Raw genomic sequence first — 57543 nt, 5'->3', positions numbered from 1 at the left:
TTTCACCCGTCCTTATCTACTCGGTTCTGAATGTTCGCTTGGTTCTGAAGGTTTACTTGAGAACGAAAGCGAAGACCAGGCCCAGGATGGCGAGGGCTTCAGTCAGCGCAAGGCCGAGGAATGCGATCGGCTGCAGAACGCGCTGTGCTTCCGGCTGACGTGCCACACCGTTGATGTAAGCGGCGAACACGAGACCCACACCGATACCACCGCCGATGGCGGAGAGGCCGTAGCCGATGAGGTTGAGGGAGCCGTTGATGGAGCCTTCCATTTTTCTTCCTTTCAAGATGCCATCTCTGTGGCAGGTTGTTTGGGTTGCTTCATCCCCGTGAGGGGAAGTTTGTGGGGTGCCTAGTGGCTGTCGGCGTGGAGTGCGCCTTCAATGTAGATTGCCGTCAGCAGGGTGAAGACATAGGCCTGCAGCGCCATGATGAGCGCTTCGAGCATGTACATGGCGATCGCGCCGGCAAGGACCAGAACAGAGGTGCCCTTGAGCAGAACGTTTTCCTGCATGACGAGGTATTCGATTCCCGAACCGGCGATCATGACGATCAGGTGGCCGGCCAGCATGGTGGCAAACAGACGGAGGCTGTGCGTAACCGGGCGGACCAGGAAGTTGGAGATGATCTCGATCGGGATGACGATCGGAAGGATGTATATCGGCACTCCGGACGGCACGGTGGCGAGCTTGAAGTACCGCAGTCCGTTCTTCTTGACGCCGATGGCGATCCAGGTGATGTACACGATGACGGCCAGCACGTACGCGCCGCCGACGTGGGAGAAGCTCGGGAGCTGGACCACGGGGATCGCGCCATAGATGTTGTTCACCAGAATGAAGAAGAACAGGCTGAACAGAAGCGGGACATACTTCATGAAGTCTCTGCCGCCGATGATGTCCTTGGCGATGCTGTTGCGGACGAAGCCATAGGCCATCTCACCCGCGAACTGCAGCTTGCCAGGAACCAGCTGCTGCTTCCGCGCAGCTAGCAGAAAGAATGTAGCGATAATGACGACGGACAGGATTACCAGCAGCATCTGCTTGGAGAATCCGTCTGCCGCACCCCACGGCAGGATTGCCGGCAGGTGCATTTCTTCAATTCCAGGAGGAGTGAACTCTCCTGAATTTTGGGCCGGGAGCGCAAGCGCGATCAACGCGTTTCCTCTCTGCAGTGTCCATCGTTGGGCGTTGGTCGGGTTCCGGCGTGCTTCATGCTTGCCCTCCCCCTCGTAAAATTATTTGGCATTACTGTTCCCATCCTCAGACGGGCCGCTGGCTGCACCGTTCCCACCAGCTGGATTTCTCGAACTGGTGAGGCCGTGCATATGGGACAGATAGAACCCTCCCGCAGCTCCAAGCAGAGCGCCTAGGAGCACAATCCAGCGGGTTCCCCACAGATAATCCAGACCCCACCCTATCAAACTCCAGACGATGATTCCGCCAATAATGTAGCTAAAGACGGCAATTCCAGCGTTGTAACCGCCGTCACCATTTTCCGCTGAGACGCCCGGAGCGCCGGTCCGTTTGGCGGGTTCGCCGGAGGGGTTTTTGCCGGGGTGGTTTTGCTTAGACATCGGTGTTGCCCTTGGTTGGTTCGGGGTCGTTGTAGATCTGCAACCGCGCTTTGCTGAAACCATAGATTTCAGCCGCCTGCCAGGTCACCACAGCGACGACCGCTCCGATCAGGAACCAGCGCCCATGCAGCCACTCGGGCGCACCAATCGCAAAAAGGACCACGGCGAAGCCGATGACCTTGACGAAATAGGTAGCCACGAACAGGCCAATGGCGCCGGACGGGTTGTTCCGGCCGACGAAGTGGCCGATCAGGAGGCTGATGGCAAAGAAAGCCATGACCAGCAGCCCGCCGAAGCTGCTGGAAAGCAGTCCGGTCCAGCCATTCAGTGCTGCTGCCACAATGCCCGTAAGGACAAGGGCGGCCGCGGAAACGGTGGAGCTGATTCCCAGCAGGCCCAGCCACAGCGACCGGGTGGGGCCGGAGACGCCAACGGATCCTTTGCCGGACGCAGGTCCGGGCTCGGCGCTGGAGGTCATGCGAACCCAATCTTCGGGGCCAGGGGGTGGAGTGGCGCAGGAAAGACCTGCCCCTGAATTCTACACGAGATAGAAATATTCGGGAAAGCCGAGGTTATTCCGGTGTTTCCGCGCCCCGCCGGCTGAGATAAGGCCACGCCGTGATGAGCCCCATCACCAGGGCGGCGGCGATGTCCACCGCGAGAACCAGCTGCCAAGGGTAGACCGCGAAGGCCAGTCCGCCGAACGACAGCACTGCGGTCCACAGGTACATCAGCATCACGGCAGTGCGGTGGGAGTACCCGATGTCCATCAACTTGTGGTGCAGGTGGCCCCGGTCGGCTGACCAGGGCGAGCGGCCGACGGCAGTGCGCCGGACCACCGCCAGTCCGAGGTCCAGCAGCGGCAGGAAAAGCACGGCGAAGGGAAGCAGGATCGGGATGATCGTGGGGATACCGCTGACGCGGTCATAGAGCCCCGAGCTGATTTGGCCCGTCGACACGACGCCTGCCGACGCCATCAGCAGGCCGATCAGCATCGCCCCGGAATCCCCCATGAAGATCTTCGAGGGAAACCAGTTGTGCGGCAGGAACCCCAGGCAGCTGCCCACGAGCACCGCGGTCAGGAGCGTGGCAAGGTCCGAGCGGTCCAGCAGCGGCGCGTTCCGGTGCACCCAGTACGCGGTCAGGAAGAAGGCCGAGCCGCCGATGATGGCCACGCCGGCGGCCAGCCCGTCCAGTCCGTCGATGAAGTTGAAGGCATTCATCGTGGTCACGATGAGGCCGGCGGTGACGAGGATGCTGACAGGTTCCGACTCGAAGCGGATGGGCTCGGGAACGAAGGGAATGATGGTCATCCGGACGCCCCACACAGCTACTACGAGGCCGGCGACGCTCTGCCCGATGAGTTTGACCCACCAGCGCAGATCCAGGAGATCGTCCGCGACGCCAACGAGCACAATGACGGCTGCCCCCGCCAGCACGCCCCACGGGGCCGCATTGGCGTGGAAGATGTCCTTGACGAAAAAAGACTGGTTCGCGACCACGAGTGCCACCAGCACTCCGGCGAAGATCCCCAGGCCGCCGAGCCGCGACACCGGGCTCGAATGCATGTCACGGCTGCGGATGGGGGCAAAGAGCTCGAGCCTGTTGCCGACCAGGCGTGCGCCCCAGGTCGCCGCATACGAGACAACCGCCGCCGTCAGCATCATGAGCAGGTACATGATCACGGCGCGTCACCCGTTCCGCGGACCCGCTGCGCACCGGCGTTCGATTTCCCGGCCCTCTGCGCCCGGGCAAAGTGCGACCCGCAGACGCGCGAAGCGGTCACCTGTGGAGCGGCATAGCACCGGGTTACGGGCCGGCGCAGATGCGCGATGAGGTTTGGGGGGCTGTGGGGGCTAAATAGCTGTGGATCTGACGTGCAATAAATGAAACTTCTCCGTCGCCATGCGCACAGACAGGCAGTGCATAGTGCCTGACGGGGCTGTATTACAGTGGACTCTAGTCAAGATACTAACGCCAACGGCTACATGGCTTCGCGTCACACGGCCCAACGCCGGCGGGAAACTTGCCGGCGGCTGTGCTGAAAGGAACCCGCAATGCCAGTGTCGGTCGCAGTTGCCGCCGTGACGTTTGACCGTCCCCGTGAGCTTGCCGTCCTCCTGAACGCGATCAACGGCCAGACGGCGCCCGTGGCGTCCATTTGCCTTGTTGACAGCGGCACCGTGCCGGCCGCGGACGTTGCCGGACAGCACGAAAATGTGGACTACATCCGCTCGGAAGCCAACCTCGGCGGCGCCGGCGGATTTTCCCTGGCCGTCCTGAAAGCGGTGGCAAGCGGCGCTGACTGGATCTGGATGATGGACGACGACGCCGAGCCGGCGGATCCCGCGTGCCTCGCCACCCTGATCCGTGAGGCGGAGGCTCGGGACCTGGAGGCGGTGGTTCCGCTCGTGGTGGCACCCGGGCACCCCGACAGGCTCTCCTTTTTCTTCCGCCTCGACGGCAAGGTGACCCACGACCGGGGCGCGCTGGAGAAGGTGGGATTCCTTCCGAACGACGGCCACTTCTTCAACGGCGCACTGATCCGCTCCGATGTCTTCTTCAAGGTTGGCCTGCCGGACATGCGCCTCTTCATCCGCGGTGACGAGGTGGACTTCACCATCAGGCTGCGCAAGGCGGGCGTCCGCTTCGGCACGGTCACCACGGCAGCCATCACGCATCCGCACGCCTTCTCCGAAACCAAGCACGTCTTCGGCGCCCGCTGGCACGTCATCGTCCCCGAGACTGCGTTCAAGCGCTATTACTACTACCGCAACCGCGGCTATCTGATCCGCCGCCACTTCCGCGTCAAATCATTGGTTGCCGACGTCGGCGGCTACCTCGGCTACTTCCTGCGCCGCGGCGATTTCCGCGGCTTGGGCGACTGGTTCAGGGCATTCTCGGCAGGACTCCGGGGCAAGGGGTTCGGTCCCCTGAAGGACCAGACGTTCTAGGGTTGGCGCCCGCGCCCGGCTGACGCGGCAGCTAGCCCTGCCCGCGGAGCCGGCGCCGAACCAGGAGCCCGAGTAGGACCCAGGGTTCACCGAACACCCGGTAGGCAACCCGCCGCGGATGCAGCAGGAGCCGCCACGCCCACTCCAGGCCGAGGCGGCCAAGCCAGCGCGGCGCCAGCTTCTGGATTCCCGCAATCTGCTCGATGGCACCGCCAACAGCGCAGTAGACCGCGGGAGGAAGGGAGCCGAGGCGGCGCCGCAGCACCTTTTCCTGCAGGGGCATCCCCAGTCCGATCAGCACCAGCTGCGGCCGCTGTACGGCCAGCCAGGCGGTGACCTCCTCTTCGAGCTCCTCGTCCCAGCCCTCGCCCGGCATGCCGGAGACGGACGCCCCGGGCGCAATAGCCTGCAGCTTGGCCACGGCCTTGGCGTTGGCCACCGGGCCGGCCCCGACGACGGCGATGCTTCTCAGGCCGCTGACCTGGCCCAGCGCGGGAATCCAGTCAGTCGACCCCAGCCGGTAGTCCATGACGGGTCCGGACAGCTTCCGTCCCCTCCCCCAGAGCCACAGAACGGGCGCGCCGTCGATCAGCACGACGTCGCTGTCCTCGTACAACGTGCGGAATTCCGGTTCGGAATGGAAGAGCGTCACGCTGTGGAGGTTGTGTCCGACGACGGTGCGGGTGGTTCCGTCGGCCACGAACTTGTCGAGGACTTCCGTGAGTCCGGCGACGTCCAGCGGCGTGGCGTCCACACCGAGGACCGGGATGGGTTGCCGCTGGAGCATCATTCCGTGCCGGACGCTTGGTCGCCGTCCCCGGGACGGTCCGCCGGATCCTCAGCCTCGTCGGTATCGCCGGCGCCGGACGGTTCCGGGCCGTTGCCCTGGAGATCGAGCACGCCGGGAACCACTTCCCGCAGCCGTTCCAGGCTCACGGCTCCCTCGCGGACAACACGCAGTGGCAGTGATGTCGCGTCCACTATGGTGGACGGCAGTGCGTCCGTTCCTTCCACCGGGCGGAAACCGCCCTCAAGGTAGACTTCCACGGATTCTGCCAGCTGGGAACGGGCCTCGAATGCAGTCTGGGCCGGGGCCTGCCCGGTCCTGTTTGCCGACGACACGGCCAGCGGCCCGGTCAGGGTCAGGAGGTCCTGAGCCACTTCATCCGCCGGAATCCGGAGGGCCACGGTGCCCTTAGTCTCGCCAAGGTCCCAGTCGAGGGAAGGCTGGGCGTGGAATATGAGCGTCAGGCCGCCGGGCCAGAAGGCCTCGGCCAGCTGGCGGGCTTCGGTAGTGACATCGGTCGCCAGGCCATCGAGGGCGTTGAGGCGCGGAATCAGCACCGGCGGGGGCATGTTACGGCCGCGGCCCTTGGAAACCAGCAGCATGGTGACAGCCTGCGGCGAAAATGCGTCGGCTGCGATCCCGTAGACGGTATCCGTGGGGAAGACGACGCACTTCTTCTCGAGGATGGCACGCCGTGCGTGGGCCAATCCTGCGGTGCGCTCGTCATCGGCTGTGCAGTTATACGTAGTGGTCACTGCCTCATTCTTTCATTACTGCGCGGGCGGTTAAGCAAGGACGGCGCTGGTGGCCCGTTCCTTGCCGTTGAGGTCCAGGTGCGTGGTCACCTCGGACCACCGTCCCGTTCCGGCCAGCATGGCGGAAATCCATGCGGCCTGGACTTCGGCGTGTTCCATGACGAAGTAGCCGCCCGGAACCAGCAGCCTGGCCGCGGAGGCCGCGGCCGCCGTCGGAAGTTCCATGCCATCCGCTCCCCCGCCGTACAGTGCCTCGGGAGGATCGTGGAGCGCCACTTCGGGCTCGTTCGGAATTGCCTCGGCGGGAATGTACGGCGGGTTGGACACGACGACGTCGAAGGTTCCGTTGAGCTCCGGCAGCGCGTCCCGCAGGTCTCCCCGGACGAGCGTTACGCCGAGTGGCTGGAGGTTTTTCGCGGCCCAGGCATGCGCAAATTCGCTGTACTCGACCGCATGGACGGCCGCTTCGGGCACTTCGTGCGCCACTGACCCTGCGATGGCCCCGGACCCCGTGCCCAGATCCACGACCTTGGGCCGGGCCACGCCGGCGCGGAGAAGGTCCCGGAGCCGGTCGATCACCAGCTGGACCACGGACTCTGTTTCCGGGCGGGGGATGAAGACGCCGGGACCCACCGCGAGTTGAAGGTAGCGGAAATGCGCGACGCCGGTGATGTGCTGCAGCGGAATCCGGCGGGCCCGTTCGGCCACCAGTTCCGCATAGCCGGCCGGCGCCGGGGCATCGCCCCGCAGCATGGCGCGCAGCCGTCCGAGCCCGACGCCCAACAAGTGGTCGGCCAGCAGTTCGGCGTCGACCCTCGGGCTGGGAACGCCGGCATCGGCAAGAATCGCAGTGGCCTGGCTGACGGCATCGGCCAGCGACTGGCCGGTGCCGGCCGTCATGTTCTCGGGCGTCATGGGGTGTTCAGCGCTTCCCGGCTAGTCGCCGATGGCGTCCAGGCGTGACTGCTCGTCCATCTCGATGGCCGACTGGATGACCGGCTCAAGGTCGCCGTTCATGACCTGGTCCAGGTTGTAGGCCTTGTATCCGGTCCGGTGGTCCGCGATCCGGTTCTCCGGGTAGTTGTACGTGCGGATCCGCTCGGAACGGTCCATCGTGCGGATCTGCGACTTGCGCTGGGCGGAGTTCTCGGCGTCGATCTGCTCCTGCTGGTGGGCAAGGATGCGGGCGCGGAGAACGCGCATGCCCGCTTCGCGGTTCTGCAGCTGGGACTTCTCGTTCTGCATGGCCACCACGATGCCGGTGGGAAGGTGCGTGATACGGACCGCGGAGTCCGTGGTGTTAACGGACTGGCCGCCGGGTCCCGAGGACCGGTAGACGTCGATCTTGAGATCGTTCTGGTTGATTTCGAGCTCTTCGGGCTCGTCCACTTCAGGCAGCACCAGAACGCCGGCAGCCGAGGTGTGGATGCGCCCCTGCGACTCGGTGACGGGAACGCGCTGCACGCGGTGCACGCCGCCCTCGAACTTCAGCCGCGCGTAGACGCCCTCGGCGGGATCGTTCGAATTGCCCTTGATGGCCACCTGAACGTCCTTGTAGCCGCCAAGGTCAGATTCGTTCGCGGAAATCATTTCCGTCTTCCAGCCGCGGGTTTCCGCGTAACGGGTGTACATCCGCAGCAGGTCGGCAGCAAACAGGGCAGCCTCGTCGCCGCCTTCACCGCCCTTGACCTCAAGGATCACGTTGCGGGCATCGTCAGGATCGCGCGGGATCAGCAGCCGGCGCAGCTTTGCCGCGGCCGTCTCCAGCGCGGCCTCAAGCTCGGGCACCTCCGCGGCAAACTCGGGATCCTCGTCAGCCATTTCCTTCGCGGCCGCAAGGTCATCCTCGATTCCGTGCCAGGCATGATACGCCTCGACAATGCCGTTCAGCTGGGCTGAGCGCCGCCCCAGTTTCCGGGCGAGCCGCTGGTCAGCATAAACAGCAGGATCCCCGAGCTGCGCCTGGATAGCATCATGCTCATCAAGCAGGCCCTGTACGGACTCAAACATTTTCAAAACCTCTTTCGACTCTTACAAGTCTAGTAACTGCAACGCGGGGTCACTTACCGCCCATTTCAAGGGTCCTATTGGGCTCGATGTGACCCCGCGTTGCTTTTGAAGCGGAGGAACCGGTTAACGCAACAACCGCCCGGGAAATTGGCGGCCCGGGAAGGGCCGCCAATTTTCGGGCGGTTACGCGGCGCTATTTGTCGTTATCGGACTTCGCACCAAGCGTCGTCTTCTGGACCTGCATGAGGAACTCGACGTTGCTCTGGGTCTCCCGGATCTTGTTGGTCAGCAGCTCAAGGCTCTGCTGCGTTTCGAGTCCGGAGAGGACGCGGCGCAGCTTCCACATGATCTTGACTTCCTCGGGGGAAAGCAGGTTCTCTTCGCGGCGGGTACCGGACGCGTTGACGTCCACGGCCGGGAAGATGCGCTTGTCAGCCAGCTGGCGGGACAGGCGGAGCTCCATGTTGCCGGTGCCTTTGAACTCTTCGAAGATGACCTCGTCCATCTTGGAACCGGTCTCCACGAGGGCCGTTGCCAGAATGGTGAGCGAGCCGCCGTTTTCGATGTTGCGGGCTGCACCGAAGAAGCGCTTCGGCGGGTACAGCGCGGCGGAATCGACACCACCGGACAGGATGCGGCCGGAGGCCGGTGCTGCCAGGTTGTAGGCGCGGCCCAGTCGGGTCATGGAGTCGAGGAGCACCACAACGTCCATGCCCATTTCCACGAGGCGCTTGGCGCGTTCGATGGACAGTTCGGCAACGGTCGTGTGGTCATCCGCGGGACGGTCGAAGGTGGAGGCAATGACCTCGCCCTTGACGGTGCGCTGCATGTCCGTGACTTCTTCAGGACGTTCGTCAACGAGCACCATCATGAGGTGGACCTCAGGATTGTTGGTGGTGATGGCGTTGGCGATGGACTGCAGGATGAGCGTCTTGCCGGCCTTTGGCGGCGAGACGATCAGGCCGCGCTGGCCCTTGCCGATCGGGGCAACCAGGTCGATGACGCGGGGGCCGATCTTCTTGGGGTCGGTCTCGAGGCGCAGGCGCTCGGACTGTCTCTTATACACATCTAGATGTGTATAAGAGACACTCGACGCGGTCCTTGAGCTCTTCGGAGGTCTTGCCGTTGACTGACGTCACGCGGACCAGGGCGTTGAACTTCTGGCGCGCCGTCTGCTGGCTGCGGTCCTCGCCGTCGCGGGGCGCGGATGGCGCCGACGACGGCGTCGCCCTTGCGCAGGTTGTACTTCTTGACCTGGGCGAGGGACACGTAGACGTCGTTGGGACCGGGCAGGTAGCCGGAGGTCCGGATGAAGGCGTAGTTCTCCAGGACATCCAGGATGCCCGCTACGGGCAGGAGGACGTCGTCCTCGGTGACCTCGACGTCGTCGACGTCCGGTCCCTGGGCCCGTCCGCGGCGGCGGTCGTTGCGGTCGCGGAAACGGTCGTTGCGGTCGTTGCGGGCGTTGCCGTCACGGCTGTCCCTGCTGTCGGACCGCTCGTTGCGATCGTTCCGGTCGCGGCGGTTGCGGCGGTTGCGGCGACTGCCGCCCTCGGCGTCATCGCTGTCCCGGCTGTCGTCACGGCGGTTGTCGCGGCCGGTGGAGGTTTCTGCAGCCGCCTCGCGGCCACCGCGGGTGCGGCTGTCACGGCGGTCAGTGCGCTGCCCGCCGTCGCCGGCTTCGCCGCCCTGTTCGCGGGTCTCAGCAGCGCGGGGCTCGGCGGCGCGGGTCTCAGTGGCGCGAGTCTCAGGTGCAGCGGCTTCCGCCGGAGCTTCGACGGGCTCGCCGGCCTGCGGGGCCGTTGCGGCGGCCTCACCGCGGCGGCGGTTGCGGGTACGCGGCTGGCGTCGCTCGGGAGCGCCTTCCGCGGCGGCCGGCTCTGCTGCCTCGGAAGGCGCCGGAGCAGCTGCGGCCTCGGCGGCAGCCTCGGCTGCGGGCTCCGCAGCGGGGGCGGACACCACGCCGTCGCTGACCGCACGGCGGCTGCGGCCGCTGTCTCTTATACACATCTAGATGTGTATAAGAGACAGGCCCGGGTCCCTTCCTGGGCCGGGGCTTCGGTGGCGTCGGCGGCCGGAGCCGCCGGGCTTGCCGCAGCAACGTTGTTGTCAGTTGCCTTCTCGGCAGCCCGGGCCGGAGCCTTGCTGGCCGAAGAGCCCGCGCGGTGCGCGGAAATAGCCGAGACCAGGTCTCCCTTGCGCATGCGGGAGCCGCCGGAAATTCCGAGCTGGCTGGCAAGAGCCTGCAGCTGGGCGAGCTTGAGGCCTGCGAGGCCACTGCTCTTGGCGGGTGCTTCCGTCAACGATCCGGAAACAGAAGATGATGTGTCCACAGCTGGCGACAGCTCAGTGGTTTCGGTCACGAAGGATCCTTCCCCCTCGACGGCGTCCAGACTAGGAGCTGGACGCGATGATTTGATCTGGGCTGCAGTTCAGATCTGCAGCCGTGATTTCGGCCTTGCCGGATGGAATTCGCGGCAGAGCCGGATACTGATCACCTTCAACGCTCCGAATAATGGAGGAGCGGCGGACTGACAGGTCAGGAACAGAAAAGTTTCTGCAATTTCCTGCGTCAGGCCAAGCAGGTGGCACCGAAAATATTGCGCAATAAGAGATCGAAGCAACAGCAGATCGAAACAGTCGGGGACCAGATAGGCAACACGGCCAATTTCAGGGTCTTTGACTGCACGGTCTCTTGACTGCAGGGCCTCTCGACTACAGAGTCGCCGTCTAACTGCATAAACTGCGTTGACTGACTGCGGGGTTACCGCCGGTGCACTCCCACTTTAGCACCTTCAACGTCCACTGCCAGCTTCATCACACGCCAGTTGATGTCCGGCGTGTTCGCGGCCGTAAACGCGCCGATGAACTCAAGGATGGCCGCCGCCTCCGCCTCGCCGTTCGCCAGGACCAGGACGGTGGGTCCTGCTCCGGAAACAACGGCTGCGTGCCTGGCTCCGCGCAGGGCCTTGATCAGTGCAGCACTTGGCCGCATGGCCTCCGCACGGTAGCTCTGGTGGAGGTAGTCTTCGGTGCCGGCGAGCAGGAATTCCGGCTTTTGTGTCAGCGCATGGATCAACAGCGCGGCCCGTCCGGCATTCATGGCGGCGGCGTGGTGACCGATTGACGCCGGAAGCAACGCGCGCGCAGCTTCCGTGGACAGTTCATAGTCCGGAACCGCGACGATCGGAATGACCGCTTCATCCACCGTGGCGCACGTGCTGCTGTACTGGTCACTGTCCTGCCAGGACAGCGCCAGGCCGCCGTAAATGGCGGGAGCGACGTTGTCCGGGTGGCCCTCCATCTCGCTCGTGAGCTGCAGGATCCAGTCCTTGCCGCGGCGGGACTCCTCGGGAACCAAAGCATTCGCTGCGGTGACCGCCGCGACGACGGCAGACGCCGAGGAACCCAGGCCGCGGCCATGCGGGTTGACGTTGTCTGCAGTGATCCTGAGGCCGTCATGGCGGTACCCGAGGCGGTGCAGGGCTTCGGTGATGGCCTTGACCACCAGGTGGCTGGCGTCGCGGGGCAGCGTTTCCGCGCCTTCGCCGCTGAGCTCGAACTCGAGCTGGCCGCCGGCCAGCGTCTCCACCGTGAGGGTGTCGTGCAGCGACAGGGCCAGTCCCAGGCTGTCGTATCCGGGGCCCAGGTTGGCGCTGGTGGCCGGCACCTGTACGGTCACCAGCTGCCCGGCCGGGACTGCCGGCGCGCCGGCGGCAGACTCGGCCGGGACTGTGAGGGTGGTTTCCAAGGCTATTTGTCTTCCAGTCCCAGTTCGGCGGCAACAGTCACGACGTCGTTGGACACCTTGACCGGCTGCACGTCGGATCCGTCTTCGGTGCGGAGAGCCCACTGGGGGTCTTTCAGCCCGTGGCCGGTGACCGTGATGACTATGGTCTTGCCGGCGGGGACCTCGCCCGCAGCGTGCTTCTTCAGCAGGCCAGCGACGCCGGCGGCGGAACCGGGCTCCACGAAGACGCCCTCCTTGGCGGACAGCCAGCGGTGCGCGGCGAGGATCTCGTCGTCCGTCACGGCATCGATGAAGCCGCCGGACTCATCGCGGGCAGCGATGGCGCCGTCCCACGAGGCAGGATTGCCGATCCGGATCGCCGTGGCGATGGTGTCCGGCTCCGTGATGGGGTGGCCGGCCACAAACGGTGCGGCGCCGGCTGCCTGGAAGCCCCACATCTGCGGAGTCCTGGTGGAAACAGCGGGAAGGGTGCCGGCAGTCTCCGACTCGAAGGGCGCGGAGTACTCCTTGTAGCCCTTCCAGTACGCGGTGATGTTCCCCGCGTTGCCGACGGGCAGCACGTGGATGTCCGGGGCGTCGCCGAGCGCGTCCACGATTTCGAAGGCACCGGTCTTCTGGCCCTGGATGCGGGCCGGGTTGACGGAGTTCACCAGGAAGACGGGGTAGGACTCCCCCAGCTTGCGGGCGATGTCCAGGCAGTTGTCGAAGTTACCGTCGACCTGCAGCAGGGTGGCTCCGTGCGCGATGGCCTGGCTGAGCTTGCCCATGGAAATCTTGCCCTCAGGGACCAGAACGGCGCACTTCAGGCCGGCGGCGGTGGCGTAGGCCGCGGCCGACGCGGAGGTGTTTCCGGTGGAGGCGCACACCACGGCCTTGGCGCCTGACGCCACGGCAGCAGTCATGGCCATGGTCATGCCGCGGTCCTTGAAGGATCCGGTGGGGTTCATGCCTTCCACCTTGAGGTAAACCTCAGAGCCGGTCAGCTCGGACAGCTTCTGCGCGTGGACCAGCGGCGTGCCGCCCTCACCGAGGGTGATGACCTTGGTGGATTCCGTTACGGGCAAACGATCAGCGTATTCGCGGATGACACCGCGCCATTGGTGAGCCACTTAGACTCCTTCTACCCGCAGTACGGATGTAACGGAATTGATGACGTCAAGGCCTTTGACGGCCTCGACGGTTGCTGCCAGTGCAGCTTCGGTTGCGCGGTGCGTCACGATCCGTAGTTCCGCGGATTCGACGTTCGAGTCCGCATCGCGGTGGATGGTCTGGCGCATGGTTTCGATGGAGACGTTGTGCTCGGCAAACAACTGGGCGATCCGGGCCAGGACGCCGGGCTGATCCGCAACATCCAGGCCGATGTAGTAGCTGGTGTGCACGGCGTCAATCGGCAGTGCCGGGACGTGACCGGTCGTGGATTCAATGCGTCCGGGGCCGCCCAGGACGATCCGGCGGGCAGCAGAGACGAGATCGCCCAGCACGGCGGACGCCGTCGGGGTTCCGCCGGCGCCCTGGCCGTAGAACATCAGTTCGCCGGCATTCTCGGCCTCAATGAAGACGGCGTTGAAGGCCCCGCGGACGGCCGCCAGCGGGTGCTCGCGCGGCAGGAGGGTCGGGTGGACGCGGACGGAGACGCCGTCGTTGCCCTCAGCGTCGGTCAGCTTCTCGGCAATGGCCAGCAGCTTGATGACGAATCCGGCCTCTTTGGCCGCCGCGATGTCGGCGGCACTGACGCGGGTGATGCCCTCGCAGTGGACGTTCGCCAGGTCGAAGCGTGTGTGGAAGGACAGGGACGCCAGGATCGCAGCCTTGGCCGCGGCGTCCAGGCCTTCGACGTCGGCGGTCGGATCGGCCTCGGCGTAACCGAGCCGCTGCGCCTCGGCCAGGGCGTCGGCGAACTGCGCGCCGGTGGAGTCCATCTGGTCGAGGATGAAGTTGGTCGTGCCGTTGACGATTCCCAGGACCCGGGTGATGCGGTCACCGGACAGGCTGTCGCGGATGGGGCGCAGGATGGGGATGGCACCTGCCACAGCGGCTTCGTAGGAGAGCTCGACGCCGGCCCGGTCCGCCTCTTCGTAGAGTGTGGGGCCGTCCGCGGCGAGGAGGGCCTTGTTGCCGGTGACAACGCTCGCGCCGTTCTGGATGGCCGAGAGGATCAGCGAACGGGCCGGCTCGAGGCCGCCCATCAGCTCGATCACGAGGTCGGCATCCTTGGCCAGGGTCTCGGCGTCCGTGGTGAACAGCTCACGCGGCAGTTCCACATCGCGCTCGGCGTCGAGGTTCCGCACGGCGATGCCGGCCAGCTCCAGGTGCGCACCCGTCCGGGCGGCCAGGGCGCCGGCGTCGTCCAGGAGAATCCGCGCGACCTGAGCCCCGACGTTGCCACAGCCCAGCAGGGCTACTTTCAGGGTTCGCAATTCGGTCATTCAGGCTCCCATGTCGCGGTTTAGCAGATCTTCTTCGGTTTCCCCGCGGACAATCAGCCGGGCAGCTCCGCCGCGCACAGCGACAACGCCCGGCCGGGCCAGATAGTTGTAGTTGCTTGACAGGGCCCAGCAATAGGCGCCGGTTCCCGGTACAGCGAGCAGATCACCGGCTGCCACGTCCTCGGGCAGATATACATCTCTAACAACTATGTCGCCGCTCTCGCAATGTTTGCCCACTACGCGGGACAGCTGCGGCGCCGCGGCGGAGGCCCGGGAGGCGAGAATGGCCGAATAATCCGCGTCGTAGAGCACCGGACGGGCGTTGTCGCTCATTCCGCCGTCCACCGACACATACCGGCGGGGGTGCGTAACGTTTTTTGGTCCTGATTCGGCGTCCCCGGCGGCCGGAGCGTCCACCCGGACGGTCTTGAGCGTGCCGACCTCGTACAGCGTGAACGTGCTGCTGCCCACGATGGCGCGTCCGGGCTCGATCGAGATCCGCGGGGCGGAAATGCCCAGCTCAGCGCATTTTGAGCGGACGACGGCGGCCATCGCCTGCGCGATTTCGGCTGCCGGGCGGGGCGTGTCCACCGGCGTGTAGGCGATGCCGTATCCGCCGCCGAGATCGAGCTCGGGAAGCTGGATGGAATACTTCTGCTGCATCTCGGCGAGGAAGCCCAGGAGTTTCTCCGCCGCCAGCGCAAAGCCGTCGGGTTCGAAAATCTGCGAGCCGATGTGGCAGTGCAGTCCCAGCAGGTCAACGCCGGGATAGCTGGTGGCCGCGGCCACGGCTTCCTCGGCTGCCGACAGCCCTGCCTGCTCCGTGGAGTCTCCCGCCATGGAGAGGCCGAACTTCTGGTCCTCATGGGCGGTGGCGATGAACTCGTGGGTGTGGGCGTGCACTCCGGGTGTCAGCCGCAGCATGACCTTGGCGGTCTCGCCCCGGCCGGAGGCGATTTTGGCCACGCGGTCCAGCTCATCCAGGCTGTCCACCACGATCCGGCCAAGCCGCATGTCGAGGGCCCGGTTGATCTCGGCGTCGGACTTGTTGTTGCCGTGCAGGCCCAGGTTGGCGCCGTCGATGCCGGCGCGGGCGGCGACGGCCAGTTCACCACCGGAACACGTGTCGAGGCGCAGGCCTTCCTCCGCCACCCACGTGGCCACGGCCGTGCACAGGAACGATTTGCCGGCGTAGTAGACGTCCACTCCGCCGCAGATGTCGGCAAAGGCCGCGTCGAAGGCATCCTTGAAGGCCCGTGCGCGGGCCCGGAAGTCGGACTCGCTCATGACGAACAGCGGCGTGCCGAACTGTTTCTTCAGCATGCTGACCGGAATGCCGTCGAGGGCGAGTTCGCCGTCGTCGTTCCGCTCCACTCCGGCAGCCCACATGGCCGGGTGCAGGGCATTCAGGTCCGACGGCACCGCGAGCCAGTCCGGGGCGAGCGGCGAGGACTGGTTCAAAGCATATGCGGTCATTCAGTTCACATCCGTTCCGGCGCGGAGACGCCAAGCAGGTCCAGTCCGTTGGCCAGCACCTGGCTGGTGGCGTCGTTGAGCCACAGGCGGGTGCGGTTGAGATCGGTGACGGCCTCGTCGCCCAGCGGGGCAACGCGGCAGGCGTCGTACCACCGGTGGTAGGCCCCGGCGATGACCTCGAGGTGGCGGGCCACCCGGTGGGGCTCGCGGAGCTCCGCGGCCTTGGCCACGATGGACGGGTAGCTGCCGAGGTAGGACAGCAGCTCATTTTCCGTGGCGTGGTGCAGGAGCTGTCTCTTATACACATCTAGATGTGTATAAGAGGCGTCGAACGAGACAGGTCCACGCCGGCGGCCACCGCGTTGCGGGCCGTGCCGCGGGAGCGGGCGTGCGCGTACTGCACGTAGAAGACCGGGTTCTCGTTTGAGTGCTTCTTGAGCAGCTCCGGGTCCAGGGTGAGGGGCGAATCGGCCGGGAAGCGGGCCAGGGAGTAGCGCACGGCGTCCTTGCCCAGCCAGGAAATCAGGTCCTTGAGTTCGATGATGTTGCCGGCGCGCTTCGAAAGCTTGGCGCCGTTGACCGAAACGAGCTGGCCGATCAGAACCTCGATGTTGACCTCGGGGTCATCCCCGGCGGCGGCGGCAATGGCCTTGAGCCGGTGGATGTAACCGTGGTGGTCGGCACCCAGCAGGTAGATCTTTTCGGTGTAGCCCCGGTCCTTCTTGGACAGGTAGTAGGCCGCGTCCGCCGCGAAGTAGGTCGGTTCGCCGTTCGCGCGGATCATCACGCGGTCCTTGTCGTCTCCGAAGTCGGTGGTGCGCAGCCAGACGGCACCGCCGTCGTCGAACACGTGGCCCTGTTCGCGCAGGCGGGCAACGGCACTTTCGATGGCCCCGGCGTCGTGCAGTTCCTGTTCGGAGAAGAAGACGTCGAAGGAAACGCCGAAGTCCGCCAGGGTGTCCTGGATGTCCTTCAGCTGCGCCTGGTAGGCCGCCGTACGGATGACCGGGAGGGCCGCCACGTCCGTCAGCTCACGGATGTCCGGGTGCCGGGTCAGCACCTCATGGCCGAGGTCGCGGATGTACTCGCCCGGGTAGCCGCCCTCGGGCACGTCCCGGCCGTGAAGGCGCGCGAGGACGGAGTTGGCGAACACGTTCATCTGGGTGCCGGCGTCGTTGATGTAGTACTCGGCCGTGACCTGCGCACCGGAGGCGCGCAGGACGCGGGCGATCGAATCGCCCAGCGCCGCCCAGCGGGTGTGCCCGATGTGCAGCGGCCCGGTGGGGTTGGCGGAGACGAACTCCATGTTGACCGTGTGGCCCGCGAGCGCGGAGTTGGTGCCGTACTCCGCTCCGGCCTCCACGATGGCTTTGGCGAGCGCCCCGGCCGCAGCCGCATCCACGGTGATGTTAAGGAAGCCGGGACCGGCAATGTCCACGGCCGTGACGCCGTCGATCTCCTTCAGCCTGGTGCTGAGGACGCCGGCGAATTCGCGCGGGTTGGTTCCCGCCTTCTTGGCCAGCTGCAGGGCGATGTTGGTCGCCCAGTCGCCGTGCTCCCTGTTCTTGGGTCGCTCCACCAGGACGGCGTCGGGAACCGCCGACTCGGAAAGGGCGATGTCGCCTGCTGCGACGGCGTCCTTCAGGCAGGTGGATATGGCGAGGGAGAGTTCTTCGGGAGTCACATTCCTAGACTACCGGGGGCCCCGCCCTGTAGCGGAATCCGGAGGGGACCCGGGTCCCCTCACCGGGCCCCTCGTCGTCACAGCTAAGAGTAGGGAAATTCACAGTGTGAACGCTTAGCCTGATTTGAGCGTCTTGCACCCGGTAAGTGCCCGTACAAACGAAACGAGACACCGTGAATTCTTCCGTCCGCAAAAGCGTCTACGCCGGCATCGCAGGACTGTCCCTTGCCGGCACGGTGGCGGGATGCGCGCCTTCGGCCCAACAGCCCGCCGCCCAGGAGAGCCAGTCCCCCGAATCGTCGGCCACAGCCGCACCCGGCTCGTCGTCCACCGCACTGGCGTCGTCCGGTGCAAGCTACAAAGACGGCACCTACAAGGCCGACGGCACCTACAAATCCCCGAACGGCACGGAAACCGTGGGCGTGCAGCTGACGCTGGCCAACGGCACCGTGACCGCCGTCGAGATCACCGAGCACCCGTCCAACCCGAACACGCGCAAGTTCCAGGGCGAGTTCGCGAGCGGAATCGCGGAACAGGTGGTGGGCAAGAGCCTCGATGAGATCAAGGTCTCCAAGGTGGCAGGGTCATCCCTGACCAGCGGCGGCTTCAACCAGGCAGTCGAAGAGATCAAGTCCCAGGCACTGTAGGAAGCTGCGGGGCGGCATGGGAGACACGACTTTGAACCGCAGGCAAAGGAGAGCCCATGCCGCACGCGGGCTGGCACAACTTCAACTTTGACGGAATCGGAACCAGCTGGGAGATTTCCACTCCCGCACCCCTGGGACCCGGACCTCGCAGCCACGTGCTCGCCGAGGTGGAGCGCTACGACTCCACCTGGTCCCGGTTCCGCGGCGATTCGCTCGTGTCCCGGATGTCCGCGCGGACCGGGCATTTCGAGTTTCCGGCCGAAGCCGCGGCCCTGGCACCGCTTTACCGGATCCTGTACGCCTTGAGCAACGGCGCCATGACCCCGCTCATCGGCGGAAGCCTGGAGCAGCTGGGGTACGGGCCGGACTATTCCCTCCGGCCACGCGGCGCCGCCACGCCACCGCCTGCCTGGGATGATGTCCTGGAATGGCGGGGAACCTCAGTGACCGCCAAAACGCCCGTAGTGCTGGACATCGGGGCGGCAGGAAAGGGCCAGTTGGTGGACCTCCTGGCCGACGTGCTGCGGGGCCACGGCGTCAACGAGTTCTTCATCGACGCGAGCGGCGACCTCCTGAACAGCGGGAGCCCCCCGGTGACCGTGGCGCTCGAGCATCCCTACGACTCAAGCAAGGCGATCGGCATTGTGGCGCTCGGCACCGGCGCCCTGTGCGCCTCGGCGTCTAACCGCCGGGCGTGGGGTGACGGCCTTCACCATGTCCTGGACGGCACCACCGGGGTCCCGGTCCGGACGGTCGTGGCCACCTGGGCCATGGCCGGAACCGCGTTGGAGGCCGATGCCCTGGCCACGGCCCTGTTCTTCGTCCCCGGCGAGGTGCTGGAGCGCCATTTCCGGTTTTCCTGGCTTAAGGTTTTTTCCAACGGCAGCGCGGAATACTCCGCGGAATTCGAAGGGGCACTGTTCGCATGAGTTCCACAACTTCCCCGGAGCGGACCTCGCCGGCCACGGCGGTGGATGCCTTTCTGGGCAGATTCACCATGTACCGGCTGGTGCTGATGGTCCTGGCCATCCTGGCCGCCTACAGCCTTGTCCTCGACGCCCTTGGCTGGCTGACGTTCGGCATTCCCCACCTCCTCGCCCACCTGACGCTGTGCGTGGGGCTGACCTATGCCTCGAACCGGGCACTGGCCGCCCTCTTCCGAGTCCGCCCGCATTCCGAGTCATCCCTGATCACCGGGCTGCTGCTCTACTTCCTGTTCTGGCCCACCCAGTTCGGGCCGACGTTCACCGCCGTGGACCTTGCCGGCGTGGCCCTGGCCTGCGCGCTCGCGTCCGCCTCAAAATATGCGCTTGCGTGGCGCGGCCGGCATATTTTCAATCCGGCAGCAGCGGGGGCGTTCATCACCGGCCTGACCGGGCTGAACATCGCCACATGGTGGGCGGGGACCCCGGCGATGCTGTGGCTGCTGGTTCCCGGGGTGCTCCTGGTGCTCTACCGGACTCGGAAAATGCTGATGGCCGCAGTCTTCACCGCCGTGGCCACGTCCATTGCCGCGGCCGGGCTCCTGCAGTCGGGAGTGGACCCGGGCGGGGCCGTTTGGCAGCCCCTGGCGCAGAGCCCCGTCATTTTCTTCGTCGGGTTCATGCTCACCGAACCGCTGACGCTGCCTCCGCGGCGCTGGCAGCAGCTGGTGCTGGCCGCCGTCGTCGGAGTCCTGTTCGCCACCCCCTTCAACTTCGACATCGTCGCGAACTCCCCCGAGCTGGCGCTGCTGGCCGGCAACCTGCTTGCCTTTTTGGCCGGTCAGCGCGGAAGCGTCCGGCTGCTGTTCACACACTCGCGCCAGCTCACGCCGACGACGACGGAATTTGTCTTCGAACCGCGGCGCCCCCTCCGCCACGCCCCCGGCCAGTACCTGGAACTGGACCTCCCGCATGCCAAGCCGGACGGAAAAGGCCGACGCCGGGTCTTCAGCCTGACGAGTCCCCCCACTGCGCGGCATGTGAAGATCGGCGTGGGCACTGCCGAACCCCTCTCGGCAGCCAAGCAGAAACTCCTGGCGCTCCAGCCCGGGGATGAACTCACGGCCACCACGGTGGCAGGGGATTTTGTCCTGCCGCGACGATCCAACGGCTCCGTCCTGCTGATCGCCGCGGGAATTGGCATCACGCCGTATCTTGCGCACCTCTCCGACGGCTCGGCCGAGGAGCGGGACGTCATCCTGCTCTACCTCGCCCGCAACGCCTCCGAGCTCGCCTATGCGCCGGAGCTGAAGGACTCCGGAGCACGCATCATCGCCCGGCTTGCCGACGGATCGGCTCCCCCGGACTTCATTGAGGACGGCGGCGCAGTCGGAGGGTCCGGCGCGAGGCTGGACGGCCAGTCGCTGCAGCGCCTGGTCCCCGACATTGCCCGTCGCCGGGTTTTTGTTTCGGGTTCACCGGCCAGCGTGGGCTCCCTGCGGCGGGCGGCACGGCAGGCCGGCGCGCGGCGGATCCATGTGGACTCGTTCGCGGGTTACTGACGGCCCGGTGCTGACACGCGCCGCGGGCCCGCGCCGGTTTTCCATTCAGGCCCACCTTCCTGCTAAGCTCTAGGACGTCCGCCGGGAACGGCAGGATCCCTGACTGCCCTCGTAGCTCAGGGGATAGAGCGTCTGCCTCCGGAGCAGAAGGTCGTAGGTTCGAATCCTATCGAGGGCACAGAAATAACCCCGTCACTTCAAGGAAGTGGCGGGGTTTTCCGCATCTGGAGTGAAACCCTCTCCCCAGTGCGCCTGAAGAGAATTGTCGGTGTCCGCTCGTAGGCTGACTTGCATGTTCTGCTCAATCGTTCCGCCCTACCTGCTGCGACGCCTGGCTGCGCAGGATTCCCCGCGTCTCTCGGCCGTGGCCCGGGCAGCCAAGGAGGCCCTGCTTCACGTCCGGACCGTTCAGGCGGCCCGCGCGGCCACGACGCCCCAGCCTCCCCCTGTCTCTTATACACATCTAGATGTGTATGCGCCAGTTATACACATCTAGATGTGTATAAGAGACAGCCCGTCGACAGATCCGTCTTCGACGCCAAGTCCGGCGAGTCGCTCCCCGGCCAGCTCGTCCGCAAGGAAGGCGAGGCACCCGCCGGCGATCCTGCCGCTGACGAGGCCTACGACGGCCTGGGCCATACGCATAGCCTGTACGCCGACGTCTTCGGCCGGAATTCCATCGACGGGCTTGGAATGCCGCTGAAGGCCACGGTCCACTTCGGCAAGCTGTATGACAACGCCTTTTGGGACGGCCAGCAAATGGTATTCGGGGACGGCGACGGCGAAATCTTCGAACGCTTCACGCGGTCCATCAGCGTGATCGGCCATGAGCTGGCCCACGGCGTGACCCAGTTTTCGGCCGGGCTCGCCTACCGGAACCAGGCCGGCGCCATCAACGAGTCCGTCTCCGACGTTTTCGGTGCCCTGGTTGAACAGTATGTCCGGAAGCAGTCCTCCGCCGAGGCCAGCTGGCTGATCGGCGAAGGACTCTTCACGCCTCAGGTCGAAGGCTCGGCCCTGCGCTCCATGAAAGCTCCCGGGACCGCATACGACGACGACGTCCTGGGCAAGGACCCGCAGCCTGACTCCATGGACTCCTACGTCCGCACCAGCGCCGACAACGGCGGCGTCCACATCAACTCCGGCATCCCCAACCGGGCGTTCTGCCTCGTGGCGCTGGCCCTGGGCGGCAATGCGTGGGAGGCGCCGGGACAGATCTGGTACGACACACTGACGGGCGGATCCCTCCCTCCCAAGGCCACGTTCAGCGCGTTTGCCAAGGCCACGGCGGCATCGGCGCTGGAACTGTTCGGTGCCGACTCGGCGGAGCATGACGCGGTGCGCAAGGCGTGGGAAACTGTGAAGGTAAAGCTCTAGCTGACCGCCGGGAGGGCGGGCCAGTCCTCCTCCCGGTAGCCGCTGAAACCCAGGAAGCTTGCCATGAAAATCACAGTGGAGCGCAGCGGAGGGATCGCGGGGATGACCCGTACCTGGACCGTGCAAGCCATGACGACCAGCGACCGGAGCCACTGGCGGCCCATCGTCGAGGCCTGCCCGTGGGATGCCGTTCCTGACTCCCGGCAGATTCAGGACGGGCAGCCCGACCTGTTCATTTATTCCATCCGAGCCGGCGAACACCGCGCCACGCTCCCGGAAAGGGCCGTGACCGGTCCGTGGCGCGTACTGGTGGACACTGCCAGGGCTGCGGCAGAAGATTCGCCACACGGAAGCGCCCGGGGCGGATTCCGCACCTGATATGTAGGTATTTCTTGTCAAGGGGGCAAGGGTGAGCGGTCCGAGACTGGGTGTCTTGGACCGCTCCTTTTGTGTTCCGTTCCTTGGGCCCGTCCGGGGCTGGCTGGCGCGTCGTGATCGACGGGCGCTGTCAGACTGATATGCGCGGGTTGGTTACCGCAGGACGAGGTGTTCGGCTGGAGGGGTGCCGCTGGTCTAGCAATGTCGGGCGTCACCGGAACTACCCGGTTGTCCATAGGTGTTTCGCGGGTCTCCTCCACGCTGCCAAGCCATCAGGACAGGGCCCGGGAACGGCACACGTCTATTCATCCGTCCACGGCTGCTCCTGTTGGACCGCGGCGGCGAGGGACCAGCACCAGCCGGCCAATTCGCGGGCGACGGCGACATTGGCGATGACCCGGCGTTTGTGCCGGGCTTCGAACTGCTCCCACTTGTGGTGCAACCGGTGGTTCCCCTGGTGTCCGCGGACCCGGGAGGCCTCGTCGGCTGCATCCCAGCGGGAACGCATGTCGCGGCTGGCATTGTTGTAGGGGCGCCGGTGGTGCCACGCGGCCTCGACCAGCAGGCGTCGGGCGTGGGTGTTTCCGGTTTTGGTGATGGCTCCCTGGGACCGGGACGCACCGGAGGTATGTTCGGAGGGGACAAGACCCAGATACGCGCCGATCGTGGAGCCGGTGAAGCGGGTCCAGTCGCCGATCTCCACCGCCAGGCCGAAGGCGGTGAGCACCGAGATGCCGCGCAGACACATCAGCGCCCGCACGACCGGGGCATACGGCTCGGTCGCCGCCATCGCCGTGATCTTCGCATCCAAACGGTTGCGGCGGTCCAGCGTCAGCTCTGCCATTTCCAGGCCGGCCTCGTACGCAGCCTCCAGGGCAGGATCGTCGAAACGCTGCCGGTGCAGCCAGGTGTGGTGGGCGTCGGTCCAGGCATGGCCGCCGGAGTAGACCAGACCGTGGCGCAGCAGGAGCTTCGAGATCCGGTGCCTTGCCCGCATCAGATCCGAACGGACGTCCTCGCGGGCACGTACCAGATCACGGGCCGCCTCCTGAGCCGGACCCGGGACCCGCACCGGGGTAATTTGCCCGAGCAGCGCCAACCGGGCCAGATGCTCTGCATCGCGGGCATCGGTCTTCACCCGGTCCCCGGACGGCCGCTGGAGCTTGGACGGCGCCGCGACCAGGCATTCGACCCCTGCGGCTGCCAGCAACCGGGCCAGGCCGAATCCCGTTGGGCCTGCCTCATAGACAACGCGGACCGGACCCGGCAATCCAGAAATCCACTCGGCGATCCCGGCATCGTTCGCGGCGAGGCTCTGACGCAGGATCTCGCCGGTCTCACGATCGATCGCGCAGCCCTTCACACTGCGCGCATGGACATCCAAACCCACGTAGGTACGCTTATTCATGGCTGGAACCTCCCGACGTTCAAATGTGGCTCTACCAGTCCACACCCCCGCCTCTTGGTGGCGGAACAGACCGTGGCCCGGCAACCCACGAACCTCTTTGAACCCGAGGTTCCAGTCCTACATCAGGGACCGGCCCGCCACACTTCATATCGTCTAGCCGGATTCCGTTCCTAGCCGGATTCCGTTCCTAGCCCGCCGGCGCCAGCTGGCCGCGGAACGCCCGGCGGTAGGACTGCGGGCTGGTGTCCAGCACCTTGGCGAAATGGTGACGGAGCAGCACCGGGTGGCCGAATCCGGACTGCCTCGCCACTTCATCGATGTTCAGTTCGGTGGACTCCAGGAGCTCCTGGGCCCGCAGCACCCGCTGGGAATTGAGCCAGGCCGCCGGGGTGGCGCCCGTCTCGGCGCGGAACCGGCGGGCGAAGGTCCTCGGCGACATGTGCACGCGGGCCGCCAGTTCCTGGACGGGATGTTCGTCATCCAGGTTCTGGACCATCCACCGCAGCAATTCCTCCATGGGCTGCGAGCCGCATTCAGGCATGGGGCGGTCGATGAACTGGGCCTGGCCGCCGTCACGGTGCGGAGGAACCACCATGTCCCGGGCTATTGCGGCCGCCACTGCGGCGCCGAACTCGACCCGGACCAGGTGCAGGCAGGCATCGATGCCCGCCGCCGTTCCGGCGCTCGTGATGATCCGGCCGTCCTGGACATAAAGGACGTTTTCATCCACCAGGGCCTTCGGGAACTGCGCGGCGAGGTCACCCGAATAGTGCCAGTGCGTGGTGCAACGGCGTCCGTCGAGAAGGCCGGCGCGGGCCAGCGCAAACGCTCCGGAGCAGATGGACATCACCCACGCGCCTCGCTCGTGGGCCGACCGTAGCGCCTCGAGCACTTCTTCGGAAACGTCCTCCTCGCGGCCGTAAGGCGCCATGATGACGAGGTCGGCATCTGCCGCCGCCTCCAGTCCGCGGCTGACGTTCATGGTGAGGCCCGACTTGAGCGGGATATCCCCGGGAACGGGAGTGCAGACCCGGAAATCAAACTGCGGTACACCGGTTCGCCGGTCCGATCTGTCAATGCCGAACACTTCAAAAGCAGTGCCGAACTCGAAGATCGAGAAGTGCGGAACCGTGATCAGGGCTACTGACTTAAGCATGTATCTATTGTGGCAGAAATTTTCCCTTTTTAGGCATTTCTGCCACTTCTTTCTGATCTGCCGGAAGAGAACCATGGAGCTATGGAAATCTTCGGAATCGCCCTCGTAGTCCTGGTCCTCATCTCGGTAGCTGCCACGTTCACCGCCGTTCTTCGGGACGGACGCGGCCACACCCCTCCCGAGTATTCGATCCGGGACTGGTCAGCACTGGACCTGCCCAGCAGCAGCTACAGCACGCGCATCATCTAGTTGCACGCGGATACGAACACCACCACCGTCCACCCACCCAAAACCGGCAAGAGGGACCAGGCTCTATTCGAGCCCGGTCCCTCCTTCTGTTATGACGTGTAGGGGTCCGGCAGCCCGTTTCGAAAGCCGTGGCGTGCTGACAGTTCCAAGTAGACTGGATCCAGCCATGACTCTTCATATCTCCTACCCCGCCGAGCTGCCGGTCTCCGAGCGCCGCGAGGACCTGATGGCCGCCATAGCCGCCAACCAGGTGACCATCATTGCCGGTGAAACCGGCTCCGGAAAAACCACGCAGATTCCGAAGATGTGCCTGGAACTGGGCCTGGCAGACAACGGCCTGATCGGCCACACGCAGCCGAGGCGCCTGGCTGCCCGCACCGTGGCAGAGCGCATTGCCTTCGAACTCGGCGTCGAGCTCGGCCAGGAAGTGGGCTTCCAGGTCCGGTTCACTGGCGAGGTCAGCCGTTCCACCAAGGTCAAACTGATGACCGACGGCATCCTGCTGGCGGAGATCCAGCGGGACAAGCTACTGCGCAAATACAACGCCATCATCATTGACGAGGCCCACGAACGCAGCCTCAACATCGACTTCATCCTCGGCTACCTCAAGCGGATCCTGCCCCAGCGCCCGGACCTGAAGGTGATCATCACCTCCGCCACCATCGACCCGGAGCGGTTCGCGAAGCACTTCGGCAGCGACGAGGATCCCTCCCCCATCATCGAAGTCTCCGGCCGGACCTTCCCGGTGGAAATCCGGTACCGGCCGCTGTCCCAGCCGGCAGGCGGCGCCACCGGTGACGATGCGGACGCGTCCGACGACGAACTCGAGGAGGACCGGGACCCGCTCGACGCCGTCTGCGACGCCGTCGACGAATTGGCCCTGGAGGCACCGGGCGACATCCTCATCTTCTTCTCCGGCGAGCGCGAAATCCGGGACGCCGCGGAAGCCCTGAACGCCAGGATCCAGTCCAACCGGCGCCTGGCCGGCACCGAAGTGCTGCCGCTCTTTGCCCGCCTGAGCCTGCAGGAACAGCACCGCGTTTTCAACCCGGGCAGCAAACGGCGGATCATACTGGCCACCAACGTTGCCGAGACCTCCCTGACGGTGCCCGGCATCAAGTACGTCGTTGACACCGGAACGGCCCGCATCTCGCGCTACTCGCACCGGACAAAAGTGCAGCGCCTGCCGATCGAGCGGGTTTCGCAGGCATCGGCTAACCAGCGCTCCGGCCGCTGCGGCCGCGTGTCGGACGGCATCGCGATCCGGCTCTACTCCGAGGAGGACTTCGAGTCCCGGCCCCTTTACACGGACCCGGAGATCCTGCGCACCAACCTGGCGGCCGTCATCCTGCAGATGACAGCCATGGGCGTGGCGCGCGGCCCCAAGGACATCGAGAACTTCCCGTTCGTCGAGCCGCCGGACTCGCGCGCCATCAACGACGGCGTCACACTGCTCCGGGAGCTCGGCGCCCTGAGCGCCGCACGGGCAGGCGACGGCACCGCCGATGCGGGCGGCAACGGTTCGGGCCGCAACGGCGGCGGGCTTACCGCCGTCGGGCAGAAACTGGCGCAGCTTCCGGTCGACCCGCGGCTGGGCCGGATGATTGTCGAGGCCGGAAAACTTGGCTGTCTCTTATACACATCTAGATGTGTATAAGAGACAGTCATGATCCTGGCGGCCGCCCTCACCATCCAGGACCCGCGCGAACGCCCCACGGACAAGCAGCAGCTGGCCTCCGAGAAGCACGCCCGCTTCCGCGATGAGAACTCGGACTTCACGGGCTTCCTGAACCTCTGGAACTACATCCAGGAAAAACAGCAGGAACTCTCGTCCACGCAGTTCCGCAGGCTCTGCCGGAACGAGTTCATCAACTACCTGAGGGTCCGCGAATGGCAGGACCTCTTCGCGCAGCTCCGGCAGCTTGCCCGCCCGCTCGGCATCAGCCTGGACAACAAGCGGCAGGCGGACCCGGTGGGCAATTACGAGGGCATCCACATCAGCCTGCTGTCCGGGCTCCTGAGCCACATCGGAATCCTCGACGAACGCAAACGCGAATACGCCGGAGCCCGCGGCACCCGCTTCGCCATCTTCCCCGGCTCGGCGCTCTTCAAGAAGTCACCCACGTTCGTCATGGCCGCGGAACTGGTGGAAACCAGCAGGCTGTGGGCCAGGGTAGCCGCCAAGTTCGAGCCGGCCTGGGCGGAGCAGGCAGCCCCGCACCTCGTTAAGCGCAGCTACAGTGAACCGCACTGGTCCACCAAAATGGGTTCGGTCATGGCGTACGAGAAGGTCACCCTCTACGGCGTGCCCATCATCGCGCAGCGGCGCATCAACTACGGCAAGGTCGACCCCGTCCTGGCCCGGGAACTCTTCATCCGCCATGCATTGGTTGAAGGCGACTGGAAAACCCACCACAAGTTCTTCCACCGCAACCGCGCGCTCCTGCAGGAAGTGGAGGAGCTCGAAGCGAGGATGCGCCGGCGCGACCTGCTCGTGGACGACGAAACCCTCTTTGAGTTCTACGACGCCCGGGTAGGCAAGGACGTCGTTTCGGAGCGGCACTTTGACAAGTGGTGGAAGGAAGCCCGGCAGCAGGACGCGGCGCTGCTGGACTTCGACCAGTCGCTGCTCCTGAGCGACGACGCCGATGCCCTCGACGAATCCGCCTATCCGAAAACCTGGCTGCACAAAGGCTTCGAGCTGCCCCTCAGCTACGAGTTCCACCCTGTGGCACCGGGTTCTCCGCCGAATCCCTCGGACGGCGTCACCGCGGAGGTGCCCGTCCTGTTCCTCAACCAGCTCGATGATGCCGCATTCCGCTGGCTGATCCCCGGACAGCGCGTGGAGCTGGTCACCGCGCTCATCAAGTCGCTGCCGAAGCAGATCCGCAAGAACTTCGTGCCGGCCCCGGACGTCGCCAGGCAGGCGGTGGCAGCGCTGGAGGCCGATTTCGATCCCGCCGACGACGATCTTGAGCAGTCCCTGGAGCTGGTGCTTCGCCGGATCCGCGGGCACGTCATTCCGCCCGGCTCCTGGAACTGGGACGCGGTCCCGTCTCACCTCCGCGTGAGCTTCAAGGTGGTGGACAGCCGCGGCAAGGTGTTGGACGAAGGCAAAGACCTGGAAGCCCTCCAGGAACGGCTGGCACCCGCCACGCGGCGCGCCATCGCCGAATCCCTCGGAGCCACGCCCGCCACCGCCGCGCCGCGGACCTCGAAAAAGGGCACGCCGCAGGCGGCCGGCCACAGCGGCGGCCCGTCTGTTCCCACGGGATTCGCCGAACAGTCCGGCCTGACAGAGTGGTCTTTCGGCGCGGTGCAGCGCCAAGTCAGCGTCACCGTCAAGGGCCACACCGTGACCGGCTACCCCGGACTCGTGGACGAAGGGGCGTCCGTGGCCCTGCGCGTCTTCCAATCCGCGTCCGAGCAGCAGGAAGCCATGCGCGGCGGCGTCATCCGCCTCCTGGCCCTGCGGGTTCCGGCGCCGGACCGCTACGTCCTGGAGCACCTGAACAACACGGAGAAACTGACCTTCAGCCAGAACCCGCACGGATCGGTGTCGGCCCTCATTGCCGACTGCGCCCTCGCGGCAGTGGATAAGCTCACGCCCCCGGAACTCCCATGGGACAGGCCCTCCTTCGACGCCCTCTACGAGCAGGTGCGCGCGGAGCTGATTGACACCGTCTTCAGTGTCACCGCCGTGGTGGAACGCATCCTGGCCAGCACACGCCGGATCGAAAAGCAGCTCAAGAGCACCACCAGCCTGGCGCTCATCAGCGCGCTCAATGACGTCCGCAGCCAGCTCGAGCAGCTGGTGTTTCCCGGTTTTGTGGCCCGCACGGGGTATGCACAGCTGAGCCAGCTGCCCCGCTACCTCGCCGCCATTGAAAAGCGGCTCGAGAAGCTGCCCGGAAACGTCCAGCGCGATGGGCTCAATATGGCGGCTGTGCAGCGGCTCGAAGACGAATACGACGACGCCGTGTCAGCCCTGCTGCCCGGGCGCCGTGCCGGCGCTGAGCTCACCCAGGTGCGGTGGATGCTCGAAGAACTCAGGGTGAGCCTGTTCGCCGTCGAACTCGGCACCGCTTATTCCGTCTCGGAGAAGCGGATCCGCGCCGTGCTGAACAAGGCCCTGGCGGCCTAGCCCCAGTACGCCGCCTATGCCGCCGGCACGAAGTCCGCGTATCCGGCGCCGCGGAGTCCGGTGCGGAGCTTTTCGGCGTTGGCGTCCAGCCGTGCGGGATCCGGGTTGTGCTCCGCGGACGCGAAGTCGAAATCAGCCATGCTGTTGGACGGCCACACGTGGACGTGCATGTGGTTGATCTCGTAGCCGGCCACGATGAGGCCCGCCCGGGCGGCACCGAAAACGTCCACCTGCACGGCGCCGATGCGGCGCGCCACTTCCATGACCCGGGCGAGCGTTTCCGGCGAGGCGTCTGTCCAGCGGTCCACTTCCTCGGTGGGCACCACGAGCGTATGACCATCAGCCAGCGGGCCCATGGTCAGGAACGCGGAAACATCCGGCTCGCGCCAGACGAACCGGCCGGGGATTTCCCCGTTGAGAATCTTGGTGAATAGCGTGCTCATGCGTCAGCCCTTTCCGCCGGTGCCTGCAGGGTGGATATGTCCAGGACGAAACGATACTTGACGTCGCCGGCGACCATCCGGTCATAGGCGTGGTTGAGCTGGTCCGCTCCGACAATCTCGATCTCCGACACGACGCCGTGTTCCGCGCAGAAGTCAAGCATCTCCTGCGTCTCCGCAATGCCGCCGATCAGCGAACCGGCGTACGCGATCCGCCGCCTGATCAGCGCACCGGGGTTGACCGGAGGCATGGCTTCGGAGGGCAGCCCCAGCTGGAACAGCGCCCCGTCCCGGCGCAGCGTGCGGAAGAACGGGTTGAGATCGTGCGGGGCGGCCACGGTGTCGATGATCAGGTCGATGCTGCGGTTCGCGGCCGCCATCGCGTCCTCGTCGCGGGACAGGATGACGCCGTCGGCCCCCAGTTCCAGCGCGGCCGAAACCTTGGACTCCGAGGTGGTGAAGACCAGCACCCGCGCACCCATGGCCTTGGCCAGCTTGACCGCCATGTGGCCCAGCCCGCCCAGGCCCACCACGCCGACCACGTCGCCTTCCTCAACACCGAAGTGGCGGAGCGGCGAGAACGTGGTGACGCCCGCGCAGAGCAGCGGCGCCGCTGCGGCGGGGTCCAGGTTTTCCGGCACGCGCAGCACATAGCGGCGGTCCACGACGATTGACGTTGCGTAGCCGCCTTGCGTGACGGCATCGCCGTTGCGGGCGTCCTTCGCACCGTAGGTACCGGTCATGCCCAGCTCACAGTACTGCTCCAGTCCTTCCAGGCAGCTCTCACACTCGCGGCAGGAGTCCACCAGGCACCCCAGGCCCACCAAATCTCCCGGCGAAAAATCGTCGACGGCGGACCCCACCCGGCTGACCCGGCCCACAATCTCGTGCCCGGGCACCAGCGGGTAGTTCTGGGAGCCCCACTCCCCGCGGGTGGCATGGACGTCCGAGTGGCAGAGGCCGCAGAACTCAATGGCAATTTCAACGTCGTCGGCTTTGGGGGCACGCCGGGCCACTGTCAGCGGCACGAGGCCGCCGGTGCTGGACGCTGCCCCGCCTGTCTCTTATACACATCTAGATGTGTATAAGAGACAGGAGCCCCTCCCCGGGGCCGCACCTCCGCCGCCACCTGTTCGGCGGCACCGTCCTCCAGGGGAATCTTCAGGGCAAGCGGCGGCGGTACGGGGCGTCCAGGAGTCATACGTCGACGCTACCCCGCGTGGCCGGAACAGTACCAGTCGCGCCGGGCCGGCCCGCGCGGGTCATCCTGGCTGCTCACCCGTGGCCACCGGCCGGGACGCATCGTTGGACCACTCGGAGAAGGATCCCGGAAGAGCGCCGCGGAGATGCCGGCGATTTCCAGGGCCGCGATCTCGTGGGCGGCAGTCACGCCGCTGCCGCAGTACACCGCCGTCGGCGTGGTCGCGTCGACTCCGAGGCCCGCGAAGCGGAGCCGGAGCTCCTCCGCCGGCAGGAAGCGGCCGCCGTCATCCAGGTTTCCGGTGGTGGGAGCGCTGACTGCTCCGGGGATGTGGCCTGCCCGCGGGTCAACCGGCTCTATCTCGCCGCGGTACCGCTCGCCGGCGCGCGCGTCCAGCAACACACCGTGCGCAGCCCATTCGGCGGCTTTCCCGGCGTCGATCACCGGCATGCGGGCGTCCGCGAGCGTCACGTCGCCCGGGGCCGCCGGCTCAAGGCCGTCCTCGAGCGGCAGCCCGGCACGGCGCCAGGCGGGCAGGCCGCCGTCGAGCAGGTAAACGGCCGTGAAGCCGGCGTTCCGGAGCATCCACCACAGGCGGGCGGCCGACGTGTTGCCGGCATCGTCGTAGGCGACCACGGTGTCACCTTCACAGACGCCCCAGCGCCGCGCGGCTTCCTGCAGCTTTGCGGCCGGCGGCAGCGGATGCCGCCCCGGGCCGGCTCCGCGGGTTCCGCCAGTTCGGTGGGAAGGTCCACGTACACGGCGCCCGGAATGTGTTCCCTGAGGTAGTGGCCGCGGCCCTCGGGGTCACCGAGCGCCCAGCGGACATCCAGCAGCACCGTGCGCTGCCCGGACGCTATCCGGGCGTTCAGCGCGGACACGTCAATGAGGGTTCCCATCAAAATCTCCTTTGGCTTGGATCGACCGCGGCCGGCAGGTTCAACTCTAGCGCCGGGGAGCACCGGCACCGGGACAACAGTGGCACCGGGCAGCTCCAGCTCCCGGGCGGCCCCTGCACCGGTAGGCTGATTCGGTGAACAGTGCAGTCAACAGGAACCGGGCTTGGGCGGACGAAGCCGTCCGCAAGATCAATGCGGAAAATAACCGCTCGGCGGACACCCACCTCTATTCCGTGCCGCTGCCGGAGCACTGGGGTGTCCAGCTTTACCTCAAGGATGAATCCACGCACCGCTCGGGAAGCCTTAAGCACCGGCTGGCCCGCTCCCTGTTCCTGTTTGGCCTGGTGAACGGCTGGATCACCGAAGGCACCACCATCGTGGAGGCCTCCAGTGGCAGCACGGCGGTCTCCGAAGCCTACTTCGCGCAGCTGCTGGGCCTCCCCTTCATCGCCGTCATGACACGCACCACCAGCCCCGAAAAGATTGCGCTGATCGAACAGTTCGGCGGCGCCTGCCTGCTGGTGGATCATGCTTCGGAGGTCTACGCCGCCGCCGCGGACGTGGCCGCCACGAGCAAGGGCCATTACATGGACCAATTCACCTATGCCGAGCGCGCCACGGACTGGCGCGGAAACAACAACATCGCCGAGTCCATCTTCCAGCAGCTGGCTCTCGAGGAGCACCCCGTTCCGCGGTGGATCGTGGTGGGCGCGGGGACGGGCGGGACGAGCGCCACGATCGGGCGGTACCTCCGGTATCACCGCCATGACACGTCCCTGGCCGTGGTGGACCCGGAGAATTCGGCTTTCTATCCGGGCTGGCGCAGCGGTTCGGCCGGCTACAGCACCGGCCTTCCCTCCCGGATCGAGGGCATCGGCCGGCCGCGGATGGAGCCCAGCTTCGTGCCCGCCGTGATCGACCACATGATCCAGGTGCCCGATGCCGCTTCGGTCGCGGCGATGCGGCACCTCCACGCCCTGGCCGGCCTTCATGCCGGGCCGTCCACGGGCACCAACCTGTGGGGCGTCTGGCAGCTGATTGCGCAGATGGTCGCCGACGGTGAGCGGGGCAGCGTCGTGTCACTGATGTGCGACGGCGGTGACCGCTATGCGGGCAGCTACTACAGCCCGGCGTGGCTGGCGGCGCAGGGGCTGGATCCCGAGCCGCATGAGGGGACCATCAGCGAGTTCTTCGGGACCGGCGTCTGGAACCCTTAGACGTCCGCGGATTCACGGCTGGAGAGGTGGGCAAACTCTGTGCCGTACCTGGCGCCCAGCCTCTTGACGTGGCCCTCCACAAGGTCCAGGCCCGTGCGGTTAAGCAGCCCGTCGTGGATGGGGAATGCCCGCGGCGCGCGGACGCCGATGACAAAGTCCACCACCTCGCTCACCTTGTTCCAGGGCGCGTGGACCGGCACCAGGAGCGTCTGCACGCTGATGCCGTCAGGAATGATGAACGAGTCGCCGGGATGGTACACGTTTTCGTCGACCAAGTAGCCGATGTTGGCCACCACCGGGACGTGCGGGTGGATCAGGGCGTGCTGCCCGCCGAAGCTGCGGATGGCGAATCCGCCGGCGTCGAAGGACGTTCCCGGCTCCACGGCATGCACCCGTGATGCGGCGCCGGGTGTTTCCGTCCGCAGGTTCTCGGCCACGCCCTCCGGCGCGTAGAGCTCCAGCTCGGCGTTGCCTTCCAGCGCCGACACCACGGCCGCAACGTCGATGTGGTCCGCGTGCTCGTGCGTGATGAGTACTGCGTGCGCACCGTCCAGCGCTTCGGCGGACTCCGAGAACGTCCCGGGATCCAGCACCAGGACCCGCCCGTCCTTTTCCAGCCGGACGCACGCGTGCGTGAATTTTGTCAGCTTCATCCCGCCAGCCTAGGGATCCCGCCGATCCGTGTCCACGGGCCTCCGGCTGGTAATCTTGTATATTGCCAACACCCCTTAGCGAAGCGAGTCCATTCATGCCACACGGCGCCAGCGCTGACGGCAGGCCGCTGACCCCTTCGGCGGCAGCGGGCGGCAAAGAGCAGCGTGTCACCAAGCAGCGGCTGGCCGTCAGCGCCGCACTTGACGACCTTGACGATTTCGTCAGCACCCAGGAGCTTTACCGGATACTCCAGAACAAAGGCGTTTCGGTCTCCCTGGCCACCGCGTACCGGATCCTGCAGTCACTGGCGGATGAAGGGCTGGCGGACGTGCTGCGGAACGGCGACGGCGAGGCCGTCTACCGCCGGTGTGCGGTGACGGTGCACCATCACCACCTCCTGTGCCGGAACTGCGGCAAGGCCGTGGAAGTGGAAGCGCCCGCCGTCGAAACCTGGGCCGCGCGGACCGCGCAGGAGCACGGTTTCACCGAAGTGGCGCACACCGTGGAGATTTACGGCCTCTGCCCGGACTGCTCGGCGCGCAAGGCCGGCACCGCTTCCGGAGCAACCTTGGGAACCGCGTCTACGGGCAGCACTACGCAGTCCGCATAACCCTGCCGTTGAGCCCGCGCTTCGCCCGGATGCTTCCGATCACCCGGCAAACCACGTAGATCAGGAACGACAGCGTGGTCACGTAGGGGCTGATGGGGATGCGCCCGCCGAGTGCCAGGAGGATGCCGCCCACTGTGGCGGCCACGGCGAACACCACGCTCAGGAGCACCACCAAACGGGGCGACGACGTCACCCTCAGGGCCGCCGCCGCGGGGGTGATCAGCAGGGCAAGAACAAGCAGGGCGCCGACAATCTGGATCGACAGGGCAACGCTGACGCCCAGGAGCACCATGAAGGCCAGCGCCAGCGACCGCACCGGGACGCCGCGCGCCTCCGCGAGTTCGGGATCGACGCTGGCGAAGCTCAGCGGCCGCCAGATGGCGCACAGCGCAGCCATGACCACCACCGCGGTGCCGGCCAGAACCTGCAGCTGCACGGTGTCCACGGACACGATCTGCCCGGTCAGGAGGCCGAACTTGTTGGCCGCACGGCCTTCATAGAGTGACAGGAACAGGATGCCGAGGCCCAGGCCGAACGGCATGATCACGCCGATGATGGAGTTCTTGTCCCGGGCGCGCACGCCCATCAGGCCCAGGAGGAGCGCGGCGGCCACCGAACCGATCAGCGAACCGAACACGACGTCGGCCCCGATGAGCAGCGCGAAGGCTGCTCCGGCAAACGAAAGTTCGGAGATGCCGTGGACGGCAAACGCCAGGTCGCGCTTCATAACGAAGGTGCCCACCAGGCCGCCGAGCAGGCCAAGCACGGCGCCGGCCCAGAGCGAGTTCTGGACCAGGGCCAGCAGTTCACCGTAGTTTTCAAAGTTGAACACCGAGTGCAGGATGCCGTCCGGATCCATCAGGCCCCCTCCGCCGCGGCGGCGTGCGCCTCGTCGTGATGGTGGGTGGTGGCGTCAGGGAGTCCGACGACGACGATCCGGCCGTTCGCGTGGATCACTTCCACGTGGCTGTCGTAAAGCTCGGACAGGACGTCGGTGGTCATGACCTCGTGCGGAGTGCCCACGCTGAACCGGCCTCCGGCCAGGTAGAGGACCCTGTCGACGTAGTCAATGATCGGATTGATTTCATGCGTCACGAAGACCACGGCGCTCTTTTGCTCGTGGCATTGCTTGTTGATGAGTGCGCTGACCGCCTGCTGATGGTGCAGGTCCAGCGACAGCAGCGGCTCGTCACAGAGCAGCACCTTGGGATCCGTCGCGAGAGCCTGGGCTATGCGCAGCCTTTGCTGCTCCCCGCCTGACAGCTGCCCGACCGGCACCTTGGCGTAGTCACTTGCGCCCACGAGGTCCAGGAGCTCGTCAATCCGGCGGTTGGCCTTGGCGTTCCCGAGCCGGATGCCCCAGCGGTGGCCGTCAACACCGAGACCCACAAGGTCCCGGGCCCGCATGGGGGTGTCCGGAAGGAAGGGTTTCTGCTGCGGGATGTAGCCGATCATCCGGCTCCCGCGTTCCACCGGGTGGCCCCCCAGGGTTGCGCTCCCGGAGTGGAGTTCTTGGAGGCCCAAGAGCACCTTGAGGAAGCTGGTCTTGCCGCTGCCATTGGGGCCGAGGACCGCAAAGAATTCCCCGGGCTTGATGTCCAGGTCCAGGTCTTCCCAGAGCGCCCGCTTACCAAACTTGAGGGAAGCTTTGCGCAGGCTGATTACTGGGGTCAATTCTTGCTCTCCAGGGCTTTGCTGATGTTAGCCACATTGTCCGCCATCCACTGCAGGTACGTCTTGCCGTCGGGCAAGGTCTCGCTGAAATTCACGACGGGGGTGCCCGCGGCCGTGGCCGCATTCTTGAGGACCTCGGTCTGCGGGCCGTCCGTCTGCTCGTTGTACGCCAGCAGCCTGGTGTCCGGCGAGGCTGCCAGTGCCGTGGCGGCCTTCAGGACTGCGGGCGATACGTCGGTGCCCTCTTCGATGGCGGCGGTGTATTCGGCCGGGGTGCGGTTATCGAGTCCGGCAGCTTCGAGCAGGTACAGCGGCACCGGTTCAGTTACGGCAACGCTGGACCCGGCGCGGGCCTTCTTGATGGCGGCGAGCTTGCCTTCGAGTTCCGTCAGTCCTGACTTGAAGGAAGCGGCATTTGCCTTGAAGTCAGCAGACGACCCGGGGTCGATGGTTCCCAGCTTGGCGGCCACCGCGTCGGCAAGGCGGGACATCGCCTGCGGGCTGTACCAGACGTGTTCGTTGAAATCACCGTGGTCATGGCTGTGGCCGCTTTCGGCCGTCGCAGAGGGTGTGCTGTCAGCGGCGGGGGCCAGCCCTGACACTTCCACGGCGCTGATGATGCTGTCATGCGGGATGTTGTTGTCGTCGGCCATCGTGTGGACGAAGTCGTCGTAGCCGCCGCCGTTTTCCAGCACCAGCTTGGCCTTGGAAATGGCCAGCCTGTCCTGGGCGCTGGCCTCGTACGAGTGGGGGTCCTGGCTGGTCCGCGAAATGATGGCTGTGACGTTGACCTTGTCGCCGCCGATGGACTCAACGATTTCGCCGTACACGTTGGTCGATGTGACCACGGGGATGCGGTTGCCGGCAGTCGGTGCGGAAGTCTCCGGCGTCGTTCCGCAGGCCGTAAGCAGCAGGCCGAAACCCGCAATGGCGGCGGTGATGGAAGTACGGACGGTGATGCGCACGGAGAAAACCTCAGTTCTGGGAACGGTAGTTTGCGGGATCAGCAACCGTACCGAGTGTACCGCTAAATAGGAATGATTCCTATTTAGAACCTGGCGGCGCCGAGGGGTGCTGTCCCCCGGCGCCGCGTACGCCCGCCTTGCTATTCGACGTCGGGCTCGCCCAGCCGGCGTATCCCCTTGGCCTGCGTGGCATCACGGATCTCGCCCACCAGCTGCTCGATCACGTCCTCGAGGAACAACACGCCCTCCGTTTGGCCGTGGGGTCCGATCACGCGGGCCAGGTGCGAGCCGGTGCGCTGCATGACGGACATGGCATTTTCTATCTCATCGCCGCGTGAGAGGTTGGCCAGCGACCGGATCCGGCTTTCGGCAATGGGATGCTGATAGCCCGATTCGGGAATCGACAGCACGTCCTTGATGTGCAGGTAGCCGGCCAGCATTCCGTCCTCGTCCACCATCGGGAACCGGGAGAATCCGGTCCGGCTGACAGCCTTTTCAAACTCCAGCGGGGTTGCGGAGGTCTTGAGCATGACCAGCCGCTCCAAAGGAACCATGACCTCCGCGGCCGCGTGCTCCGAAAACTCGAGCGCACCGGTGATGAGGCCCGCGTCGTCATCCACCAGCCCGTGCCGGGTGGATTCCTGCACGATTGACTGGACCTCCTCCAGGGTAAAGGAGGAGTTGACCTCGTCCTTCGGCTCGATCCGCATGAGCTTGAGGATGTGGTTCGCGGACCAGTTCAGCGCAACGATCACCGGGTTGACGAGGCGGGCGACGAACATCAGCGGCGGAGCCAGGAGCAGGGCAGCCTTGTCGGCGACCGAGACGGAAATGTTCTTCGGCACCATCTCCCCGAAGGTCACATGCAGGAAGGTGACAGCCATCAGCGCAACCGCGAACGCGGCGACGTCGGCGATTTCCATCGGCACTCCAAGTGCCGCGAGGGGTACAGCCAGCAGGTGGTGGATGGCCGGTTCCGCAACCAGCAGGATCAGCAGGGAACAGACCGTGATGCCCAGCTGTGCGCAGGCCAGCATCAACGAAACGTTCTCCATGGCCCGCAAGGTGGTTTGGGCGCGAAGTGAGCCGGAGTCAGCCAGCGGCTCGATCTGGCTGCGGCGTGCAGACATGACCGCAAACTCGGCCGCCACGAAGAAGGCGTTGCCGATAAGCAGCAGCACCAGCCACAGAATCCCAGCCCAGTCACTCATGCCGCACCTCCGTTCGTGGCCGTGTTCTTGGACGAGGCGCTGTTGGGCGAAGCGTTCCGGGACAGGCCCTTCCGCAGGGACATCTTCCGGGATGAGCCGTTCCGCGAGGAGCCGGTCCGGCTGGAACCGTTCCCGGCGGAGGGCTTCTCTGCTGAGGACTCCCCCGCAGCGGACTTCTCCGCAGAGCCGTCGGCAGGTTCGCGGTCCGGCTTGAAGCAGATCCGGTCGATCCGGCGGCCGTCCATGCGGGTGACGCTCAGGGTTCCGCCGCCAACCTTCACGGCATCCCCTACCGCGGCGATGCGCCCCAGCTCGCTCATGACGTAGCCGCCCACTGTTTCGTAGGCCGCTTCATCCGGGACACTCAGTCCGGGAATCTGTTCGGACAGTTCATCCGGACGCAGCAGGCCCGGGAAGTACCAGTCGCCCGAGGCACTCTGCAGCAGGCCGGGCCGGACCTTGTCGTGTTCGTCGGCCACTTCGCCCACGATTTCCTCGACGAGGTCCTCCAGTGTGGCAATCCCTGCCGTTCCGCCGTACTCGTCCAGCACGACAGCGAGCTGCATGTTGCCTTCCCGAAGTTCGGCCAGCAGGGCATCGAGGTGGATGGTCTCCGGCACCCGGAGAACATCGGTCATGATTGCACCCGCCTCCAGTTTGGATCGCCGGTTCGACGGGACGGCAATCGCCTTCTTGACGTGCACCAGCCCCCGGATATCGTCAGTCGAGTCTCCGATCACCGGGAAACGTGAGTAGCCGGTACGGCGGGCGGCGTCGAGGATGTCCGACACCGGCTGGTCCGCGTTGATGGTCTCCACCCGGATGCGGGGGGTCATCACATCCGCAGCCGAGCGGCCGGAGAAGTTCAAGGTCCGGGCGATGAAGTTGGCGGTTCCCGCGTCCAGGGTTCCCATGGCCGCGGACCTGCGCACCAGGGACGCAAGCTCGGCCGGCGTCCGCGCCCCGGAGATTTCTTCTTTCGCTTCGAGGCCGAAGACATTGAGGACCTTGTTTGAAAACCCGTTGAGGAGAACGATCGCCGGTTTGAAGATGGCGGTGAACATGAGCTGGGGCCGCGCGAGGGCCCGGCCGACGCGGAACGCCAGCGCGATCGCCATGTTTTTTGGCACCAGTTCGCCGAGCAACATGGAGAGCAGGGTGGCGATCACCATGGCGAGTACCAGGGAGACTGATCCTGCCATCGCCTCCGGAACGCCGATGAGGGCCAACGGCGCCTTCAGCAGCGCGCCTACCGACGGTTCCATGACGTAGCCGGTCAGCAGGGTTGTCATGGTGATGCCGAGCTGGCAGCTGGAAAGCTGGGTGGAGAGGGATTTGAGGCACTTGAGCAGCGGAACTGCGGTGGTGTCGCCGTCATCCACGGCGCGCTGCACCGTGGGCTGGTCAAGCGCTATCAGGGAAAATTCGACGGCGACGAAGAAACCGGTGCCGAAGATCAGCAGGAACCCGGCCGCGAGAAGAAGCCATTCCATTTAGCGGCCTGCCGCGGTGGTGAGGGGCCAGCGCGCGCCGCTGGCGGGGGATGCAATGCCGGTGAAACTGCCAGGCGGAGGATGGTCGGCCGTGGCCTGGCCCGTGTCCCGGGAAGTCCCGGCGAGGTGAAGCGGCGGACATTGTCGGGAACGTGAACGGGGTTTGCCGGCTCTGCGGGTGGGCTGTGCGGGGCTGATTCTGCTCCGCTGACAGCCCCCAGGCCGGCACCTAGATTTACTGTCCATAAGAATTGCAGTCTACAGGAGCAGCGACGCCCGCGGTGGTGCGTATTGCGCGCCCGGAGCCGCCTTCACGGCTGGCGGAAAAGCACTCCGACTCCCGGATTTTAGCCACCCCCCGGCCACAATTCGGCCGGTACATGATTTGAGTCACCCTTATTGGCAGTTAAGCCGGAACGGTCACTAGACTGGCAGAGGTCTGGGTTCATAGGACACAGAAACTGGTTCGATTGTTGTGCCGTGGCACCTTGGCGACCAGAGGGAATTCAAACTCATGGAAGAGGCGTATTTCAAGTGCCAGAGCAGCCTAGCCACCGTCTACCAGAGGAATTTGGCGGAAACGAGTGGCTCGTTGACGAACTGTACGAGCGTTACCAGCAGGACAAGAATACGGTCGACGCTAAATGGTGGCCCCTGTTCGAATCCTTTGACAGCGGCAGCGGCCCAACTTCTGTCTCTTATACACATCTAGATGTGTATAAGAGACAGGCCAATCCGGCGACGCGCGAGATGCCCGTTGTTACTCCGCCGGTGCCTGCCAAGGCCCCGGCCACTGCAGCCCCCCCGCGGGACAGGCACCTGCGGCACCACCGGCAACGTCGCCGGCCGCCGCCCCTGCCGCACCCGCCAAGAAGGCCCCCGCGACGGTGGCCCGCGACGGCGCGAAGAAGACCGAGGCGGGCACCGGCGCCCAGCCTATTCCGGCCCAGCTTCCGAAGAACGTCAAGGCCCCCACCGCTCCCGAGGAAGACGTCGTCTCCGTCCTCCGCGGACCGGCCAAGGCCATCGCCTCGAACATGGTCACCAGCCTCGAGGTGCCGACCGCCACCAGCGTCCGCGCCATTCCGGCGAAGCTCCTGATCGACAACCGCGTTGTCATCAACTCCAACCTGGCCCGTGCGCGCGGCGGCAAGGTCTCGTTCACGCACCTGATCGGCTACGCCGTCATCCGGGCCTTGTCCCAGTTCCCTTCCATGAACGTGTACTACGACGAGGTGGACGGCAAGCCTGTTGCCGTCCAGCCCGCCCACGTCAACTTCGGCATCGCCATCGACATGCCGAAGCCGGACGGCACGCGCCTGCTCATGGTCCCGAACATCAAGAAAGCGGAGACGCTCAACTTCTCCGAGTTCTGGCACACCTACGAGGACCTCATCAAGCGGGCCCGCAGCGGCAAGCTGACGGCGGACGACCACGCCGGCACCACCGTTTCCCTGACCAACCCGGGCGGCATCGGAACGGTCCACTCTGTTCCGCGCCTTTCCAAGGGCCAGGCCGCCATCATCGGCGTCGGCGCGCTGGACTACCCGGCCGAATTCCAGGGCGCCAGCGAGAAGATCATCGCGCACAACGCCATCAGCAAGGTGCTGACTCTGACATCCACCTATGACCACCGCGTCATCCAGGGTGCAGGCAGCGGTGAATTCCTCAAGCTGGTCCACCAGCTCCTGCTCGGCGCCCAGGACTTCTACGACGAGATCTTCGAATCCCTGCGCATCCCCTACGAGCCCGTGCGCTGGAGCCCGGACCTCCAGGTGGACCCCTCCGACCAGATCAACAAGGTCGCCAGGATCCAGCAGCTCATCCACTCCTACCGCGTGCGCGGCCACCTCATGGCGGACACCGATCCGCTGGAGTACGTCCAGCGCAAGCACCCCGACCTCGATGTCCTCACCTACGGCCTGACGCTGTGGGACCTGGACCGGGAATGGCCCACCGGCGGCTTCGGCGGCAAGCCCATGCTCGCGTTCCGCGACATCCTCGGCGTGCTCCGCGACGCGTACTGCCGCACCACGGGCATCGAGTACATGCACATCCAGGAACCGGCCGAGCGCAAGTGGTTCCAGGACCAGCTGGAGCACCCGTATTCCAAGCCGAGCCGTGAAGAGCAGCTCCGGATCGTCTCCAAGCTCAACGCCGCAGAGGCATTCGAGACCTTCCTGCAGACCAAGTTCGTCGGCCAGAAGCGCTTCTCGCTTGAGGGCGGCGAGTCGCTGATCCCGCTGCTGGACGCCATCATCTCCGACGCCGCCGACGACGGCCTGGACGAGGTCGCCATCGGCATGGCCCACCGCGGCCGCCTCAACGTGCTCACCAACATCGCCGGCAAGACCTACGCCCAGGTCTTCCGCGAATTCGAGGGAACGCAGGATCCCCGCTCCGTGCAGGGTTCCGGCGACGTCAAGTACCACCTGGGCACCGAAGGCACGTTCACCTCGGACAGCGGCAAGGAGACCAAGGTCTACCTCGCTGCCAACCCCTCGCACCTCGAGGCGGTTGACTCCGTGCTGGAGGGCATCGTGCGGGCCAAGCAGGACCGCCTGGACGAGGGCGAGGCCTTCCCCGTGCTGCCCATCATGGTGCACGGTGACGCAGCGTTCGCCGGCCAGGGCGTCGTGGCCGAAACGCTTAACCTTTCCCAGTTGCGGGGCTACCGCACGGGCGGAACGATCCACGTCGTGGTCAACAACCAGGTCGGGTTCACCACCGCCCCGTCCTCGTCGCGTTCGTCCACCTACTCCACGGACGTCGCCAAGATGATCCAGGCTCCGGTGTTCCACGTGAACGGCGACGATCCGGAAGCAGTGGTCCGCATCGGCCAGCTCGCTTACGAGTTCCGTCAGCGGTTCCACAAGGACGTCGTCATCGACATGGTCTGCTACCGGCGCCGCGGCCACAACGAGGGCGATGACCCCTCGATGACGCAGCCGCTCATGTACAACCTCATCGAGGCCAAGCGCTCGGTCCGCAAGCTCTACACCGAGTCGCTGATCGGCCGCGGGGACATCACCGAGGAAGAAGCAGAGCAGCTGCTCCGCGACTACCAGGAGCGCCTTGAGCGTGTCTTCGCCGAAACCCATGCGGCGCAGACCTCGCCCATCCCGATCATCACCGCCGACTCTGCGGCCGTCTCCGACATCGAGCGGCCCCAAGCGCAGCAGTCCGACTCCGGCACGAACGCTCCGGCGTCCACCGCCATTTCAACGGACACCCTGGCCCGCATCGGCAAGGCCCATCTGGACATTCCGGAGGGCTTCACCGTGCACGCCAAGCTCAAGCAGCTCCTGGAGAAGCGTGAGCAGATGTCCCGTGAGGGCGGCATCGACTGGGGCTTCGGCGAGCTTGCGGCCTTCGGTTCGCTCGTCATGGAAGGCGTCCCCGTACGGCTCGCCGGCCAGGACTCCCGCCGCGGCACCTTCGTGCAGCGCCATGCCGTCTTCCACGACCGCGCCACCGGTAACGAGTGGACCCCCTTGGCCCACCTCTCGGACGACCAGGCCAAGCTGTGGATCTACGACTCCCTGCTGTCGGAATACGCGGCCATGGGCTTCGAATACGGCTACTCGGTGGAGCGTCCCGATGCCCTGGTGCTGTGGGAAGCGCAGTTCGGCGACTTCGTCAACGGCGCGCAGACCATCATCGATGAGTTCATCTCCTCCGCAGAGCAGAAGTGGGGTCAGCGTTCGTCGCTCGTCCTGATGCTGCCGCACGGCTACGAGGGCCAGGGACCCGACCACTCGTCGGCCCGCATCGAACGTTTCCTGCAGATGTGTGCCGAGGAAAACATGATCGTGGCCAATCCCACCACCGCGGCATCGCACTTCCACCTTCTGCGCCGCCAGGCGTACAGCCGGCCGCGCAAGCCGCTGATCATCTTCACCCCGAAGCAGCTGCTGCGCCTCAAGGCCGCCGCTTCGTCCGTGGAGGACTTCACCAACGGCGGCTTCAGGCCCGTCATCGGCGACCATGAGCAGCTGCCGGCGGACGCCGTCGAACGCGTTCTCCTGGTCTCGGGCCGGCTGTACTACGATCTCCTGTCCACCCGGCAGAAGACCGGCGATACAACGACGGCGATCGTCCGCGTGGAGCAGCTGTACCCGCTGCCGCAGGAGGAAATCAAGGCCGAGCTGGCCAAGTACCCCAACGCCGAAGTGGTGTGGGCGCAGGACGAACCCGCGAACCAGGGTCCGTGGCCGTTCATGGGCCTGAACCTCCCGGCGGCGCTGGACCGCCACGTTCGCCTGGTCTCCCGCCCGGCGTCGGCATCAACCGCTGCCGGCTCCATGAAGCGCCACGCCGCCGAGCAGGATGCACTCCTGAAGCAGGCATTCTCGCGCAAGTAGCAGGGGAGCTGCCCGGCCGAAACGGTGACATACCGTTTCAGCCGGGCAGTTCTGTTTAATCGGCGTGAGTTAATGGACACAGGCAGGACGTCGGCGCAGGCAGCGGATGGCGCCGCCGTGCGGAATTGGTCCGCATCCGGGGCACGCCCGCCAAATAAGTGAAGAGGTAGTAGTGGAAGACAGGAAGCTGCGGATTGCAGCTGTTGGAGATGAGCTGCTGGCCGGACTCGGCGACCCCCGGGCCCTGGGCTGGCTGGGCCGCGTACTTGCCCGCACCCCGCAGGACGGCATGACGGTGGAAAGCTATGCCCTGCCCTGCCCCCAGGAAGGCACCGAGGGCCTCGCGGCGCGGTGGCTTGAGGAGACGGGCCGGCGCTTCAGCGACCTGTACGAGAACCGCCTTGTCATCGGCCTTTCCGGGCGGGACATCGAGTACGGGCTCTCCACCGCGCGGAGCAGGCTCAATTTGGCCAATATCCTCGATTCCGCCACGCAGAAGCGGCTCGAGGTGTTCGTCGTCGGGCCGCCGCCCACCCTGGATCAGACGCAGAACCGCCGGCTGGATGAACTGAACACGGCCTTCGCCGACGTCACAACGCGGCGCAAGCACATCTACGTGGACACCTTTTCGCCGCTCCTCAACCACGAGCAGTGGCGCCAGGACCTTGCGGCCAACGGCGGGACACCGGGCCAGGCAGGCTACGGGCTGATGGCCTGGCTCGTCCTGCACCGCGGCTGGTTCCATTGGCTGGGGATGGACGCGCCCGAGTAGGCAAAAAGCTACTCGCGATATATCTTGATCTTCCGCGTCTTGCGATATATCGTGATCTAACAGTCACGATATATCGCAAGTGGAGGAATCATGGCAGAGAACTCGTGGACCGTCACCGGCCCGCAAACCATCGACGTCGACGGCGTCTCGTCGCTGAAGCTCGGCATTGTCCGCGGCCGGTTTGACATCGTCACCCACGACGAGGCTGTGGCCCGCATCGAAGTCTCCGAGCTCCACGGCGACCCCCTGGCGGTGACCGTGACCGATGGACGCCTTGAGGTCCGGCACCAGCTGCACGGCGCGCAGGGCTGGTTCAAAAACCTGATGGAGTCCGTCAACAACCACAGCAACAATTCGGTGGTCATCAGCATCGCGGTGCCGGCCGGCGTCCAGGTTGAAGCCGGCACTGTCAGCGGAGACGGACTCGTGTCCGGCATCAGCGGCCACACCAAGCTCAATACCGTGTCCGGTTCCGTCATGTCCGACGGCACCTCAGGCGATCTCCATGTGAACACCGTCAGCGGCGAAGTGATCGCCCGGAATCACCACGGAGTCCTGACGGCAAAAAGCGTCTCCGGCGAGGTCACGGCGTCGGGACGCTTCAGCAACATACGCGCCAACACCGTCAGCGGCGACATGAGCTTCGACCTGCACGGCTTCACCCACGATTTCGGCGCCAACTCAGTGTCCGGCGACATGACCATCAGGCTCCCCCGCGACGTCGGCGTGGATATCGTGGCCAAATCTGCCAGCGGTGCCGTGGTGATCGATGACCAGAGGTACACGCAGCCGGGCGGCAAGGTGCAGACCATCGCGGGCCCGGATGCCAGGCTGATGCTGGTACGGACCAATTCGGTGTCCGGTAAGACCTCCATCTTCCACGGCCTGGCTTCCGCCGACGCAGAAACGTCGCTCTGATGCCTCCCGTCTTTGCCCACGGCGCGCTGCGCCTGTACCTCCTCGCGCTCCTGGAGTCCGGGCCCAAGCACGGGTACGAACTCATCAAAGCCTTGAGCGACCGGTTCGGCGGCACCTACTCCCCCAGCGCCGGGACGATCTATCCGCGGCTCGGGAAACTTGAGGAAGAGGGGCTCGTTGCCACGGAGTCCGAGGGGCGGCGCACCAACTACCGCATCACGGCCGCAGGCCTGGCCGAGCTGAACAGCCGGCGTGATGAACTCGCGGGCGTGGAAAACGACATCGCGGCGTCCGTCCGGCGGCTGGCGGACTCGTTGCGGGCCGACATCCGCAGTAACATGCGGGGCCTGCGCGCGGACCTGGCGGCCACCGCGGAAGCTGCCCGCTGCGCTGCCAGGTCAGCTGACTTCACCGGCTCCGCGGCCCGGTCCTCCCCGGAGGGACACCGCATGCTCAAGGAGGCGGAGATGCTGCTTCAGGCCTTCCGGGATGACCTGCGGGTGGAACTTCGGGCGCAGGCCAGCGCGCGGCCCCTGACCCCCGTCACGCTGGAGACCATGAGGACGGTGCTTAACCAGGCGCGCATCTCGATCAGGAATTCCTTGAAGGCTGAGCCGTGAACGTCATCTGGGGCTCCTACGGGCCTTCCTCCGCCGATCACCAAACGGCCGACCGCCAAATGCTGGCTGCCGCTGCCCGGTCAGCGCGCACTCCGGGAGGCGCCTGCGCGGGCAGTTCCGCGGACCGGATGCCGGTTCGCGGCCCGTCCACTGATGTGGGAGACTTGAGGGCAGCTCTTTCGAGTACCGATATTAAGGAGGCCAGCTATGAGCAAACGTGCACGTAAACGCCGTGACCGTAAGCGTGGCGGCGCTAACCACGGGAAGCGCCCCAACACCTAAGCCACGGCTAGAACCGAAGCTTAAAACGAAGTGCCCCCGGAACCTGTTGGTTGCGGGGGCACTCCGTTTAAGCTTCGGCCTGCTGTCAGGCGTCCGCGGGCGTCAGGCGTCCACGGGCGTCAGGCGTCCACGGGACGGATGTTGTGGATCCTGTCCAGGATCGCGTTCTTCAGGTTCTCTGGCGCGGCTTCGGTGCAGGACCGCTTCACCATGTTCCGGATGACGCACTCGAGATCGTACTGTTGTGTGCATTCCGGACACTCGTCCAGGTGATGCTTGATTTCCGCAAGGTCACTGCGGGTCAGCGCCCCGTCTAGGTACTCGTAGATGCGTTGCATCCGGGCGTCGTCGCAATCGCCCAATCCCTGGCAGTCGCTCATTTCCTGTTCTCCTGATTGTTGCTTTCCGCTGCTGCCTTGGTGTCCGGAGCAGCTTTGAATCCCCGCTCGGCGGCGTAATCCGCCAGCATGTCCCGCAGCATCTTTCGGCCCCGGTGCAGCCGGGACATGACAGTGCCGATGGGGGTGTTCATGATGTCTGAAATTTCCTTGTACGCAAATCCCTCGACGTCGGCGAAGTAGACAGCCAGCCGGAACTCTTCGGGGATTGCCTGAAGCGCGCGTTTGACGTCCGAGTCAGGCAAATGGTCCAGGGCTTCCGCCTCAGCCGAGCGGAGCCCGCTGGACGTGTGCGATTCGGCCCGGGCGAGCTGCCAGTCCTCGATCGTGTCCGAGTTCGACTGCAGCGGCTCGCGCTGCCGCTTCCGGTACAGGTTGATGTAGGTGTTCGTCAGGATCCTGTACAGCCACGCCTTCAGATTGGTGCCCGGCTTGTACTGGTGAAACGCCGAAAACGCCTTGGTGTAGGCCTCCTGGACGAGGTCCTCGGCGTCTGCAGGGTTCCGGGCCATCCGCATGGCCGCCGAATACAGCTGGTCAACGTACTGCATTGCGTCGCGCTCAAAACGGATCCGCCGGGCTTCAGTGCTCTCGGATGCGACGTCGATTTCCTCGGCCTGCTCAGGTGCCTGTTCGGGGACCGAAGACGTACTGATGACCTGGGCGCCGTCTCGGGCGTCCTCCTCCTGTGTGGCCTCAAGGGCCGGATCCACGGTGCTCATTGCGTTCAAGTCTACTGTGATCCTTGGAACCGGCCCGGTGTCGCGCCCGGCGCCGTACGCCGAGCCGGCTGACCCGGCCCGCGGCACGTCAAACTCCGGCACCTTGAGCTCCGCTGCCTCTAACGTGAACTCCGCCGCCTCAAAGGGGCGCAACCGGGAGGGACTTCGCAGCCCCACAGCATCCTTCACCAAAGTCAAAGCTCCATCTCCACTCCACTGGTCCCGCGCAAACAGGACCGTCCCCGCGTGTTAAGCCCGTATCAAGTACTCACGTGCCCGGCACGGCCACGCCGCAGGCCAGCCCTCGTGCATGCAACTGCGATAGGGCCGGCCCGGGCAGCGCCCGGCCACGATTGAATCCCGGCAACCACCCCGGATATTGTCCGAAAGCCTGTTCCGGGCCTGTAGTCGACAACGACGCCTGGCGGGCAAATATTCCGCAAAAGTGCAAGACTAGAACCGACTCCGCCGCAGAAACCGTGGCTCGTCCATCCAGGAGGAAATTCATGTCCTTTGTCCGTTTTCTCGCCCGACCGATGCTGGCCTCAAGTTTCGTCCTCGCCGGCGTGGACAAGCTCCGGAACGCGGACGACACTGTGGAACAGTTGTCACCCCTCCTGCGCCGTGCCACTGAGGCCCTCCCCTTCCAGACGGACGAGAAGGTCCTGGCGCGGCTGATCGGCGGGACCCAGGTGGGCGCAGGCGTACTCTTCGCCTTCGGCAAGTTTGCGCGGTTTTCGGCGACCCTCCTGGCTGTCATCTCGGCGCTGAACGCATATGTGGAATGGCGCAGTGCCGATATCAGCAGCAAGGAAGGCCGGGATGCGCGCCGCACCCAGCTGCTCAAGAACGTCACGCTGACCGGCGGCGTGCTGCTGGCCTCGGTGGACACGGCCGGCAAGCCCAGCCTGGCCTGGCGCGCGGAGCATCTCACCGCCGACGCCCGGAAGACGGCAAGCCACCTGGCTGCGGACGTCCGCAAAACTACCGGCAAGAAGTTTCACAAGGCGGACAAGGCAGTTCGCAAGGCAGTAGACCACGCAGTGGGGGCATAAGCAGGAATGACAGGATCCATCACGGGCGTGCCCGTCGACAACACCGGCGCCGCGCCGCATTGGTCCGCGCCGTTTGCGGACCAGCCCGTGGACGCCACGGTCCGCGTCCCCGGGTCGAAATCCCTGACCAACAGGTATCTCGTGCTCGCCGCCCTGGCTGACGGCCCGTGCCGCCTGCGGGCCCCGCTGCACTCCCGTGATTCCGCACTGATGATCGGAGCGCTGCGCCAACTCGGCGCGGATGTCCGCGAGGTGCCGGGTGACGGCGCATTCGGCCCGGACCTCGAAGTAACGCCCATCCCGCCGTACTCCGGCGGCCAGGAAGCGGCCATCGACTGCGGGCTGGCGGGCACGGTCATGCGCTTCGTCCCGCCGCTGGCGGCCCTCCGGAGCGGCACCACCGTTTTCGACGGCGATCCCCACGCCCGCGAACGGCCGATGGGAACCATCATCGAAGCCCTGGCCGGGCTCGGCGTCGCCGTCAGCGGTGCATCGGGCGAACTGCCGGCATCCCTGCCCTTCCGTGTTGCCGGCACGGGAGAGGTCCGCGGCGGGCATCTCGTCATTGATGCCAGCGCCTCCTCCCAGTTCGTCTCGGCCCTGCTGCTCGTCGGTGCGCGGTTCACGGAGGGCCTGCACCTTGAGCATGCCGGCGGCGCCGTGCCGAGCCTGGACCACATCAACATGACGGTGGCCGTGCTGCGCGGAGTCGGCGTCTCCGTGGATGACTCCACGCCGAACCACTGGATCGTCAGCCCGGGAGCCATCCGCGCCTTCGATCAGCGAATCGAGCAGGACCTCTCCAACGCCGGTCCCTTCCTGGCCGCCGCCCTCGCGTCGCGCGGCACCGTCCGGATCCCGGACTGGCCGGAACACACCACCCAGGTGGGCGACCTCTGGCGGAGCATCCTCAGCGACATGGGGGCAACCGTGACACTGGAGGCCGGGACCCTCATTGTCACCGGCGGACGCGAAATCAAGGGCGCCGACTTCGCGGAAACCAGCGAGCTCGCCCCCACCGTTGCTGCACTCTGCGCGCTGGCCACCGGCCCCTCACGGCTGAGCGGCATCGCCCACCTGCGCGGGCACGAAACCGACAGGCTCGCCGCGCTGGTCACCGAAATCAACCGGCTCGGCGGCGACGCCGAAGAGACAGCCGACGGCCTTATCATCCGGCCCGCACCCCTTCATGCCGGAGTCGTGCACAGCTACGCCGACCACAGGATGGCCACCGCGGGCGCGATCCTTGGCCTGGCCGTGCACGGCATCGAAGTGCAGGACATCGCCACCACGGCAAAGACCATGCCGGACTTCCCGCAGCTGTGGGCGGACATGCTCAAGCAGGGCACCGCCCTCGCAGGCGGCAACGGCGTTGCCCAGGGGAACGGCGCAGGGACCCACGGTGGCACGCAGCACTGAGTCCTGGGACGAGTCCGACGTCCGGATCCGCCCCAACAAGAAGGGTTCCCGGCCCCGCACCAAGGACCGTCCCAGCTACGACGACGCCGTCACGGGCCGCATCATCACCGTTGACCGCGGGCGCTACACGGCCGTGGTGGGCGAGGACTCCGGGCACGAGCGGACGGTCATCGCCGCCCGGGCCCGCGAACTCCGCCGCTCCCCTGTGGTGGCCGGCGACTTCGTGTCCCTCGTGGGCGACGTGTCCGGCGACCCGGACACGCTGGCGCGCCTGGTGCGGATCCAGGATCGGAAGACGCTCCTGCGCCGCAGCGCCGACGACACCGACCCGATTGAACGCGCGGTAGTGGCCAACGCGGACCAGCTGGTGGTGGTCGTGGCCGCCGCCAACCCGGAACCGCGCACCGGCTTCATCGACCGCGCCCTCGTCGCAGCGTACGACGCCGGCATCGAGCCGCTGCTGCTCGTCACCAAGGCGGACGTCAAGGACCCCGCCGAACTGCTCGACAACTACCGGCATCTCGACTTCCCCGTCATCATCAGCCGCACAGCCGACTCGGCGGCGTCGGGCATCGACGCCCGGTCCGACGACGGCCTGTCCGCCCGGCTCGACGTTGAGGCGGTTTCGCAGCTCCGCGCCTACCTGGACGGCAAGGTCACGGTGATGCTGGGCCACTCCGGCGTCGGCAAATCCACCATGGTCAACGCCCTGACCGGGGCGGAAAGGGCCACCGGCGGCGTCAACGCCGTCACGGGCCGCGGCCGGCACACGTCGTCGTCGGCCCTCGCACTCAAGCTGGCCGATGCCCCCACCGGAAGCTGGATCATCGACACCCCCGGCATCCGTTCCTTCGGCCTGGCGCACGTCGACCCGGACCGGATCCTCCATTCGTTCCCCGACCTGTCTCTTATACACATCTAGATGTGTATAAGAGACAGGTGTAGGCCTCCTGGACGAGGTCTGCAAACACGATGCCACGGCCGTCAACTGCGGCGTGGACGCCTGGGTCTCCACCGGCCACGCGGGCCCCTCCGGAGCTGCCCGGCTCGCGTCATTGCGCCGCCTGCTGGGCACAGATCCCCGCATGGAAGCGCAGGAAACCAAGGAACTCGGCAGCGTCGGCTAGGCTCCCCGCCGCCGCCAGCAGCCGGACATCCCCGCCCCGCCGGGCCTTTGGCGGTAGTTTGGAACCATGACCCAACCCGCTTCGAGCTACAACGATGACCTGCGACTGGCCCATGTGCTGGCGGACTCCGTCGACGACCAGACCATGAGCCGGTTCAAGGCGCTTGACCTTCAGATAGAAACCAAGCCAGATCTGACGCCGGTCACCGATGCTGACAAGGCCGCCGAGGAGTCCATCCGCGGCCAGCTGTCCCGTTCCCGCCCCCGCGATGCCGTCCTCGGCGAGGAGTTCGGCAGTTCCGGCCACGGCTCCCGGCGCTGGATCATTGATCCCATCGACGGAACCAAGAACTTCGTCCGCGGGGTTCCGGTCTGGGCCACGCTGATTGCGCTCGTCGATGAGGGCGAGCCCGTCGTGGGCGTGGTCAGCGCCCCGGCACTCGGCAAGCGCTGGTGGGCCGCCAAGGGGGCAGGCGCCTACATGGGCCGTTCGCTGGCCGCCGCCACCCGCCTCAAGGTCTCCAACGTCTCAAAGCTGTCGGACGCCTCGCTGTCATATTCCAGCCTCGGCGGCTGGAAGGAACGGGGCAACCTGGACGAGTTCCTGGGCCTTACCGAGGACGTGTGGCGGACGCGCGCCTTCGGTGATTTCTGGTCGTACTGCCTGGTCGCTGAAGGCGCTGTCGACATCGCCTGCGAGCCGGAACTGAACCTGTATGACATGGCCGCCCTGGTGCCCATCGTTACGGAAGCTGGCGGCCGCTTCACCTCGCTGGAAGGCACCGACGGCCCGTTCGGCGGCAACGCCCTGGCCACGAACTCCATCCTCCATTCTGAGGTCCTCAAGCGCCTCAATCCGCAGCTGGATGATCTGCTCTAGGCCGCTTCCGGATCCTTCGGCAGAAAATATTACGACGGCGGGCGCCCCCTCAGGGAGGCGTCCGCCGTCGTATATTCGGCAATTCCGGCGATTCAACTCCTCTGTAACAAACGGCTTAATATTCGCGTCCGCCTTTTTCATCGCCAGCCGGGATGTCCTAGGCTCGTAACAGGTCACGAGTGCCAGCGCTAAACCCCGGTTTGCTGGCCGGCAACCCTCCATTCGCGGTGGGGTGCCCCGGGTGACGACCAGGCCGGTCCGGAACGGACCCGGCAAGCGCGGATCCCCGTCACAAGGGGTCCTGTCAGAGCGAGGTCCCATGACGACTGCAATCTTCCCTTCCAACACCGGCACCGGGCTGCTTGACGACCGCTTTGCCGCTGCCGGCCGGCCCCTGGCCGCGGTCACCGGAGCCGAGATCCAGGCGCCGCTGATCCAAGGCGGGCACGTCCGCTACGCCAACCTCGACTACGGAGCGTCCGCGCCGGCGCTTTCCGTCGTCTCGGCGTATCTGAACGAGATCCTGCCCTTCTACGCCAGCGTGCACCGGGGCGCCGGCTACGCGTCGCAGATCAGCACCTGTCTCTTATACACATCTAGATGTGTATAAGAGACAGCCCGGAACATCGTCCGCGAGTTCGTCGGCGGCCGCGCGGACGACTCTGTGATCTTCACCCGGAACACCACCGATTCCCTGAACCTGCTGGCCGGCTGCCTGCCGGTCGTGGACCACCACCACACCGGGGAGGTCCTTTACCTCGACATCGAGCACCACGCCAACCTGCTGCCGTGGCAGGGTGTGCCGCACCGCAGCGTCGTGGCGTCCGAAACGATCGAGGGCACCATCGCAGCCCTGCGCGCCGAACTGGAGCACGGCGACGTCAGCCTCCTGGCCGTCACCGGCGCGTCCAACGTCACCGGCGAAATCCTGCCCATCCGCCGCCTCGCGGCGCTTGCCCACGAGTTCGGCGCCAGGATCGCCGTGGATGCGGCGCAGCTCGCGCCGCACCGCCGCATCAACATCTCAGCGGACGACGTCGACTACCTCGCCTTTTCGGGTCACAAGCTCTACGCGCCGTTCGGTGCCGGCGTGCTGGTGGGACGGCCGGACTGGCTCGACGCCGGAACACCCCACCTCGCCGGCGGCGGCGCCGTCAGCGAGGCCAGGCTCGACGGCGTCAGCTGGGCCACCGGCCCCGCGCGCCACGAGGGCGGCTCCCCCAACGTCCTGGGCGCGGCCACGCTTGCCCGGGCCACCCAGGTGGTCGCGGCGCTGGACCAGGAGCGCTGGCATGCGCATGAGGCTGCCATCCGGTCCTTCCTCGTCGAGGGGCTGCAGAAGATCGACGGCGTCACCGTCCACCAGATTTTCTCCGACACCGACCCGGACACGGACACGATCGGCGTGGTCAACTTCTCCGTGGCGGCTACGACGCCGGGCTGGTGGCCGCTTACCTGTCCGCCGAGCACGGCGTGGGACTCCGGGACGGCCGCTTCTGCGCCCACCCGCTCCTCAAGCGCCTCGGCCTCCCGTCCGGTTCCCTGCGTGCGAGCTTCGGGGTGGGTTCGCGGCTCGAGGACGCCCAGCGCCTGCTGGCGGGCATCGACGAGCTCCGCCGGACCGGCCTCGGCTGGGACTACGTGGTGGACTCCGGCCGCTGGGTTCCGGCCAATGACACCCGCACTTACCCGGACTGGGCACCGAATACGCCGGGTACCGCCGGAGCGGCCCCGTGCACGCAGGACTGACGCCGGCAAATGCGGCCGGCAGCTCCATGCGGTAAATTCGAAGGGTAAATTTTCGGCATGGGCTAAGGAGACTGCACGTGGCACGGGGTGGTCCCAAACTCGATCACGGGCGGCGGCAGGAGCTCGGGCACAGCTTTCAGGACGGCGGCGAGCACTACCACCGCGTCCGCCCCGGCTACCCTGCTGACTCCGCGGATTGGCTCATTCCCGCCGGCTCCCTCACGGCCGCGGACCTGGGCGCCGGCACCGGCAAGTTCACCACGCTCCTGGTGGAACGCGGCCTCGCTGTCACCGCTGTGGACCCCTCGCCGGACATGCTCGGCCAGCTCCGCGCCGACCTCCCTTCGGTGGCGGCGCTGGAAGGGACCGCAGAGAACACCGGACTGCCCGCGGCTGCCTTCGACGTCGTCACGGTCGCCCAGGCATGGCACTGGTGCGATCCCCTGCTGGCCAGCGCCGAGATCGCGCGAATCCTGAAAACTGGCGGCGTTCTCGGCCTGATCTGGAACCAGCTGGACACCTCCGTGCCCTGGGTCCACCGGCTCTCCCGCATCATGCATGCAGGGGATGTCCACAAGCCTGACTTCCGTCCCCGGATAGGCCCGGAGTTCACCGGACTGGCAAGCCACCTGACCCGGTGGGAGGATCCGGTCACACCGGGCGACGTCCTTGAGCTGGTCAAGTCGCGCAGCTACTATCTTCGGGCGAACGACGCCACCCGGGCCAAGGTCACCGGCAACCTCGACTGGTACCTCCACGAACATCTGGGGCACGCAGAAGGCGAGCAACTGCTCCTGCCCTACCTCACCCAGACATGGCGGGCAGCGAAGGCATGATGGCGCACCGGCACCGGGTAGGCTTGGATCCGTGAAGACCAGCACGCCCTCCTCCTCGATCGAGGACTACGTCAAGGTCATCTATTCCTTCACGGAGTGGCAGGACAAGCCCATTACGTCCACCCAGCTGGCACAGCGCCTTGGCGTCGCCAACTCCTCGGTCTCCGAGATGGTGCGCAAGCTCAAGGACCAGGGCCTGGTGCTGCACAAGCCGTACAGCGCCATCACGCTAACGGCAGAGGGCGTCCGGCTGGCTCTCTCCATGGTGCGCCGGCACCGGCTCATTGAAACGTACCTCGTGCAGGACCTGGGCTACAGCTGGGATGAAGTCCACGATGAAGCCGAGCAACTGGAGCACGCGGTCTCGGACACCTTCATCGAACGGATGGCGGCCCGGCTGGGAAACCCGACGCGGGACCCTCACGGTGATCCCATCCCCTCCGCCGACGGCACGGTGCAGATGCCCTCCGCCCACCGCATGAGCGAACTCGACGACGGGCACACCGGCAGGATCACCCGGATCAGCGACGAGAACCCGGAGCTGCTCCGCTACCTCTCGGCCGAAAAGATTGACCTTGACGCGGACGTCGAGGTCAGGGGCCGCAAGCCGTTCGGTGGCGCCCTGGTGGTGCGCATCGGTACCGCCGGGACGAGCCGGGACTTCGATCTCGCGGAAGAAGTCGCCTCCGCGCTGTGGGTGCACAGCGACTCCGCCCATGCCGGCTGCCGGATGGCCGGGATCTGAATGATCGGCCTCAGGGCAGCCCTCCTCCGGGTGAACGGCCCCGGCGCGGCGGCGGTTTGCCGGTGAAATCCAGTCCGCCGCTGAAGCGCGCCGCCGGTGACGGCGCGTCCGCCGTGAAGTCGGCCGCCGGCCACGGGTGGCGGGCCTGGGCGGCTGTCGCCGCGGGCGGGCTGCTGGGGACGGAGCTACGGTACGGGCTGGTCATGCTGTTCCCCGAGGCCGGCGGGTCGGTGCCGTGGACCACGCTGGGCATCAATGTTGCCGGCAGCTTCGTCCTGGGCGCGCTCACCACCATCTGGATCGCCCGGCCGCACACCGCCTTCTGGCTCCGCGCCGGCATCGGCCCGGGCGTGCTCGGGTCCTTCACCACGTTCTCGGCACTCATCATTTCAGTGGACCGGCTGGCCAGTGAGGGACTCCCCGGCGTGTGGGTTGCCTACCTGTGCCTTTCGGTGGTGCTCGGGCTGGGCGCCGCAGCAGCCGGCTGGCGGGTCGGCAAAGTGCTGGGCGGCTTGAATCGGGGCCGCACGTGACCGCGCTTTTGGTAGGCCTGTTCGGCATGGCCGGCGCCCTCATCCGGTTTGGCGTGGACAGCCTGTTGGCCGGCCGGGCAACTCCCCGGCGCCACTGGCCCTGGGCAACCCTCCTGGTCAATATCGCCGGATGCCTGGTGATCGGGCTGTCCATCGGCATCAGCAGCCGGTTCGGCCCGGAATGGCACGCCGCGCTGGCCACCGGCCTCGCGGGCGGCCTGACCACTTTCAGCTCATGGACCACCGCGACCGTGCGCCTTGTCAGCGAGCAGCGCTACCTTGCTGCGGCGCTCAACATCGGCGCCAACCTCCTCACGGGCCTGGCCGCTGCGGCTGCCGGGATCGCGCTGAGCGGCGGGTAGGCCGCCGCAACCGGTGCCGACCTCCCGCGGCTGTGCGGCAGCGCGGCCGCGGCAATGTCGAGGATGGCGATGAACGACGCCACGATCGCCACGGTCAAGACGTGTCGCTGAAGGCGGGTTGGAGCAGCGCTCCGGCCCGCACCGGTCATGCCTTACCGTATCGTTGACTGTGATGATTAACAGACGTGATGCGGCTATTGCCCTTGATGTACCCCTGGAAATGGCACAGCGCCACGGCATACCCAAATGGCTGTCGGAGGCCGAGCTGGGTGAAATCCTGGACAACCCCCCGCAGTGGCTGCTCCAGTCCCGTGCCAACCGGACCGGCAAGCGGCCGGTGTGGGTGCATCTGACGTGCGACGTCTGCGGTTATTCGGAAGCGGCCAGGCCCAAGAAGTGGTGGCCGGACTTCACGTACGTCAGCTGCGCGCATCACAGCCCGGCCGAAATTCCGCCGCCGGCGCCGGGGTTCGTGCGCAGCGAGTTCGACGGCGTGGGCACCCGTTTCGTGGGCATCGCCGACGTCTCAGCCTGACTCGGAAGCTCCCACATCCCGCAGTTACATTCGGCATGAAACAGGCGTAATTTACGTATGGAGGGGCATTCTCGTGCCCCTCGGACGAGGGAGCACGCCATGCCGGACAAGACACCGCACCAGCAGCAGCAGAAAAAAGCGGGCAAAACCATCAAGCAAAAACGGGCGGACAAGAAGGCCAAGGGACCCATTGAAGGTGCCCCGGACCCGGTCGCGCACCTGAAGAAGCGCTGACCGCAGGTGCCGTCGAACAAGAAAGCGGGGCCGGATTCCGGCCCCGCTTTTTTGGCTGCTCGTCTGTTGCCGGCTAGCCGCCGTCGGCCATTTCGCCAGGCACGGCAACAATTTCCTGTTCGCGTCCGTCACGGAGGATGGCAATACTCATCGGTACCCCGATGGCCTCCGCAAAGAGGAGTTTCTGCAGGCTTTCGGCATTGCTGACCGGCCGTGAGCCTGCCCTGAGCAGCACGTCCCCGGCCCGCAGGCCCGCCTGCTCTGCGGGGGAACCCGACAGCACTTCAACAACCCGCAGCCCTTGGCGTTGCCCGGTACGGACCACGGCGCTTGCACCCAGCCGGATCGGAGTGCTGACCACGCCAAGGTA

Annotated in this window: 47 protein-coding genes, 1 tRNA gene, 9 pseudogenes and 1 riboswitch (1 of these 58 running past the window's edge); of the genes and pseudogenes, 27 read left to right on the top strand and 30 right to left on the bottom strand. The window is 66.1% G+C overall.

The genetic code is table 11. The features are described 5' to 3' along the window. Window positions 1-52 precede the first annotated feature (52 nt). The 5 genes from atpE to B1A87_RS04505 all read right to left on the bottom strand — a co-directional run bounded on the left by atpE (window position 53) and on the right by B1A87_RS04505 (window position 3257). The gene (atpE, locus tag B1A87_RS04525) at window positions 53-271 is read right to left on the bottom strand and encodes an ATP synthase F0 subunit C (protein ID WP_003804776.1); all 219 of its coding nucleotides are present in this window, start codon (window positions 269-271) and stop codon (window positions 53-55) included. Window positions 272-351: 80 nt separating this feature from the next. Further along, window positions 352-1152, bottom strand: coding sequence for a F0F1 ATP synthase subunit A (gene atpB / locus B1A87_RS04520; protein WP_078026704.1), 801 nt, complete (start codon window positions 1150-1152; stop codon window positions 352-354). A gap of 81 nt (window positions 1153-1233) precedes the next feature. Then, window positions 1234-1572 (bottom strand): hypothetical protein, encoded by a 339-nt coding sequence (locus tag B1A87_RS04515; RefSeq protein ID WP_078026705.1) that lies wholly within the window; start codon window positions 1570-1572, stop codon window positions 1234-1236. Next, entirely contained in the window at window positions 1565-2050 is a 486-nt protein-coding gene (locus B1A87_RS04510; RefSeq protein ID WP_078026706.1) for a hypothetical protein, read from the bottom strand. The genes B1A87_RS04515 and B1A87_RS04510 overlap by 8 nt, the downstream gene beginning before the upstream one ends. A gap of 94 nt (window positions 2051-2144) precedes the next feature. Further along, complete coding sequence (locus B1A87_RS04505) at window positions 2145-3257, bottom strand: MraY family glycosyltransferase (RefSeq protein ID WP_078026707.1); 1113 nt, start codon at window positions 3255-3257, stop codon at window positions 2145-2147. 372 nt (window positions 3258-3629) lie between these two features. On the opposite strand from B1A87_RS04505, the gene B1A87_RS04500 reads away from it, so the two are divergent. Further along, on the top strand, window positions 3630-4526 hold the full coding sequence (locus B1A87_RS04500) for a glycosyltransferase (protein WP_078026708.1): 897 nt from the start codon (window positions 3630-3632) through the stop codon (window positions 4524-4526). Window positions 4527-4557: 31 nt separating this feature from the next. Here B1A87_RS04500 and B1A87_RS04495 read toward each other — a convergent pair whose 3' ends face one another. The 10 genes and pseudogenes from B1A87_RS04495 to argS form a co-directional block, all read right to left on the bottom strand. Next, complete coding sequence (locus tag B1A87_RS04495) at window positions 4558-5316, bottom strand: WecB/TagA/CpsF family glycosyltransferase (protein WP_078026709.1); 759 nt, start codon at window positions 5314-5316, stop codon at window positions 4558-4560. Further along, window positions 5313-6068 carry an L-threonylcarbamoyladenylate synthase gene (locus B1A87_RS04490; RefSeq protein WP_078026710.1) on the bottom strand — a complete coding sequence of 252 codons (756 nt, stop codon included), beginning with the start codon at window positions 6066-6068 and terminating at the stop codon, window positions 5313-5315. The genes B1A87_RS04495 and B1A87_RS04490 overlap by 4 nt, the downstream gene beginning before the upstream one ends. 30 nt (window positions 6069-6098) lie before the next feature. Continuing rightward, window positions 6099-6968 (bottom strand): peptide chain release factor N(5)-glutamine methyltransferase, encoded by an 870-nt coding sequence (prmC, locus tag B1A87_RS04485; protein WP_078026746.1) that lies wholly within the window; start codon window positions 6966-6968, stop codon window positions 6099-6101. 36 nt (window positions 6969-7004) lie between these two features. Then, window positions 7005-8078: a peptide chain release factor 1 gene (gene prfA, locus B1A87_RS04480; protein WP_078026711.1), complete on the bottom strand. Its 1074-nt coding sequence runs from the start codon at window positions 8076-8078 to the stop codon at window positions 7005-7007. 193 nt (window positions 8079-8271) lie between these two features. Beyond that, window positions 8272-10441 (bottom strand): annotated as a pseudogene (gene rho / locus B1A87_RS04475) (transcription termination factor Rho). Between the two features lie 401 nt (window positions 10442-10842). Beyond that, entirely contained in the window at window positions 10843-11829 is a 987-nt protein-coding gene (thrB, locus tag B1A87_RS04470) for a homoserine kinase (protein WP_078026713.1), read from the bottom strand. 2 nt (window positions 11830-11831) lie between these two features. Beyond that, complete coding sequence (gene thrC, locus B1A87_RS04465; protein ID WP_078026714.1) at window positions 11832-12938, bottom strand: threonine synthase; 1107 nt, start codon at window positions 12936-12938, stop codon at window positions 11832-11834. Continuing rightward, window positions 12939-14255 (bottom strand): homoserine dehydrogenase, encoded by a 1317-nt coding sequence (locus B1A87_RS04460; RefSeq protein ID WP_078026715.1) that lies wholly within the window; start codon window positions 14253-14255, stop codon window positions 12939-12941. Continuing rightward, window positions 14256-15731: a diaminopimelate decarboxylase gene (gene lysA / locus B1A87_RS04455; RefSeq protein WP_078026716.1), complete on the bottom strand. Its 1476-nt coding sequence runs from the start codon at window positions 15729-15731 to the stop codon at window positions 14256-14258. A 5-nt stretch (window positions 15732-15736) separates the two neighbouring features. After that, window positions 15737-17415 (bottom strand): annotated as a pseudogene (argS, locus tag B1A87_RS04450) (arginine--tRNA ligase). A gap of 173 nt (window positions 17416-17588) precedes the next feature. On the opposite strand from argS, the gene B1A87_RS04445 reads away from it, so the two are divergent. The 6 genes and pseudogenes from B1A87_RS04445 (at window position 17589) to B1A87_RS04420 (ending at window position 22302) form a co-directional block, all read left to right on the top strand. Beyond that, window positions 17589-18062: an FMN-binding protein gene (locus tag B1A87_RS04445; RefSeq protein WP_078026718.1), complete on the top strand. Its 474-nt coding sequence runs from the start codon at window positions 17589-17591 to the stop codon at window positions 18060-18062. 56 nt (window positions 18063-18118) lie between these two features. After that, entirely contained in the window at window positions 18119-18991 is an 873-nt protein-coding gene (locus B1A87_RS04440) for an FAD:protein FMN transferase (RefSeq protein ID WP_078026719.1), read from the top strand. Beyond that, window positions 18988-20547, top strand: a complete 1560-nt coding sequence (locus B1A87_RS04435; RefSeq protein ID WP_078026720.1) for a ferredoxin--NADP reductase — start codon at window positions 18988-18990, stop codon at window positions 20545-20547. The genes B1A87_RS04440 and B1A87_RS04435 overlap by 4 nt, the downstream gene beginning before the upstream one ends. A 105-nt stretch (window positions 20548-20652) precedes the next feature. Next, a tRNA-Arg gene (locus B1A87_RS04430) sits at window positions 20653-20725 on the top strand. Between the two features lie 110 nt (window positions 20726-20835). After that, window positions 20836-21924: pseudogene (locus B1A87_RS04425) on the top strand (M4 family metallopeptidase); the annotation flags it as partial. Between the two features lie 63 nt (window positions 21925-21987). After that, window positions 21988-22302, top strand: coding sequence for a protealysin inhibitor emfourin (locus tag B1A87_RS04420; protein ID WP_078026722.1), 315 nt, complete (start codon window positions 21988-21990; stop codon window positions 22300-22302). A 301-nt stretch (window positions 22303-22603) separates the two neighbouring features. On the opposite strand, the gene B1A87_RS04415 is transcribed toward B1A87_RS04420, so the two are convergent. Both B1A87_RS04415 and B1A87_RS04410 read right to left on the bottom strand, forming a co-directional pair. Continuing rightward, on the bottom strand, window positions 22604-23710 hold the full coding sequence (locus B1A87_RS04415; protein ID WP_144275667.1) for an IS110 family transposase: 1107 nt from the start codon (window positions 23708-23710) through the stop codon (window positions 22604-22606). Window positions 23711-23897: 187 nt separating this feature from the next. Next, window positions 23898-24866 (bottom strand): GlxA family transcriptional regulator, encoded by a 969-nt coding sequence (locus B1A87_RS04410; protein WP_078027947.1) that lies wholly within the window; start codon window positions 24864-24866, stop codon window positions 23898-23900. Window positions 24867-24947: 81 nt separating this feature from the next. On the opposite strand from B1A87_RS04410, the gene B1A87_RS22825 reads away from it, so the two are divergent. After that, the gene (locus tag B1A87_RS22825) at window positions 24948-25115 is read left to right on the top strand and encodes a hypothetical protein (RefSeq protein WP_185982236.1); all 168 of its coding nucleotides are present in this window, start codon (window positions 24948-24950) and stop codon (window positions 25113-25115) included. A 166-nt stretch (window positions 25116-25281) separates the two neighbouring features. Then, window positions 25282-29259: pseudogene (hrpA, locus tag B1A87_RS04405) on the top strand (ATP-dependent RNA helicase HrpA). A gap of 14 nt (window positions 29260-29273) precedes the next feature. On the opposite strand, the gene B1A87_RS04400 reads toward hrpA, so the two are convergent. The 4 genes and pseudogenes from B1A87_RS04400 to B1A87_RS04385 form a co-directional block, all read right to left on the bottom strand. Beyond that, window positions 29274-29702 carry an HIT family protein gene (locus B1A87_RS04400; RefSeq protein WP_078027948.1) on the bottom strand — a complete coding sequence of 143 codons (429 nt, stop codon included), beginning with the start codon at window positions 29700-29702 and terminating at the stop codon, window positions 29274-29276. After that, window positions 29699-30754: pseudogene (locus B1A87_RS04395) on the bottom strand (NAD(P)-dependent alcohol dehydrogenase); the annotation flags it as partial. The gene B1A87_RS04400 and the pseudogene B1A87_RS04395, both read right to left, overlap by 4 nt. Further along, on the bottom strand, window positions 30718-30900 hold the full coding sequence (locus B1A87_RS04390; protein ID WP_144275722.1) for a hypothetical protein: 183 nt from the start codon (window positions 30898-30900) through the stop codon (window positions 30718-30720). The gene B1A87_RS04390 and the pseudogene B1A87_RS04395, both read right to left, overlap by 37 nt. 61 nt (window positions 30901-30961) lie before the next feature. Then, a pseudogene (locus B1A87_RS04385) lies at window positions 30962-31799 on the bottom strand (sulfurtransferase). A gap of 134 nt (window positions 31800-31933) precedes the next feature. On the opposite strand from B1A87_RS04385, the gene B1A87_RS04380 reads away from it, so the two are divergent. Then, a complete protein-coding gene (locus tag B1A87_RS04380; protein WP_078027951.1) occupies window positions 31934-33016 on the top strand; it encodes a PLP-dependent cysteine synthase family protein in 1083 nt (360 codons plus the stop codon). Here the strand turns inward: B1A87_RS04380 and B1A87_RS04375 are convergent. After that, window positions 33013-33669, bottom strand: a complete 657-nt coding sequence (locus B1A87_RS04375; protein WP_078027952.1) for an MBL fold metallo-hydrolase — start codon at window positions 33667-33669, stop codon at window positions 33013-33015. The two genes, B1A87_RS04380 and B1A87_RS04375, sit on opposite strands and share 4 nt — an antisense overlap. Before the next feature lie 95 nt (window positions 33670-33764). Here B1A87_RS04375 and B1A87_RS04370 point away from each other — a divergent pair, with 95 nt between their 5' ends. Further along, window positions 33765-34280, top strand: coding sequence for a Fur family transcriptional regulator (locus B1A87_RS04370; RefSeq protein ID WP_078027953.1), 516 nt, complete (start codon window positions 33765-33767; stop codon window positions 34278-34280). Here B1A87_RS04370 and B1A87_RS04365 read toward each other — a convergent pair. The 5 genes from B1A87_RS04365 to B1A87_RS04345 form a co-directional block, all read right to left on the bottom strand. Further along, on the bottom strand, window positions 34264-35139 hold the full coding sequence (locus B1A87_RS04365; RefSeq protein ID WP_078027954.1) for a metal ABC transporter permease: 876 nt from the start codon (window positions 35137-35139) through the stop codon (window positions 34264-34266). The genes B1A87_RS04370 and B1A87_RS04365 overlap by 17 nt on opposite strands. Continuing rightward, window positions 35139-35954, bottom strand: coding sequence for a metal ABC transporter ATP-binding protein (locus B1A87_RS04360; protein ID WP_185982235.1), 816 nt, complete (start codon window positions 35952-35954; stop codon window positions 35139-35141). The genes B1A87_RS04365 and B1A87_RS04360 overlap by 1 nt, the downstream gene beginning before the upstream one ends. Continuing rightward, window positions 35951-36919: a metal ABC transporter solute-binding protein, Zn/Mn family gene (locus B1A87_RS04355; RefSeq protein WP_078028189.1), complete on the bottom strand. Its 969-nt coding sequence runs from the start codon at window positions 36917-36919 to the stop codon at window positions 35951-35953. Before B1A87_RS04355 ends, B1A87_RS04360 begins: the two co-directional genes overlap by 4 nt. Before the next feature lie 140 nt (window positions 36920-37059). Further along, window positions 37060-38130, bottom strand: coding sequence for a hemolysin family protein (locus B1A87_RS04350; protein ID WP_078027955.1), 1071 nt, complete (start codon window positions 38128-38130; stop codon window positions 37060-37062). After that, complete coding sequence (locus B1A87_RS04345; protein WP_078027956.1) at window positions 38127-39623, bottom strand: hemolysin family protein; 1497 nt, start codon at window positions 39621-39623, stop codon at window positions 38127-38129. Before B1A87_RS04345 ends, B1A87_RS04350 begins: the two co-directional genes overlap by 4 nt. A 534-nt stretch (window positions 39624-40157) precedes the next feature. On the opposite strand from B1A87_RS04345, the pseudogene B1A87_RS04340 reads away from it, so the two are divergent. The 5 genes and pseudogenes from B1A87_RS04340 to B1A87_RS24870 all read left to right on the top strand — a co-directional run bounded on the left by B1A87_RS04340 (window position 40158) and on the right by B1A87_RS24870 (window position 46579). After that, window positions 40158-43987: pseudogene (locus B1A87_RS04340) on the top strand (multifunctional oxoglutarate decarboxylase/oxoglutarate dehydrogenase thiamine pyrophosphate-binding subunit/dihydrolipoyllysine-residue succinyltransferase subunit). 172 nt (window positions 43988-44159) lie between these two features. After that, window positions 44160-44759 carry a GDSL-type esterase/lipase family protein gene (locus B1A87_RS04335; RefSeq protein ID WP_185982234.1) on the top strand — a complete coding sequence of 200 codons (600 nt, stop codon included), beginning with the start codon at window positions 44160-44162 and terminating at the stop codon, window positions 44757-44759. Between the two features lie 90 nt (window positions 44760-44849). Beyond that, window positions 44850-45677 (top strand): DUF4097 family beta strand repeat-containing protein, encoded by an 828-nt coding sequence (locus B1A87_RS04330; RefSeq protein WP_078027959.1) that lies wholly within the window; start codon window positions 44850-44852, stop codon window positions 45675-45677. Continuing rightward, complete coding sequence (locus tag B1A87_RS04325; RefSeq protein ID WP_078027960.1) at window positions 45677-46297, top strand: PadR family transcriptional regulator; 621 nt, start codon at window positions 45677-45679, stop codon at window positions 46295-46297. Before B1A87_RS04330 ends, B1A87_RS04325 begins: the two co-directional genes overlap by 1 nt. Before the next feature lie 207 nt (window positions 46298-46504). Beyond that, the gene (locus tag B1A87_RS24870; protein ID WP_369299106.1) at window positions 46505-46579 is read left to right on the top strand and encodes a 50S ribosomal protein bL37; all 75 of its coding nucleotides are present in this window, start codon (window positions 46505-46507) and stop codon (window positions 46577-46579) included. A 119-nt stretch (window positions 46580-46698) separates the two neighbouring features. Here the strand turns inward: B1A87_RS24870 and rsrA are convergent, their stop codons facing one another. Both rsrA and B1A87_RS04315 read right to left on the bottom strand, forming a co-directional pair. Further along, window positions 46699-46959 (bottom strand): mycothiol system anti-sigma-R factor, encoded by a 261-nt coding sequence (gene rsrA / locus B1A87_RS04320; RefSeq protein WP_078027961.1) that lies wholly within the window; start codon window positions 46957-46959, stop codon window positions 46699-46701. Then, window positions 46956-47699 (bottom strand): sigma-70 family RNA polymerase sigma factor, encoded by a 744-nt coding sequence (locus tag B1A87_RS04315; RefSeq protein WP_078028190.1) that lies wholly within the window; start codon window positions 47697-47699, stop codon window positions 46956-46958. Before B1A87_RS04315 ends, rsrA begins: the two co-directional genes overlap by 4 nt. Before the next feature lie 506 nt (window positions 47700-48205). On the opposite strand from B1A87_RS04315, the gene B1A87_RS04310 reads away from it, so the two are divergent. The 11 genes and pseudogenes from B1A87_RS04310 (at window position 48206) to B1A87_RS23590 (ending at window position 57173) form a co-directional block, all read left to right on the top strand. Next, complete coding sequence (locus B1A87_RS04310) at window positions 48206-48754, top strand: DoxX family protein (RefSeq protein ID WP_078027962.1); 549 nt, start codon at window positions 48206-48208, stop codon at window positions 48752-48754. 6 nt (window positions 48755-48760) lie between these two features. Next, entirely contained in the window at window positions 48761-50173 is a 1413-nt protein-coding gene (aroA, locus tag B1A87_RS04305) for a 3-phosphoshikimate 1-carboxyvinyltransferase (protein WP_078027963.1), read from the top strand. Beyond that, window positions 50157-51300: pseudogene (locus B1A87_RS04300) on the top strand (ribosome small subunit-dependent GTPase A). The gene aroA and the pseudogene B1A87_RS04300 overlap by 17 nt, the downstream one beginning before the upstream one ends. 66 nt (window positions 51301-51366) lie before the next feature. Then, window positions 51367-52179, top strand: a complete 813-nt coding sequence (gene hisN, locus B1A87_RS04295; RefSeq protein ID WP_078027965.1) for a histidinol-phosphatase — start codon at window positions 51367-51369, stop codon at window positions 52177-52179. A gap of 171 nt (window positions 52180-52350) precedes the next feature. Then, window positions 52351-52464: riboswitch (SAM riboswitch) on the top strand. A gap of 34 nt (window positions 52465-52498) precedes the next feature. Then, a pseudogene (locus B1A87_RS04290) lies at window positions 52499-53928 on the top strand (aminotransferase class V-fold PLP-dependent enzyme). Window positions 53929-54005: 77 nt separating this feature from the next. Then, window positions 54006-54764 carry a class I SAM-dependent methyltransferase gene (locus B1A87_RS04285; protein ID WP_078027967.1) on the top strand — a complete coding sequence of 253 codons (759 nt, stop codon included), beginning with the start codon at window positions 54006-54008 and terminating at the stop codon, window positions 54762-54764. A 31-nt stretch (window positions 54765-54795) separates the two neighbouring features. Then, window positions 54796-55509, top strand: a complete 714-nt coding sequence (locus B1A87_RS04280) for a metal-dependent transcriptional regulator (RefSeq protein ID WP_078027968.1) — start codon at window positions 54796-54798, stop codon at window positions 55507-55509. A 62-nt stretch (window positions 55510-55571) separates the two neighbouring features. Further along, the gene (locus B1A87_RS04275; protein WP_347032835.1) at window positions 55572-56042 is read left to right on the top strand and encodes a CrcB family protein; all 471 of its coding nucleotides are present in this window, start codon (window positions 55572-55574) and stop codon (window positions 56040-56042) included. Further along, window positions 56039-56404, top strand: a complete 366-nt coding sequence (locus B1A87_RS04270) for a CrcB family protein (protein WP_078027969.1) — start codon at window positions 56039-56041, stop codon at window positions 56402-56404. The genes B1A87_RS04275 and B1A87_RS04270 overlap by 4 nt, the downstream gene beginning before the upstream one ends. Window positions 56405-56576: 172 nt before the next feature. Beyond that, a complete protein-coding gene (locus B1A87_RS04265) occupies window positions 56577-56939 on the top strand; it encodes a hypothetical protein (protein ID WP_078027970.1) in 363 nt (120 codons plus the stop codon). A 99-nt stretch (window positions 56940-57038) separates the two neighbouring features. Next, a complete protein-coding gene (locus B1A87_RS23590) occupies window positions 57039-57173 on the top strand; it encodes a hypothetical protein (RefSeq protein WP_258064271.1) in 135 nt (44 codons plus the stop codon). Window positions 57174-57246: 73 nt separating this feature from the next. On the opposite strand, the gene B1A87_RS04260 is transcribed toward B1A87_RS23590, so the two are convergent. Further along, window positions 57247-57543, bottom strand: the 3' end of a protein-coding gene (locus B1A87_RS04260) for a S1C family serine protease (RefSeq protein WP_078027971.1). 687 nt of this gene lie beyond the right edge of the window; the window shows 297 of its 984 coding nt (coding positions 688-984); its start codon lies off the right edge, out of view — the gene reads right to left on this strand; its stop codon occupies window positions 57247-57249.

It is taken from the genome of Arthrobacter sp. KBS0703 (genome assembly GCF_002008315.2).
In the GTDB taxonomy this organism is placed as follows: Bacteria; Actinomycetota; Actinomycetes; order Actinomycetales; family Micrococcaceae; genus Arthrobacter.
Note: the sequence above shows the minus strand (reverse complement) of the source record. Positions and strands in the feature narration are given on the sequence as shown.

What these genes read in the sequence shown, in the direction of transcription:
- B1A87_RS04440 (WP_078026719.1), top strand. Translation starts at nt 18,119, where the DNA reads ATGCCGCACGCGGGCTGGCACAACTTCAACTTTGACGGAATCGGAACC.
- lysA (WP_078026716.1), bottom strand. Translation starts at nt 15,731, where the DNA reads ATGACCGCATATGCTTTGAACCAGTCCTCGCCGCTCGCCCCGGACTGG.
- B1A87_RS04375 (WP_078027952.1), bottom strand. Translation starts at nt 33,669, where the DNA reads ATGAAGCTGACAAAATTCACGCACGCGTGCGTCCGGCTGGAAAAGGAC.
- B1A87_RS04350 (WP_078027955.1), bottom strand. Translation starts at nt 38,130, where the DNA reads ATGAGTGACTGGGCTGGGATTCTGTGGCTGGTGCTGCTGCTTATCGGC.
- B1A87_RS04400 (WP_078027948.1), bottom strand. Translation starts at nt 29,702, where the DNA reads ATGAGCACGCTATTCACCAAGATTCTCAACGGGGAAATCCCCGGCCGG.
- B1A87_RS04365 (WP_078027954.1), bottom strand. Translation starts at nt 35,139, where the DNA reads ATGGATCCGGACGGCATCCTGCACTCGGTGTTCAACTTTGAAAACTAC.
- B1A87_RS04390 (WP_144275722.1), bottom strand. Translation starts at nt 30,900, where the DNA reads ATGACTCCTGGACGCCCCGTACCGCCGCCGCTTGCCCTGAAGATTCCC.
- prmC (WP_078026746.1), bottom strand. Translation starts at nt 6,968, where the DNA reads ATGACGGCCGGCACCGGCCAGTCGCTGGCCGATGCCGTCAGCCAGGCC.
- B1A87_RS04370 (WP_078027953.1), top strand. Translation starts at nt 33,765, where the DNA reads ATGCCACACGGCGCCAGCGCTGACGGCAGGCCGCTGACCCCTTCGGCG.
- B1A87_RS04510 (WP_078026706.1), bottom strand. Translation starts at nt 2,050, where the DNA reads ATGACCTCCAGCGCCGAGCCCGGACCTGCGTCCGGCAAAGGATCCGTT.
- aroA (WP_078027963.1), top strand. Translation starts at nt 48,761, where the DNA reads ATGACAGGATCCATCACGGGCGTGCCCGTCGACAACACCGGCGCCGCG.
- B1A87_RS04345 (WP_078027956.1), bottom strand. Translation starts at nt 39,623, where the DNA reads ATGGAATGGCTTCTTCTCGCGGCCGGGTTCCTGCTGATCTTCGGCACC.
- B1A87_RS04325 (WP_078027960.1), top strand. Translation starts at nt 45,677, where the DNA reads ATGCCTCCCGTCTTTGCCCACGGCGCGCTGCGCCTGTACCTCCTCGCG.
- rsrA (WP_078027961.1), bottom strand. Translation starts at nt 46,959, where the DNA reads ATGAGCGACTGCCAGGGATTGGGCGATTGCGACGACGCCCGGATGCAA.
- B1A87_RS04460 (WP_078026715.1), bottom strand. Translation starts at nt 14,255, where the DNA reads ATGACCGAATTGCGAACCCTGAAAGTAGCCCTGCTGGGCTGTGGCAAC.
- hisN (WP_078027965.1), top strand. Translation starts at nt 51,367, where the DNA reads ATGACCCAACCCGCTTCGAGCTACAACGATGACCTGCGACTGGCCCAT.
- B1A87_RS23590 (WP_258064271.1), top strand. Translation starts at nt 57,039, where the DNA reads ATGCCGGACAAGACACCGCACCAGCAGCAGCAGAAAAAAGCGGGCAAA.
- B1A87_RS04315 (WP_078028190.1), bottom strand. Translation starts at nt 47,699, where the DNA reads ATGAGCACCGTGGATCCGGCCCTTGAGGCCACACAGGAGGAGGACGCC.
- atpE (WP_003804776.1), bottom strand. Translation starts at nt 271, where the DNA reads ATGGAAGGCTCCATCAACGGCTCCCTCAACCTCATCGGCTACGGCCTC.
- B1A87_RS04330 (WP_078027959.1), top strand. Translation starts at nt 44,850, where the DNA reads ATGGCAGAGAACTCGTGGACCGTCACCGGCCCGCAAACCATCGACGTC.
- B1A87_RS04415 (WP_144275667.1), bottom strand. Translation starts at nt 23,710, where the DNA reads ATGAATAAGCGTACCTACGTGGGTTTGGATGTCCATGCGCGCAGTGTG.
- B1A87_RS22825 (WP_185982236.1), top strand. Translation starts at nt 24,948, where the DNA reads ATGGAAATCTTCGGAATCGCCCTCGTAGTCCTGGTCCTCATCTCGGTA.
- B1A87_RS04515 (WP_078026705.1), bottom strand. Translation starts at nt 1,572, where the DNA reads ATGTCTAAGCAAAACCACCCCGGCAAAAACCCCTCCGGCGAACCCGCC.
- B1A87_RS04500 (WP_078026708.1), top strand. Translation starts at nt 3,630, where the DNA reads ATGCCAGTGTCGGTCGCAGTTGCCGCCGTGACGTTTGACCGTCCCCGT.
- B1A87_RS04310 (WP_078027962.1), top strand. Translation starts at nt 48,206, where the DNA reads ATGTCCTTTGTCCGTTTTCTCGCCCGACCGATGCTGGCCTCAAGTTTC.
- B1A87_RS04410 (WP_078027947.1), bottom strand. Translation starts at nt 24,866, where the DNA reads ATGCTTAAGTCAGTAGCCCTGATCACGGTTCCGCACTTCTCGATCTTC.
- B1A87_RS04495 (WP_078026709.1), bottom strand. Translation starts at nt 5,316, where the DNA reads ATGATGCTCCAGCGGCAACCCATCCCGGTCCTCGGTGTGGACGCCACG.
- prfA (WP_078026711.1), bottom strand. Translation starts at nt 8,078, where the DNA reads ATGTTTGAGTCCGTACAGGGCCTGCTTGATGAGCATGATGCTATCCAG.
- B1A87_RS04420 (WP_078026722.1), top strand. Translation starts at nt 21,988, where the DNA reads ATGAAAATCACAGTGGAGCGCAGCGGAGGGATCGCGGGGATGACCCGT.
- B1A87_RS04435 (WP_078026720.1), top strand. Translation starts at nt 18,988, where the DNA reads ATGAGTTCCACAACTTCCCCGGAGCGGACCTCGCCGGCCACGGCGGTG.
- B1A87_RS04265 (WP_078027970.1), top strand. Translation starts at nt 56,577, where the DNA reads ATGATTAACAGACGTGATGCGGCTATTGCCCTTGATGTACCCCTGGAA.